Origin of the sequence: Hydrogenibacillus schlegelii, assembly GCF_001653195.1 — a bacterium.
In the GTDB taxonomy this organism is placed as follows: Bacteria; Bacillota; Bacilli; order Thermicanales; family DSM-22653; genus Hydrogenibacillus; species Hydrogenibacillus schlegelii.
Genome location: NZ_JXBB01000004.1, coordinates 1 through 57671 on the forward strand (window position 1 = coordinate 1; position 57671 = coordinate 57671).

Genomic DNA, 57671 nt, shown 5'->3' on the forward strand with positions numbered 1-57671 from the left:
TGAGCCATCCGGTATCCCTCCTGGTGAAGTGGTTTCTTCTCCGTCTCACATTCTACCAAAGAGGGCCGGATGGCTCATTTTATGTTACCTGGACCATCCGTTTTTACACATGATACCGGACACGACTATCCCGCCGGCGTTCCCTTTATGTCGCCCTTGACGTTTTGCGTCCCGTCGCGCCCGAAGTCAGAGCGGTCTCTCGTCGTTTCTCCCTCCGTGCGCCCGACCGTCCGGCGACCCCCGGCTTCCGGTCGGGGAAAGGGGCGCCTTTCGCGCTTTTTGCGACACGGGTCGACGCCGGGCGGAGGACGTGAAGGCGGCGCTTCTGGAGATGGAGACGGACGGGAGGAATGTCCCCCGACGCCGTTTTTGTCCCTGCTCGATTTTTTCCGTTCGCGGTGTGCGCCTGGGGTCATCCTGTACTTCTACGATGCCGCGGAAGTGAGCGATCCGGATTTGTACCGGCTGCGCAATCTTCTGCTCCCCGAAAGGGAGCTCCGCTTTTATCCGGTTTATCGGCATCGGGCGTACCTGGCGTATTTGCTTCATGTCTTGCCGGCGATCGCGGCGGCGGGTGGGTTGAACGTTGTTCAGAGAAGTTTTGCCGAGGAGCGGGCGCGCCTGCAGAAGGAGATGCATCAGTTGCGGATTTGGACGCTCGTTCCGGACGACGGCGTGGCGATGATCGATTCGTCTGTCCGGCGACGGCTGGGAAGCGTTCCGTCCAAAAAGCGCCGATCTCAAATGCGCTGGCACGGGTATCAATTTGACCCGCAGAGGCAGGTCCATCTCCGCCGCATGTCCGGGGATTTTGACGCGGTGTGGGCGAAGGTCCACGCCGAGCGTCGCGCTGAGGAAGCCGTCTGGGTCGTCGCCCATCGACCGCCGCCATCGGCGGAGACCTGGAAAAGCGAACATGCGCGTCGCGGCTCGCTCCACTGGATCGATCTGCCGGAGCAAGACGGCGGTCCTGATCGTTCCTTGATTCAGATGGTGTTCGTCCCTTCTCCGGACGCCTGAACGCATCTGGAGGCGTTTAGGTCTCCGGGACCGAGGTCCGCGCGGTGCTGGAAGCCAATTCGGAGGAGCCCGAATCGATGCTGGATGCCAGACGAAAAGCGATCATCTTCTTTGTTCTGGCCCTGGCGATGGCGACGATCGCCAGCGCCATCATCGTCAACGAATGGAATAAGGTTCGATCCGCTTGGGGAGAGACGGTCCGGGTGGCGGTCGCGGCGGTAGATATTCAGCCTTATACCGCCATTACGCCTGAAATGATCGACTGGCAGGCGTTGCCGAAGCAATTCGTGACGACAGGGTTTATCACGGAGGCTCAGAAGCTTAAAGACAGCATCGCTTTGGTCAAAAAGGGGATTTCTTGACCCCCAATATCATTCGCGCGCGGGCCGATCTCAGCCCGGGAGAACGAATCGTCTGGCTGAATATTTCCAACAACGTTTTTTTGGATCAAATTGTCGCGCCGGGCGATCGGGTCGATCTCATCGTCACCCACCAGGAAGAAGGGAAACTGGTGACGGAGCGTTTGTTTTCCGACGTTTTGGTGATTCAGCGGGACACGGACGACAAAGGCAAAATGGTCGTCAAGGTGGTCCTGCCTCTTTCTGAGGCCGAGCGCCTCATTTACTACCAGAATACGGCGAACCAGATCCGCGTGCTGCTCAGCGATCAAATCGAGCAGAGGACCGTCGAAGGGAGCGGCCTGCCGTGAAACCGGCGCTGGTGTTGACGCAGAATCCGCTTTTGGCCCGGCAAGTGGAACGCGAATTGACCGACAAAGGCTACTCGCCGCTCAGATATGCGGATTGGCGGGAGGTGACCGAAAGGGGCCCGTATGCGCTGGTCGTCGTCGACCAACATGCGCCCCTTACGCCGGAAGCCCAGGAGCGGTTGATGAATGCGCCCCTGATCGTGTTTCTCTACGAAGATCAGTTTACGGGGGCGATGGCGTGGTTGGAAGCGGGCGCCCAGGCCATTTTTCTGTATCCGGCAGAGCTGGAGGCCTTTCGTCGGCACCTGGACCGCCTGGAGACGCCGGGCAGTGACCGAAAAGCTCCCGCCGGAAGCGGCCCCAGGGGAAAAGTGCTGGCATTCTACAGCGCCAAGGGGGGAAGCGGCAAGACCGTTCTGGCATCGCTCGTCGCCCAGCAATTAAGCGTGCTTTATCAGAAGGCAACGCTCCTCATGGATTTGAATGCGCAATTTGGCGGGGTGGAGGCGCTCTACAATTTAGAGCCCCGGCGATCCTACCTTGATCTTCAGCCGGTGATCGAAGAACTGAACGAGTACCATCTGAAAAGCGTGATCGCCCGCCATGTGGACGCGCCGCTGGACTTGCTTCTCGGACCGGCCGATCCCGATAAGGCGACCTACATCGAAGAAGAACTCTTGACCCGCGTCTTTCAGCTGGCCCGCCGGCATTATGATTTTATCGTGCTCGACTTGCCGAGCGCCCTGAACGTCCAGAGTTTCTCCGGCTTGAAAAGCGCCGACCATATCTATTACGTGCTCACGCCCGACAGCCTTGCCATTCGAGCGTTTAAGCACGTCAAGCCGATTTTTGAACGTTACCATCTCCAACAAGCGGCGCACGTATCGCTCATCATCAATCGCGTGCACCGTAAATCCGAAATTACGCCGAAAGACATCGAGCGGCTTTTGCCGCTTCCGATTGCCGCGACGGTGCGGGCGCAGTACTTTACGCTCCAACCCTACCAGAACATGGGCAAACCGTTTTACACGTCGCGTCAGCGACCGGCACAGCTTAAATCTTTGACGCAGGATCTAAAACCGTTGGTCGAATCTTTGGTGAAAGGAGCACAGTCCCATGGATCGTCCCCGGCAAAACTTTTTGCACGATTCATGGAGTCCTAAAGAAGCGCGGTCTACGGGGCGTGTGTCTCACTTCACCGGACAGATCGAGGAGCGCGTGGAACACTTTAAAAACCGCATTATTCGTGAAGCCAACCTGGAGGAAATCATCAAGCTCCCGGTGGAAGAACGGAAGCGGACCATTGAACGCATGGTCTATCAAATGATCCAGGAAGAGAAAGAGATTTATCCTCGAGATGTCCTGGAGACGATCGTCAAACTGATCGTCAATGAGTCGGTCGGATACGGGCCGCTGGAAGTCCTGCTGCAGGACCCGGAGATCACGGAGATCATGGTCAACGGGCCGAACGACGTCTTCATTGAAAAAAACGGCAGACTGGAAAAGACGTCGATCGGCTTCAAAGACGAAGCCCATATCCGGCATATCATCGACCGCATCATCGCCCCTTTGGGGCGACGCATCGATGACAGTTCCCCGATGGTCGATGCGCGCCTGCCGGACGGGAGCCGCGTCAACGCGGTGATTCCGCCGATCAGTTTGAACGGTCCGGTCTTGTCGATCCGCAAATTCAATCGCGTTCCGATCACCCTCGAACGCCTGGTCGAACTGGGATCCGTTGCGCCGGAAATGGCAGAATTCATGAAAGCGCTCGTTCGGGCCAAGGTCAACATCCTCATTTCCGGCGGCACCGGAAGCGGGAAAACGACGCTCCTCAATGCGCTGTCCCAGTTTTTGCCCGAAGGAGAACGGATCATCACGATCGAGGACATGGCCGAGCTCAAGATCATGCATCCCAACCTCGTCCGTCTCGAAGCCCGCCCGGCCAACGTCGAAGGCAGGGGAGAGATTACGATTCGCCAGCTCGTCCGCAATGCGCTCAGGATGCGGCCGGACCGCATCATCGTCGGTGAGGTCCGGGGGCCCGAGGCGATCGACATGTTGCAGGCGATGAACACGGGGCACGAAGGGTCGCTGACGACGCTCCATGCCAACTCGGCCCAAGACGCCATCGGCCGTCTGGAAGCGATGGTGCTGATGTCGGACCTTCCGCTCAATGTGGAGGTGGTCGACCGGCATTTCATCAGCGCGATCGAGATCATCATCCAGGCGGAACGGATGATCGACGGCAGCCGGCGGGTCGTGTCGATCTCGGAAGTGGTCCTTCAGGACGGGCAGATCGACGTGCGCGACATCTTCGCCTTCCGATATCGCGTCAGCGCCCACAACCGGGTTGAAGGAAGACACGTGGCGACGGGATACGTTCCTCGCGTTTACGAAAAGATTTTGCGCCTTGGAATCGACCTTCCGCGCACGATCTTTGCCGGAGAAGGTGAGGGGACGCCGGATGCTCGACCTCATCCTCGCCTCAGCCGTGCTTAGTCTGATCGCGGCGCTTCATTACGCGCTTCTGGTCTATCGGATCCGCCGGCGCAACGACCGGCTCAAGGCGTGGTTCCCGGAAACGCGAAGGAAAGAGCGCCAGAGCATCTTCCGGCGGTGGGGGGATGCTTACGATCGATCGGCGGCAGGGTCCAGGCTGAAGGTCCGGCTCGCTCAGGCGAACGTCGGGCTCAAGCCGTCAGAATACATGTTTATCTTGCTGGTGCTTTACCTCGTCACGTGGTTCTTCATCGCCCGGGTGATGAGGATCATTCCGCCCGTCGACGGCATCCTCGCGTACTTGCTCGTCTGGCTGGGGTCGCGCACGTTTTTAAACATGCGCAAAAGCGCGCGTGCGGAGGCTTTTAACGGCCAGTTGCCGGAGATCTGCCGGCTGCTCGCCAGCACCGCCAAGGCGGGTTATACCTTGCCCCAGGGATTTGAAATGGTCGCCCGGGAATTGAAACCGCCGGCGGGAACCGAGTTCTGCACCGTCGTCCAGGAACTCCAGCTGGGGGATCCGTTCGATGCGGTTCTGGAACGGCTCGGATCCCGGTTCGACAGCAGCGAACTGACGGTGTTCGTGCATACGCTGACGATCCAGCGCAAACTCGGCGGAAATATCGCCGAAGTGCTGGAGATGATGGCGACGACGCTGGATGAACGGCGGCGGGTGAACGAAGAGATCAAAAACGCCACGACGGAATCCCGTTCGATCGCTTACCTGCTGCTCGTGATGCCGTTTTTGATGGTCGTCGTCATGGGTCTGATCATCCCGGGGTTCATCAATCCGCTGTTTACCGTGTTCGGCGTGCTTTTGGCGCTGGCTTCCGGATTTTTGCAGCTGATCGCCTTCTTGATCATTCGCAAGCTGAGCGATATCCGGGTGTGAGGGACATGCTGAACCAGCCGTGGATGTTTACCGCCATCACGACCCTGTTTCTTTTCTACCTGGCTTTGTCCTTTCATTCTTATTACAACTACATCCTTCAGAAAGAATCGCTCCTTGAGAAACTGAAGTTACAATCGGACCGGCAGGCGTCCAGGGAGACGCTGCGCGAACGGTTGCGCCGAAAGATCCTGGAATGGAGCGAGCGCCTGGGTCCGATCTCGGAAAAGCTTTATTCTTTCCCTGAACAGGATCAGAAATGGCTGACCTGGGCCGGACGCCCGATGGGACTTACCCTGCAACGGTTTTACGGATTGCGGCTTTTGATGGCCATTTTCGGGGCGATCTTCGGGCTTTTTTACTTTATCCTCGGCTTGCCTTTTTCGAAGTATGTTTATTTTATCGCCCCCGTGGCCGGGTTTTTCGGCACGACTTACTGGCTTCGCTCCCGCGCCGACCGGCGTCAGGAAGAGATCAGCGTCACTCTGCCGACCTTTCTCGATACGGTGAGCATTGCGCTGGCCGCCGGTGGCGCCCTGATGCAGACGATCGAGGAGGTGGCCGAACGGATGGGCGGCGCGCTGAGCGAGGAGATGCTCCGAATGGTGCGGGAACTTCAGCTGGGCGTGTCCCGGCGGCAGGCGTATCAGAATTTGATCGACCGCAACCGGTCCAGGGAGCTGGAAAGTTTCGTCCAGGCGCTCATCCAGGGGAGCGATCTCGGGGTGCCGATCGCCACGACGTTTCGCGTTCAGGCCGACGAGATGCGCGCCTCGCGCGTCTTTCGGGCGAAGGAAAAGGCGGCCAAGGCCAGCCCGCGCATCACGCTCGTCACTACGCTTTTGATCACGCCGGCGATTTTCATCCTGATCCTCGGCCTCGTGGTGTTGAATTTCATCTATAACCCGGATGCGTTCAATCTGCAATTCGGCCGCTGAGCATGCGGCCATGGAACCGGCGGGGGGTGAGCGGTTCGTGAGGGTCTTTGGGGACGATCGGGGATCGCAGACGGTCGAACTGGTGGCGCTTTTTCCGTTTATCCTGTTTGTCTTTCTGTTCGTCTGGCAGGTCGGGCTGGCGGCCTACACCGTCGTCGTGGCGGAATCGGCGGCCCGGGACGGCGCCCGGGTGGCGTCCAGCGCCAGAGGCGGTGACGATCGTTACGAGGAAGCGATCCGGCATTCGGCGTACGGGCTGACCATCAAGCAGATCGACAAGGAGGAAGATGACGACCGGGTCACCGTGACGCTCACCGTCGACATGGTCAACGTCCGGCTCCCGCTCATCAACCGAGCGATCGAACTTCAGTACACGGCGCGGGCGACGATGCCGCGGGAAGCGGGGCTTGCGACCGAATCCCCCTGAAGGCTCCCCGGCTTCCCGGTGAAGGTCGAAAGCATCGTTTCGGGCGAGGAGGTGAAGCGGATGAGCGGAAGGACGGTGAAGCGATGGCGCTTAGCGAGAGACGAACGCGGCGGCGTCGGTGTGCTCATCGTCGTCGGTTTGACGGCGTTTGCGATTCTCGTTTCGGTCTTTTTTACCGATGTCTTTACGGTTTTTACCGGGATGCGGATGAACCAGACGGCGGCCGACGCCGCGGCGCTCGCCGCCGCCCGGGAAGCGACGAAGGTGTACATCGAGGCGCTGCAAAATAAGCTGGAAGGCAAGATCGTCCGGCTGGACGGCGAGGTCGACCGGGAGGCCTGGCGGCGATATGAAGACGACTGCTATGAATCCTGCGGCACCGATGCGGACGGCCATGAGTCCTGCAGCACGGTCTGTCCGCCGAGCATCGTTCCGTACTGGAATGCGGTGGTCGCGGACTGGTCCGTTCCCGGTCCCATCGTGCGGCATCTTCCTTCCAACCCCAACCCGGGAGGGTATGACCCGACGGTCAAGATTCCGCTGGACGAAGCCGTTCGGTATTTTTACCGCGACGACTGCCCGGCCGTGCCGCTGTGCGGTTCCGTCATCGAGCCCAGGGCGAACTTTCGCCGGGACGTCGACGCGGCGATCGAACATGCGCTGGCCGGCCGCATTCGTTCTGCGGCAGAGGAATTTGCCGGTGAAAACGGAGCCTATACGGTCAATGCGGTGACGTACGTGAAGCAGGATGCGCAGGACGTCAGCGCGTTTGCGATACAGGTCACGGTCGAGCGACGGCTTTCCTTCCTGTCGGTCGATGCGCGCGTTTTTTCGAATGAGCCGGCGGTGCACAATGCGGCGGCGGCGGACATCGACCGGATCCGGGGACTCCCGGAGGCGTATTATGACGGAAGATAAAGGGTCCGAGCGGAATGATCCAGGAGAGGAGGGGCCCATGTGTTTGACCGGCGACGCGCGCCGTCACCGGCACGCCGATTGCGGCGAATGAGGTTTGTGGTTTTCGTGTTTGTGGCGTTTGCGCTGATCGGAATGGGGGCGCCGGCCTTGGTCGCCGAAGGCGGGACCGGTTCCCGGACGGCACACGACGACGGGGCGTCGATGTTCGAGGTTGAGCTGACGCCGACGCGCCTCGTTCCGACCGATGAAGCCTACGCCGACCACACGGGAAAAGGGGGGCCCCTTCTCGATTTCGGGACGGTGCCGCCGAATCCGTCGCTGATCCGTCCGAATCTCCCGGAGGCGGACGTCGGGGCGGCCGGGGCGTCCTTTGCCCTTCCGGCGCTTTCGTTCGCCCAGCAGGCTTTCGACCGGATCGAGACCGGCCTCCTGTGGATCGACAGGATGCTCCTTCGAGGCGGCGCCTTTGACGGGTTGAGCCTGCCGGAGAAGCGGCTTCTGGGGGCGATTTTGGGGCTTGCGGCGCTTACGCTGGTGATCGGGGCGGTGACCCTGCTACCGTTTTCCGGCCTTGCGAGCGGCCTCATCATCGGCTTTGCGGCGCTCGGCGGTCTTTCGGCCTGGGCGCACGGCTTTATGAAGGGCGCGGAGATGAACCCGCTCGCGGTGGCGCTGGGCGTCTTCGGCGGGGCCGTGCTGGGCGGTCTTTCGGCCTGGCTGATCGGGGTTGTGCAAAGCGCGGGCGGCCTTTTGCCCGTGCTGGCGCGGCTTGGGAGCTTCGGAAGCGGGCTGTTGAGCCGTCTGGGGGCGCTGGGCGCGGCCTTCCGGAGCCGGCTTTTGGGCTGGGCGTGGGCGCTATTGGGCCGCGCGGGTTCGGCGCTCGGGGCGCTGTGGGGTCTGGCGCTTCAGGGGCTTCGCACCCTGGCGGGAGCGGGGGGACGGCTGCTTCGCCTGGCGCTCGGGCTGGGGCAGCGGGCGGCGGTCGGCTTTGCGGAGCTCGTCCTGCGGGGGGTGGCGGCCGTTCGGGCCGGGTGGACGGCGATCGGGGGGCTCGCCGGACTCATCCGATACGCCTGGGGCGGCGCCAAGTGGGGTCTTCGCCAGCTGGGGAAAGGCGCGGCGGCGTTTGGCCGGCTCGTCTTCGGGGGCATCCGGAAAGCCCCGGCGTTCAGATGGGGACTTCTGGCGGGTCTCGGCCTGGGTGCGGTGCATTGGGTAAGCAAGAGCGGCGCCCCGTCGGAGCAAGAGAAGGAGGCCAAGGACCGGACGGGATGGGTATTTAACTTTTTGAAGGGATTCTACGCTCACTATTTTGATTTTGCCGAGGCGGACTCGCGGGGCGTGGGAAAGGCGATCGGGAAAGGCTATTTTAATATTCTTTGGCCACTTATCCCATCTTTTTGGAAAGGAAACAATAATATAGAGAAATGGAAACAAGATGCATTTCAGGACGTGTACGATGGCATTGATCTGGCCTTGAACGCGAAGGCTGTTCGGGATATGCGTAAAGCTATCAACTTTGCACAAACGCCCGTTGGCCGGTGGGCGACGAGGTTTAATGTGGTCGGGGGAATCATATCCACCGCGTTTGGCGTATGGGACATGAGCATGGACATCCGGACGATGTGGAACGCGCCCGACAACCACCGCCACGACAAGGAGCGGGGCGAAGCGGCGTTCGATTTCTTTCGTCATATGGGCATGACGTCGCTCGGGGTCGCCGGTGTTGTCGTCGGTCTTGTGGGTCTCGGGATTCTGGGGACTGCCTCTCTCGGTATAGTTCCTTTTTTGGTGATCGGAGGACTGGTGGCCTGGGCTGGATTTACCGCCATCAAGTGGATAGATCGGCGGTGGTGGAACGGTGCCGTAAGCCGGTGGGTCGGTAAGAAGATGAGAGAAGGCGTCACGTGGGTGAAGCGCCTACCGGGGCGGGCGGTTGAGGCATGGCGAGCAGTGCGGGAAGCGCCGGGCCGGGTGCGGGACTTTGTGAAGCGGTCGGTTTTGAAGAAGGCGGGGGAAGCCGGGCGCGAGGCGGCGAAGCGGGCGGTTCACCGGCTCATCAAGAAAATCAAGGACCTTCGGTATCCAAAGCCGCTGATCAAGTGAGGAGGGACGGGCGTGTCTTCTTCTATCGACATGTGGGAACTTGTCGCGTGGGGTAAGGAGTGGGCACCGCGAGAAACAAAGCTCAAGGAGCTGCATCCGCCGCACATTCAAAAAAAGAGCGCGGCATATAAGCGGCGATGGAATGAGATTATCAAATATCATGGCGTACCTTTCAAAAACCGAGAAGGTCGGCTGTATTATTTTATTGTGTACATTGTTGCCGGACCGGAGGATGTCGGGTATGTCGTATTGGACGAACAAGGGGAAGCGGTGCCGTGGGACGAGGCCTATCCGGTGGCGGTGCGGAGCCAGTTGTACCGGCGGATCGTAGAAAATGGGATATTTTGGAATATGCGGCGGATTGTTTCCGGCAAATTTGTTCGTCACATCCGCACCGTTCTGCGCGAGCTGCGGAAGCTTCAGGCGGTGGCGGAAAAGAACGGAGAAGTAGAGGTGCAGCAGAGCATCGAACAACTGCTTCGTGATCATGAAATAGCTCTGGAATACGGTTTACAGGCCGAGGAAGGGTACCGGCTGGGGAAAGAGCACGTCGATGCGGTGCTGGCGCGGGGGTACGCGACGGAAGAAGATCTTCGCGCGCTTTACCGGATGGCCTGCGAAAAACTGTCTTTTCCTGTCTACAGGAATTTAAAGGTCACTATAGAATGTGAAAAAGATTATGATCGGGTCAAACACTTCATGTGGAAAAACCTCTGGCGGCTGGTGGTACGAAACCCGTTCGGCACGTGGGGCCTGTGGAATTATATCAGTTACGCCAACACCGATGAAGATCGGGGCAAAACTCGCGTCGCGTTAGATTCTTATGAAGTGCATCCGGTGACGAAAGAACGCCACACTTTTGCGCTGCAGAAGGAAATGATGGGGGCGTTTTGTGAACATCAATGGAGGACTCTTCTTGAGGAGACAGAAATGACGGTCCGGAAGATGCTGCGCAATCCTAGGCAGACGGCCGACGATGGGGCGGCGGGGGAGGAGAAGGCGGTCGCCGGATCGGCGAAGGAGCAGGTGGGGGCGGGGGGATCGTTGCTCCGCTGAGTGCGCTTATCCGGCGGCCGCGGCGAGGTGAAGGGGCCGGTGCGGGCGCGGGGTCTTCATCCGAATATCATCTTGCCGGGAAAGATTCCCCTCTGAAAAAGGCGCTGAGCGCTTCTTTCCCGAGCAAAGAGCAGGAATACCAGAAGCGCATTCCTTGATTTGGAACAACTTCTCGGCAAAGGGAGACCGAACCAAATGCCTAATCAGGGGGCGCGGTTCCTTTTACGAAGTTCATCACTGAACTGATTGCTCGGGATCAGTGAGATAAGCAGGGCTCGTTTGGCGATACTCGTCTGGCGATAATGGCAGGGAAAATCGCTGCCCTCACGGAGGTGCTGTTCATGCGCAATTTCCTGGACACCATGCCTAAGCATTTGCAGGCGGAGCTGTATGGTAAGGTACGAGCGATCGTAGATGCCCCCGAATTATGGTCTTGATCCTTAGCTGTGACTTTCTCCCTCCCTCTGAAGGGGAAGGGCTTCCTGGCGGCAGGATGTCCTGCCGGGTTACACCGGAGGCTTCACGCCTCCGGAGGGGACCGTCACCGAAGTCCCGACTACGTCAGGTACCGGGCCTCAGGCCCCGGCCCTTGACGATACGTGTACGTACCGGTTGTAGCGCTTATCCCAGCGCCAGTGCCGGATCGTGTGGAAAGACACCGGACCGGGTACGCCGACGACGTTTTCGGCAAGCCGGAACTTGAGCAGGTTGCCGGCGCCGTTCAGATCCGCCTGCAAAGAGAAGCCGCATCGCCTGCACTTCCAGTGCCCGCGATGTCTTCTCGACGACGGGTCTCGCCGGCCGCAGGCGTAACCGGTCGATGACGTGTACTTTTCGGGAAGAAAGATCGTCCGAATCCCGCGCCTGAGGTTTTTGTACCCCTGCTGGGAGCCGAGGCGATCGTAGGCCATCTGGTGGATCTTCTGACTGGCCTTCTTCCCTTTCATCCCGGTTCCGGCGGAGCGGCGAAGGCCGGTCAGATCGCCGAGGACACTGACGGCGATGCCTTCTTTCCGGTCGAGTTCGGCCAGCGCTTTCGTCAGGGCGTGCTCCATGGGCCGGATCCGGCGATCGAGCTTTTCAAGGACCCGGGCTTTGGCCGCCTGAAGCCGGCGCCAGCGCCGCGACCCTTCCCTGAGGCGGCTCAGCTTCGCTTGAAATTCCGCCAGCACTTTGTTCCGGTACTGGATCTGGGCCAGGAGTTCGCGGCCGACGAAAAGATCCAGCACACCGGCGGAGGTCGCCCGGGCGACCAGCGCGCTGTTGTAGTCGTAAGCGGAGACGGGACCTTCTTGAGCACGAACCGGCACGACCCCGAGATCGAAGGTCACGTGGAGGATGAGGTTTTCCACCTTCCGGCGACGGACGATCGCCTTCACTTTGACCTCGACCGGGGTGCCGGTCACGCTTCGTCCGTCCGGCAGGACGATGACGTTCCATCCCGCAGGCAGCGGAACCGAAACGGGGTCTTTTCCCCGCGATCGCTTCAGCCCAAGGCCGTCCGGTCGGACGTCAAAGCCCTGCTTTTTCCGGGTGACCGTCCGAAGATGCTTCTTTGGCTTGAAATTCGGAGGCTGCATTTCCTCATGACCGTTTTCCCGGTGCTTCCGGTAGCCGGAGACGGCCTCAAAGTACTCTTCCACCACCGCCTGAGCCGACTGGGAGTGGAGTTCTTTCCAGACCTTGAACAGCTTGAATTTCGCCTTCAGCTCTCCTTCGTTCGGCCACCGGTTTTCCTTTTCCCGGATCTCCCGCGAATGCCAGACGCACGAATTCCAGATCCGGTTGGCCGCCTGCATGATCGGTTCGAACTCCGGCAGGCGGTCGGGTCCGATCGGAAACTGCCGGGTGAGCAGCAGCCGATCGGGATGGGAGGCGGAACTCCAGGCCATGCTTTTCACCTCCTTTAAGGCGAGGATACCGAAATTCGTACAAACGTTCAAGCGCCGCTATCATCCCGCCCCTGAAGGAGGCGGGTCTTCCCGCGGCGTGCTATAATGAAGCTATAGTTGAAAAGGAGTAAAGATCAAGGAATGACATGGAAAAAAGGAAAGGAGAGAGCTGCGATGATGAAACGATGGAAATGGGTGATGACGATCGCGAGCTTGGCGTTTGTTCTTCCGGCTTGCAGTACGCTTTCGGACCGCGTCGGTCCTTCCCACGATCAGGCGACCCAGACGGAAGCGGAACAAGGCTCACAGGCGGAACCGCAGGCCGGTACGGCGGAAAATCGGCCGGACAAAGAGAACCGGTCGGCGACCGCCCCGACGAAGAAGCCGCCGTCGAAAGGGAAACGGCAATTCCCCTATACGCTTGATCTCGATCTGCAACAAAGCCATCCCAACGGATCGACCGTCACACTTCACAAGCTGACCGCCGATGAAAAATATATCAAAATTGAATTTGAAGCTGTCCAGTCTGCTGGAACAACCCTACTAAGTAGATCCTGGAATGATGTTAAATATAAACCGTCACTGATCGACGATACAGGATTTGCATATAAGTATATCGATCCTGCAAAAAATCAAGATCTTCGAATTGATCGCGGTCAGATGCTGTCCGGCACGCTCGTCTTTTACGGAAAGCTGAAAGACGAAGCCAAGACGCTGACTTTGACGTTTAACAAAGAATATGAGTATGAAAAAGATAGCAATAGTACTTGGAATCCTTACTATCAATTTACCATAGATTTGAGCAACTAAAACCAAAGGAAAACGATTATGCCTTGATCGACGACGAACTGTCGCACATTTGCCTACCGCGAGGATGGAAAAGCCCGAAGCAGTCAGTCCGTCATGGTCTGTTCGGATTGGGGGAGTCATGGATGAAAACCAAGTCTTTTTTTCTAAGCGTCATTTTGGCCGCGAACGCGTTTCTGTCTGGTTGCGGCCAGGAAGACTCGGAATGTGTCGACGGCAAACGTCCGGATGGGACCCCATGCTCTCAAAGCGATTCACAAAGCACGGGATCGGGTGCCACGCCTTCTTCGTCCGTGCGTCCCTCCGATTCCGCGAAGAGCGGCCATTCGCCGGACACGGAAACCGGAAAAACCGTCGGGGGATTCGGAGACAGTCACGCGGGTGCCGGTGGAGGGAGTTGAGAGAATCCGTGAACAAAAGTATTTTGAGGAATGGATCAAAATCCATTCGCTGCTGTGCGAACGCGGTTTTACGTGGGGTTCAATCGCGGAAAAGGGCGAGGAACATCAGTATCTCCTCTTGGATCTGTATCGGATGCCCAAAGAAACCTATCAGAGAATTCTAGAGGCCACGGAAAAGATCGGACATATTTATCAAAAGACGGTTGTTTTTTTGCAGAACAGCCCGTCTCTCTTTTCTGCGCTTCACCTGCCGAAAAACACCTGGAAGGCCGTCCAGTTGCCAAGCCCGTTGTTCAGCTATTTTGCTCGGATGGACTTGGTTGTCAGGAACGATGGAGAAGACATCAAAATTCTGGAGATGAATAGCGACACGCCCACGGGAATTGTGGAGGCGGCGGTTGCCAACGACGTTGTTTGCGGCTATTTCGGTGAATCTTCCCCGAATCGGTTGATCGAAGAAATCAAACGAACCTTCCAAAGAATAAAGACGGATCACGAAATTCCGGATGAAGAGACGGTTTATTTTCTTTCCTACGATTGGCATGAAGAGGATCGTCAAACTACCGAGTTTCTGAGATGGCATTCAGGTTTTTCAAAAACGCAGTACCTGCCGATCAAGGATCTTCGAGTATCCACCAATGGCGTATACACATCGAACGGTGAGCTTGTGAAGTATCTTTATCGGCTGTACCCGCTCGAATACTTCAGTGCAGACAAGGGACCGAACGGCGAACCGATCGGCGACTTGTTTCTTGAGCACGTCGCCGAAGGACGGGTCAAACTCATCAATCCGCCCAGCGCCTTTCTCGGACAATGCAAAACCACAATGGCGGTGATTTGGGCACTTCACGAAAACGGACACCCCTTCTTCACCGGAGAGGAACATCAGATGATTGAGAAATACTTTCTGCCCACGTATCCGAGCGCAGAAGGGCTTGCGGCCCCGTTGGTGCAGAAACCCGTATGGGGCAGGGAGGGCGGCGGAGTGTCGATTGTGGGGAAGGATGGGAGCGTCATCGAAGATCGAACGCCGTACTACTATCAGCAACCGAAAATCTACCAAAAGTATATCGAACTGCCGACCGTAACCGTACGCACGTGGGAGGGGCCGTACACCGGATCGTTATTGTTCGGGTCCTTTTTGATCGGCGGATCCCCCGCCGGTATATTCCCGCGGGTCGGCGAAAAAATCACGGGAAATCTGTCGATGTTTCTTCCGGTTGCGGTGAAATAGCCGATGAAAGGAGGGGGACGATGCGGCTTTTCGGTCGGAGGGGGACATCCGGTTCGTTGCGTTTGCTCATTGCGGGACTGTTCGTTGCGGCGGTCGTCGTCGGGGGATGCCGCGCGGCGCCGGGAGAAAAGGAGGAAACGACCGAGCCAACCGCATTCCAGGAAAGTGCGGCGGATGAGGCCGCCGGGGACGTCGGAGAATCGTCGAAGGCCTCCCCGCCGTCACAGTACGATCAAAAGACGGAGATCCAGACCGAAAAGGGCCTGGAGCGGTCCGAACTATACGTGTTGACGCCGGATCGAACGTTCGTTGTCCGGCTCAGGCCGGAGACGAGCCGGCTGGAGCGGGAAGTGGCGCTGACGCTCAGCGAATTTCAGGCGGAGAAAAAAGACGAGCAGACGACGCGACTGACGCTTCCGGGCCACATCCTGTTCGATTTTGACTCGTATGCCTTGCGACCGGAGGCCCAAGCGACGATCGACAAGCTGGTGCAGGTGCTGGAGTATGCCGGGGATAAGGCCAAGGTGACCATCGTCGGGCATACGGACAATGTCGGCGGTGCGGCCTACAATCAGACGCTTTCGGAGAAGCGGGCGCAGGCGGTGCTGGAGGCGCTGGCGGAGCGGGGGATCGACCGCGCCCGGATGACGGCGGTGGGGAAAGGAATGACGGAGCCGGTGGCGGACAACGCCACCGAAGCGGGTAGGCAGAAGAACCGGCGGGTCGAGGTGCTCATCGAAGGGTTGCCGGCTCTGGACGCGCTTGAGCAGAAGCGGAACGAGTGACCGTGCCATAAAAGCTTCCGGAACTCCTTGTGAAGACGTCACGTGAGAAGGCCAAGTGCCGCGGCACTTCCGGGTTTTCACCCGGTGGGGAGGTCAAAAAGTGGCGAAGCGCAACGTTCCATCCACGCCCAACAAATTCTTTTCCCTAATGCTGGCGTTCACGGTTTTTTCGCTGTCTTTTCTTTTCTCCGGCGAGACGAAGAGACCGGTCGCTTTTGCCCAGAGCGCGCTCACGCTGAAAGTCGACGGAAGAACGCTCGGCCTGTCCGCACCGCCGTTGATCCGCCATGGGCGGACATACGTGCCGGTGAAGTTCATCTCGGACGCGCTCGGCTATCAAACGCAATGGCTCGGCCCGACGAAGGAAGTGCGGATCACCGGATGGGGCCATGAGCTTTTACTGAAGATTGGCGAACCGGTCTATACGTTCAACGACCGCCGGCTTACCTCAGAGACGAGTCCCTTTATCGAAGAAGACCGGACGTATGTTCCTTTGAGGCTTGTTGCCGAATCGTTCGGTGCCGATGTCAGCTATGATGCAACGACCAAAACCGTCGAGATTCGCCGGACCGCGCTGAGCGACGGAAAGCGTTCCCTCTGGCTGGGGCTTACGGAGAGCGATGTGAAGCGCCTTTTGGGTGCGCCTGACTTCAGAGGCGTCTCCCGCTATGGAGCTCAGATATGGCTGTATTCCGACGAACCGGCCGGTCCGCTTGTCGTCTCGCTGAAAAATGGACAGCTCGTCGATCTGTACACGACGAATCCGAGCTGGGAGAGTGTGGGCGTTCGTCCCCAGATGCGTTTGACGAAGGCCGCTTCATCATTTTCTTTTCAATACCGGCAACTTACATTTTCTGTCGAGCAAAATATGAGCACACCCACGATTTCTAAAATTGTCCATGGAGTGCAAAACGGTTTGCTTTTGGCCTACATCGATCAGCATGCGCAAGCGAACATCATCGCCGTCCGCCTATCCTCCTTTGATCATTCGCTTACCGTTCCGCTGTTCAATTACCGTTACGAAGGCGATCCGGCGAACGTCCGCGCCTTCCAATCCTTTCTCTCCCAACAGCGGCGTCAATCGTCCCCGGAAGCAGACGAGACCGATGCCCGGATCATGGCCGCCCTCATCAACGCGTTTCGAAAGGCGCACGGTCTATCGACGCTTCTTCCGGATCCGAAACTCGATCGCGTCGCCCGCCTCCACAGCGAGGAAATGACACAACATCGTTATTTCGATCACGTCTCCAAAGTCACCGGTAAAACGTTGGGGGATCGCCTGAGGGATCAGGGCGTGCCATTTTCCAAAGCCGGCGAAAACCTGGCGCAAACGAACGATATACTGGTCTCCCATGTCGGCTTGATCAACTCCCCCGGGCATCGCAAAAATCTGCTTGATCCCGAATGGGATCGAATGGGGATCGGAACGAGCGACCGCAACACCACCCAGGTATTTATCAAAACGCCGTGAACCCAACAGCCGGCCGTTTCGAGACGCTTTCCGCATTTTGGTCCGCTCGGACCGCTGGGCTCCCACCGGTTCGCTCACCTCAAGTTCCTGAGCTCCTGAGCGAGCCGGCGAAGCGCTTCGCGGCGGGCATCGGCTTCGGGTTCTCCCTGGGATTTGCGTAAGTGATCCCGAAGCGCTATCTTAAAGTCTGAGGTCACCAGAGGTTGCCACCTTTCGGGAGATTGATGGTTCCGCCCAAAGAAGAGCCTCTGGTGACCTTTTTTGTCAAGGGTCACCGCGAGGACGGATGAGGCCCTCGCCTGTTTACACCCCTCCCTGGGACTTGAACGAGCACCGGCTGGGACGCCCGGGCCCAGACCCCTACGTTCGAAAGGAGGTGACCGCCTGGTTCGGAGGAACCTGCCTGAGATGCCATTCAGGCCGGTTTTACGAACCGGGTTTGCCGGTGGAAACGTGGATCGCCCAGTACGGGCTTGTGGCGCTGGCGGTGGCGCTGGCGCTCGAAGTGATCGCCCTTCCCATTCCGGGCGAGACGCTCATGGTGTACGTCGGCACGCTCGTCGGTCGGGGCGTCTTCCCCTGGTGGGCGGCGGTCGCGCTTGCCACCGCCGGGAGCATCGCGGGGATCACCGTCGCCTATTTCCTCGGCCGGGTGTTCGGGCTGCCGCTTCTTTTGCGTTACGGCCGGGTCGTCCATCTCACGCCGGAGCGGATCGATCGGACGTCGGCGTGGTTCGACCGGATCGGTTACCCGCTCATCGCCGTCGGCTACTTCATCCCCGGCGTCCGGCATCTGACGGGTTATCTGGCGGGCATCCTGCGGGTGCCGCCGCCCCTTTTTGCGGTCTTCGCCTACGGCGGAGCGTTCCTCTGGACGGCGACGTTCATCTCCCTCGGCAAATGGGTCGGCGAAAAGTGGGCCGTCTACCACGAGACGCTCACCCGGGCCGCGTGGATTCTGGCGGCGGTCGTCGCCGTTTTGTTCGTGGTTTACCTTCTTTTCTTCGTCGATCGGCGCCTGCTCAAAAAAAGCGTGGTCGCTCTTCGGCGCGTTTTCCCGATCGGTTCGCTTCCGTTCTGGCGCCTTCGGCTCCGCCTCCTTTTGCTCTTCGGGCTGGCGACGGCGGCCTCCCTCGCCCTGGTCGGGCTTTTGGAGGAGGCGATGGAGCGGGACCTCGCCGCCTTTGATGCCGCCGCCCGGCGGCTCGTGGCGGCGATGATGGAAGACCTCGGGCCCGTGGGGCGGGCGGCGATCCGGCTGGCGACGGCCCCCGTCGTCCTTGGAGCGCTCTTTCTTGCCGGCGTCTGGGCCGCCGTCCGGTTGCCGGTCGGCCGGGCGGTGCGGGCCTATCCGCTTCTCTACGGCGGGGTGACCGTCCTGCTCGCCGGGAGTCTGACGGCCCTCTGGGCGCCGTTTGCCGCCCGGGGGATCCCGGCGCCGGAAATCGGGCCGTACTGGGCGGCGGCCGTCGGCAGCTTTTCGCTGTACGCCCTGGCCGTCCGGGCCCGGGGGATCGGGCCGTACGTCGCCGCCTTTTTCGCCTTCCTCGCCCATGCCGGCGCGGCGGTCGTCGCCGCCGTTGCCGCCGGCGGGCTTCCGGTGGCGGCCGTCGCCGGGGCCCTTCTCGGCGCGGTATGGGGGTTTGTTCATCTTTTCGTCTGGGATGCGCTCATCGCCGGAAGAAGCGAAGGACCGGAGTCGGGGAGCCGAACCGGCCCATCGCCGCCTGGCCGGTAAAGGCCAGCGTCACAAAGCCGATCGGTCCGTCGTCGAGGCGCCGAGCGGAACGTCGTCGTATAGTCCGCCGGCCCGTCGGCGGGAGCCCGAAATCATCGTCGCCAAAAGACCGGACGAACCGCAACGGAACGGCTGAGCGATCCGCGCCGGGGAAAACCGCCAGCTGCGCCGATGCGTCAGCCGCGACGGTGGGCCGGGCGATCCGCGCCGGGGGAAGCCCCGGCGCGGCGGCGTTTTACGGGCGATGCTTCGAACTTCCTAGGAAGAATGGAGGACGCTTCGGGCCGCGGGCCAAGAAGATGGGCGACCATGCCTATGGTCCGTCCGGCGGACGAGTGGTAAAGTATGGTGTCGAGTGCTGTCGGCAGGGGGGGATGAAGTGGGAGGGGGAGACCGTGGACCACCTCGCAACCTTGTGGGCCGTATCGGCCCTCTCACTCGCTCCCCTGACGGTGTGGGCGCTCGTCGTTTTGCAGCGAATGCGGCACCGCCGATCCCAAAAGCAGGCGGCCGGACCGGACGAGAGGCGGAAGGCGGTCGATCCGCTTCTTTCCGCCCTCCAGGCGTCGGAGTGGGGCCTTCTTTTGCTCGAGAAGATGGGCGAAGGGTCGATCGTGCGCTGGGCGGGGGGGCGCCTCTGGGTGCGCCTCGGTTTCGACCCGGAAGCGCTCTCCGGCCGGCCGCTTGAGGCCGTCGTCTTCGCGAAAGAGGCGACCGCGGCGGCGGAGGCGGCCTTCGCCGGCCGGGACGGCGCCGCCTGCGCCTTTTTCCAGGCCGGCTGGGGGCTCATGGGACGGGTTTATCCCGTCCGCCGGGAAGGGACGGTGGTCGCCGCCTGGCTGCTGGTGCTTCCGGCTTACGCCGAGAATCCGTGGAGCATCGGAAAGAGGGATGAAAGGGCGATGGCAAAAGCGCCGCTCGACGAACAGGCCCTTGCGTCGAACGGGGCACAAGCGCCGGTGCGCCCGGCGCCGGAAGCGGAGGCCGATCCCGAGGCGGTCTTTGCGGCGCTGGAGGCGCTGTTGGCGTCGGCGATCGACATTCTGGCCCGGCATCCGGAGGCGCTCCGGCAGGCGGGCCGGGTGGCGGAGCGGATGGCGGCGCTTCAGGCGCTCCTTGCCCGGTCGGGCTGGCCGGACGCGGGCGCGCCGGTCCGGGAGGTCGGCGGTGGGGGGGCGGCCGAGGAGGCCGCCGGCGGGGCGCCGGCGGGCGGCGGCGGACGCCCGGGGCCGATCGCCGCTTACGAAACGGAAAACGGGGACGGCCCGGCGCCGGACGCCGACGAAGGCGACGCCGCTCCGGCGGGCGAGGTCCCCTCCTTGGCCGACGGGAACGGGTTTCCGGACGCCGTTTTTTCCGCGCCGGCGGAGCCGGAGACGTGGCGGGTGGAGCGGCTCAAAAAGCGGATCGACGCGTTTTCGACCCTCACCCAGCGGGAAAAAGAGGTGTTGCTCGAACTCAGCCTCGGGAAGCGGAACCGGGAGATCGCCGAGACGCTTTTTATCAGCGAGCACACCGTGAAAAATCACATCTCCAACATCTTCGCCAAGCTCGGCGTCTCCGACCGGGTGCAGCTTCTTTCGCTCCTGTATCGCGGTCGCCCGCCGGATCGGGCGGACGGTTGAGGGCGTGCATAATCGGGGTCTGGTCCCACCCGCCTAGTCCTGATAGACTAAGGGAACAACCGGATGCCGGCCATTCCGGTGCGGGCGGTGGGGTCGTGGCGCCGGTCGAACGCGCGGCTTTTTCAGGATTCGCCGGGGCGCCGGCGTCGACGTCGGATCTTGCGACCAAAACCGAACATGGCCGACGACAAAGGCACACCATCCGAAAGGATGGGCCGCAAAGCCGTGAGCCTACGGCGGCGCGTCCGCTATGGCTGTCTGGCTGCCGAATCGGATGCGGGTTCGACCGACGGGTGGGGTGTCTTTGTCGCAAAGCCCTGCTTTATTTATTTTAGTCGGCGTTTATTCATGAGTTCGGGATGGACGACGATGCCGTGCGGCGCGCCGAAACGGATGCAGACGCCGAAAGCGGGGGGAGCGCGATGGATGGCGAGACGATCCTCTGGCACATCCGGCCGCTCGAGGTTCGGGCCGAGCGCAAGGCGCCGCCCGGTCCGGAAGGCGACGACCCGGCCGCCCTCTTGTCGCTTCTGGCCGCCCGGGGAGTGCGCACCGGCATCGATCCCGGGGCTGTCGAGGCGCTTGCCCGGGGTGGGCCGGGCGTCTACATCGTCGCCCGGGGGACGCCGCCGGAAGAGGGGCAGGACGGCCGGGTCGAGTGGCTCGTCGAGACGACGCCGGTCGATGCCCTTCAGGATGCCGGGGAGGACGAGGCGATCGATTATCGCGAGCGGCGGCGGCTTCCGAGCGTCCAGGCGGGGACGGTGCTCGCCCGGGTGCACCCGCCGGTGCCGGGCCGGCCCGGCACGAGCGTCTTTGGCGAGCCGATCCCGCCGAAGCCGGTCTATCCCGTCGAGGTCATCGCCGGCGCCGGCGTGCGCTACGACGCCGAAACGGGGGAGATCGTCGCCGAGCGGTCCGGCCTCCTCACCGTTCAGGCGAGCCGCCGGAAGGTGCGCCTTGCGATCGGCCCGCTCTTCGTCCATCGCGGCCCCGTCGATCTGAAAAGCGGCAACATCCGCTTCGCCGGTTCTGTGGAAATTTTCGGAGATGTGACGGAAGGAATGCTCGTCGAGGCGCGGGAACAGGTGGTGGTACACGGGCAGATCACCCGGGCGACGGTGCGGTCGGGCGGCCTCATCGTCGTCGCCGGGGGCGCCGTCGGTTCCCGGATCGTCTCGGGCGACGAACGGTGGACGCCCGGGGACATCCGGGCGCTCCACGCCCTCGACGAAAGCCTCCTCCGACTGATCCAGAAAATCCGCGCCGCCCAGAGCGTGCCGGAGATCGCCGCCCGCCTCGGCCGCCCGGAAGCGTTCCGGTCGCTCGTGACCGCGATCGTCGGAGAGGACGCGGACCGGATCCGGGAGGCGCTCAAGCGGCTTCGGCCGCTTTGGACGGAGGGCGGTGAGGCGAACGGTGGAAAAACGCATTTTTTTGACCTGTGGGCGTTCTTTATCGGCGGCGTACAGCACCGGCAGGCGCCGGGACCGGAAGCGCTGGCGGCGGCGGTGCGGTGGGTGCATGCGGCCGCCGAAGCCCGCCCGATGGCGATGCTGGAAGAAAGCGGCGTCCGGGCCGGTTACGTTCAAGCGTCCCGCGTCATCGCCTTCGGCGACGTCGTGATCGGCGACCGGGGCGCCTTCCAGTCCGAGATCGAGACGTTCGGCCGGGCGGTCGTCGCCGGACCGCTTCGCGGCGGGCGGCTGTACGCCGAAGGCGGCGCCCGCCTCCGGGAGGCCGGAAGCGAGTCCGGCGTCCCGACGCAGGTCGCCGTCGGCCGGGCGGCGGCCGTCGAGCTGGAGACGGTCCATCCGGAGGTCGAGGTCGCCGTCGGTGCGGCGAGCCTCCGCTTTCGAGAGCGGCGGTCGCACGTCCGGGTGCGGCTCGGCGACGACGGCCGGATCGCGTTGGAGGCGCTGTCATCTTTGTGAACCCCGTCACCGGTCTGCCACCAATCGACCGTCTTTATGTCACAAAGGGGGCCGCGGCCGGCCCTTTTTTGCGCTCCGTTCTGGTACACTCGGAGCGAACCCCACGATGAGCGGCGCGACGGCGTGCGATCGCCCGGACGCGCGGTGCGATCGTCGGAGGGCGGCGCGATCGTTCGGCCGGGCGGTGGGATCGCCGGATGGTCGACGCGATCGCCGGATGCGCGAAAGGAGGGTCGGAGATGCCCGATGTGCTTTTGCTGAGCCGCATTCAATTTGCGGTAACGATTATGTATCATTTTCTCTTCGTCCCGCTTACCCTCGGGCTCGTGCTTCTGGTCGCCATCATGGAAACGCTGTATGCCCGGACCAAAGACGACCTCTACCGGCGCATGGCCGACTTCTGGGGCAAGCTTTTCGTCATCAACTTCGCCCTCGGCGTCGTGACGGGCATCACGATGGAATTCCAGTTCGGCACGAACTGGTCGGAGTACTCGAAGTTTATGGGCGACATCTTCGGGGCGCCGCTCGCCATCGAGGCGCTCGTCGCTTTCTTCCTGGAGTCGACGTTCATCGGCATCTGGATCTTCGGCCGGGAGCGGTTCCCGAAACTGCGGGCGCTCTCGATGTGGATGGTCGCCCTCGGCACGACGCTGTCTTCGCTTTGGATCATCACCGCCAACGGCTTTATGCAAAATCCGGTCGGCTACACCCTCGTCGACGGACGCGTGCACCTGGAGAACTTCTGGGCCGTGCTTTTTAACCCGTACGTCTGGTATATGCTCGTCCACACGCTGATCGGAAGCTACATCGTCGGCAGCTTCTTCGTCCTCGGCGTGAGCGCCTATCACCTCCTCCGGCGGCAGCACGTCGAGTTTTTCCACCGTTCGTTCAAGCTGGCGCTGGCGCTCGCCCTCTTTGCGACGGTGATGGCGCCGCTGAGCGGCCATCTGGCCGGCCTGAACGCGGCGAAGGTCCAGCCGGCGAAGGCGGCCGCCTTTGAGTCGATCTGGGAGTCCGGGGAGGCGCAGCCGTTCTTCCTCCTGGCCGTGCCGAGCCTGAAGAACGACGGCAACATCATCGAGTGGGGCAAGATCCCGTACCTCGGGAGCCTCCTGACCACCAATTCGCCGACCGGGTACGTCAAAGGGCTTGGCGACATCCCGGCCGACGAACGGCCGCCGGTGTGGATCGTCTTCTGGAGCTTCCGGCTCATGGTCGGACTCGGTCTTTTCTTCCTCGCGGTTGCGGGGTATGCGTGGTGGCGGGAGCGAAAAGGGACGCTTCTCGAGGCGCGGGGGCTCCTCAAGGCGCTTCCGTACTTCATCCCCCTTCCGTATGTCGCGATCAACCTCGGGTGGGTCGTGACGGAAGTCGGGCGGCAGCCGTGGATCGTCTACGGGCTCATGAAAACGGCCGATGCCGTGAGCCCCATCTCCATCGGCGACATCGTCTTTTCCCTCGTCGGGCTCGTCGTCTTCTATACCTCCCTCATCATCGCCGATGTCTATCTCCTCGTGAAGCACGCGAAGGCCGGGCCGGAGGTCGCGGCGTCGCCGGGCGAGCCGCCGGCGAAGGCGCCGAAGGCGCCTGCGGGCCGCCCGCAGGAAGCCTGACGGGCAGGAGAAAGGAGGGAGAGCATGCTCTCGTACGACGCCCTTTCCGTCCTCTGGTTCATCCTCTGGGCGGTCCTCTGGATCGTCTATTTCACCCTCGACGGCTACACCTTAGGCGTCGGCATCCTCTTCCCGTTCCTGCGCAAAAATGAGCGGGAAGAGGCTCAGCTCCAGGAGGTCGTCGGTCCGTTCTGGAACGGCAACGAGGTGTGGCTCATCACCGCCGGCGGGGCGACGTTTGCCGCCTTTCCGCTCGTTTACGCGGAGATGTTCTCGACGCTTTATGTGCCGCTTTTTCTCATCTTGTTCGGCCTCTTCTACCGGGCGACGGGGCTGGAATTTATGTCCAAAGGGTCGGGGCGCTTCTGGAAGGCGAGCTGGACGTTCGCTTTCTTCGGGGGAAGCCTCGCCGTGGCGCTTCTTCTCGGCGTCGCCTTCGCCAATATGTTCTACGGTCTTGCCTTCGACCGGACGATGAACGCGGTGACGCTCGCGTCGCTTTTGAACCCGTACGGGATACTGGGCGGGCTTTTGTTCGTCGCCTTTGCCGTTCTCTCCGGCTCCCTCTGGACGGCCCATAAGGTGAGCGGCCCGCTTCACGACCGGGCGCGGTCGGTCGCCGGCTGGGCGTGGTTCGTCGTCCTCGGGCTCCACGGCCTCTTTCTCTCGGCGACGGCCAACCGGACGACGATCCTCGACAATTACAACGCGTATCCGATCCTTTACGTCGTTCCGGCCCTCGCCCTTCTTCTTTTGTTGCTCGTCCGCTTCTTCTACGCCCGCGGGCGCTTGCTCTGGTCGTTTCTCATGACCTCCGGGGCGATCGCCCTCACGACGGCGACGGGGTTTATCGGAATGTTTCCCCGCATGCTCATCTCCCGCCTCGATCCGGCGGCGTCGATCACGCTGTACGAGGCCCGGGCGAGCGAGCTCACCCTGTCGATCATGCTCTTCGTGGCGGTCATTTTCGTTCCGATCGTGATCGGGTATCAGCTCTGGGCCTACCGGCTCTTTCGGGCGAAGATCCGACCGGAGGAAGCGAAGGGGTATCGCTGAGCGCCGAGCGGGCGCCGGGGCGCCGTTTGCGGCGAATCCGCCGGCGGGCGAAGTCGAAGCGCCGCGGCACAGGAGTGCAAAATCAACTCTTGTGCCGGCCGGCGCCTTTTTTTATGCTTAAAAAGGAGTTGGCGTAAGGAAATAAAATCGAACGCATTAATAAAATGTGGCAAGTAGAAAATCCGTCTGCGGCCGGGCGGGCTCGAACGGGCCAGGCGGAGGCCGCCGGCCGGACGGACGAGAAGGGAGGGGCGGCGATGCAGGCGAAGAAGGCGATCGACGGGCCGATCGAACGGCGGGCGCCGGAGATCGGGCAGCGGTACGAGCGGGCGGAGCGGGCCCTCGCCGAACGATGGCCGGGGCTTCGGGGCATCCTCCCCTTCCTGGGGCCGGCGTTCATCGCGTCGGTGGCGTACATCGATCCGGGGAACTACGCGACGAACATCGCCGCCGGTTCGACGTACGGCTACCGCCTGCTCTGGGTGGTGCTCGCGGCGAATCTGATGGCGATCCTCGTCCAGGCCCTTTCGGCCAAGCTCGGCATCGCCACCGGCAGGGATCTGCCGGAGCTCATCCGGGACCGCTACGGCGCCGCCGCCGGCTGGTTCATGTGGGTCCAGGGGGAGCTCGTCGTCATCTTCACCGACCTCGCCGAATTCCTCGGCGGCGCGATCGGGATTCATCTTCTGACCGGCCGCTCGATGGTGGAAAGCGCGGTCTTTGCGACGATCCTTTCGTTTTTGCTGCTCGAGCTTCAGCGGCGGGGGGTGCGGCCGCTGGAGGCGGCGATCACCGGGCTGGTGATGGTCGTCACGTTTTCGTTCGTCGTCGAGATGTTTCTCTCCGGCGTCGAACCGGCTCCGCTGATGCGCGGTCTTTTGGTGCCGACCTTTCCCGACGCCGAGGCGGTCTTTCTCGCCGCCGGCATCCTCGGGGCGACGGCGATGCCTCATGCGATCTACCTCCATTCGGCCCTCACCAAGCGCCGGGTGACGGCCCGGACGCCGGAGGAAAAAAAGCGCCTCTACCGCCTCGAGCTCCTCGATCTCTGGATCGCGATGGGGATCGCCGGGGTGATCAACATGAGCATGCTCATCGTCGCGGCGACCCTTTTTCACGGCCGGGGGATGGTCGTCGAGGAGATCGACGACGCGGCCCGGCTGCTCGGGCAGTTCCTCGGTCCGGCGGCGACGCTTCTTTTCGCCGTCGGGCTCCTCGCCTCGGGGCTTTCGAGCTCGTCGGTCGGCATCCTCGCCGGCGACATCATCATGCAGGGGTTCATCCGCTTCCGGATCCCGATCTACGTCCGGCGGATCGTCTCGACGATCCCGCCGCTTGCGATCATCCTCTCAGGGATGAGCCCGACGACGGCCCTGCTGGTGAGCCAGATCGTCCTCTCCTTCGGCATCGGGCTCGCCCTCGTGCCGCTCGTCCTTCTCACCCGCGACCGGCGGGTGATGGGCGAGCTCGCCAACCGGCCCCTGACCAACCTTCTCGCGTATGCGGTGACGGCGGTCGTCCTCGCCTTAAACGGCTATCTCCTGTTCTCGACCTTCCGCGGCATGGCCGTCTGAGGCGGGCGCCCCCGGCCGTCGGACAAAAAGAAAGCGCGTTTCGGCGCCGGGCGACCGACGCCTTTACCGTTTCCGGAAAGTGTTGTACAATACGGTCAGGTGCGTATGCGTTTCGGGGGCTGCCGGGGCCGGCCGGCGGGAGGCCGCGCTGCGCCGGCCGGCGGCAGGTCGGGGCCGCCCCGGACGCCCGACGGCTCCGACGGAAGAATTCACGGACGAGGAGGTGGAGTCCGCCGCGCGCGCCATCGGCGCGTTTTGCAACCGGAAAACAGCGGGGCGCGGCGGAGCAAATTGGACGAACCCGGCGTGTGGTCTCCGGGAACGCTTCTTTGGATCGCGTTTTTTCTCCTCATGAACGGGTATTTTGTCGCCATCGAGTTTGCGCTGGTGAAGGTCCGGCAGAGCCGGCTGGAAGTGCTCGCCGAGGAGGGGAACGCCGCGGCCCGCCGGGTGCTCGAGATGATCGCCGAGCTCCCGCGGTACCTTTCGGCGGCGCAGGTCGGCATCACCCTCGCCTCGCTCGTCCTGGGCTGGCTCGGGGAGCCGGCGATGCGGGCCCTCCTCTGGCCGCTCTTCCAGCTTCTCCGGTTGCCGGAGCCCCTCGCCGGTCCCCTCGCCATCGGCGCCGGCTTTGCCGTCGTGACGGCGCTTCATATCGTCGTCGGCGAGCAGGCGCCGAAGGTCGTCGCCGTCCACGTCGCCGAACAGATCGCCCTCCGGTCGTACGGGCCGCTCTATTACTTCTACCGGGTGATGCGGCCGTTCATCGCGCTGCTGGACGGGGCGACGCGGCTCGTGGTCCGTCTGCTGGGCTTCGATCCGGGGGCGGGGGAGACGGCGGGACACACGGAAGAGGAGCTCCGGCTCCTCGTGCGGGAATCGCACGAAAGCGGCCTCATCGACGAGTCGGAGTACGATCTCGTCGAGGGGATCTTCGATTTTGCCGAGACGAACGCCCGGGAGATCATGGTGCCCCGGACGGAGATCGAATGCCTCTACACCGGGCTTTCCTACGAAGAAAACATGCGGATCGTCCGGGAGAAGCTTCACACCCGCTACCCGCTCTGCGACCCGGATAAGGACCACATCATCGGGTTCATCCACATCAAGGACCTCTGGCGCCATCCGGAAGAGCGCGACCTCAAAAAGCTCATCCGGCCGATCACGAAGGTGCCGGAGTCGATCCCGCTCGTCCGCCTGCTCAAAATCATGCAAAAAGAAAAGACCCAGATGACGATCCTGATCGACGAGTACGGCGGGACGGCGGGGCTGGTGACGCTCGAGGACGTCCTCGAGGAGATCGTCGGGGAGATTCAGGACGAGTTTGACGAGGAGCGGCCGGAGGTGGAGGAAGCGGAAGGCGGGGCGTACTCCGTCGACGGTCGGATGCTCATCGAGGAGTTCAACGAGCGGTTCGGCACGGCGATTCACGACGACGATTACGATACGATCGGCGGCTGGGCCTACGCCCATTTCGACACGCCGCCGTCGGTCGGGGCACGGTTCGTTTTCGAAGGGGCCCACGAGTTCGTCATCGCCGAGATGGACGGCCTCCGGGTCGCCCGGCTCCTGTACCGCCGGACGCCGGAAGCGGAGGCGGAAAAAGGGCCGGAGGAAGAGGGCGTGGCGGAAGAACCGCGGCGGGCCGAGGCCCAATAATCGAACGTGCGCAGAGCCGGGGAGGAGCGGGCGTCGGTGGCGGAGTTCGTGCAGACGGTGCTCGAGCGTCTGGAGGCGCTGGGCGCCCTCGGCATCGCCCTCGGGCTCATGATCGAGGTCATCCCGAGCGAGATCGTCCTCGCCTACGGCGGGTACCTCATCGCGAAGGGGGCCGTCGGTTTTGTTCCGGCCTTCGTCGCCGCCGTCGTCGGCGGCGTCCTGTCGCAGCTTTTTCTCTACTGGCTCGGCCGCTACGGCGGTCGGCCGGCGGTCCTTCGGTACGGAAAGTACGTCCTCATCCGGCCGGAGCACCTCGCGGTGGCGGAGCGGTGGTTTGAGCGCTACGGGCCGGGGGTGATTTTTTCGGCGCGGTTCGTGCCGGTCGTCCGGCACGCGATCTCGGTGCCGGCGGGGCTCGCCCGGATGGGCCACGGGCCGTTTATCCTCTACACGGCCCTCGCCATCGTGCCGTGGTCGCTCTTTTTCTTTTTTCTCGGCGCCAAGATCGGTGAAAACTGGCCGCTCGCCAAGGCGATCGCCGCCCGCTACTGGCCGTATTTTCTCGCGGTGGCAGCGGGGTCGTTCGCCCTCTACGTCGTGTGGCGCAGGCGGGCGGAGCGTTCGTAGACGGCGTGCCGACCGGCACGCCGTTTTCGCGTCCGGCGTATATCGTTTATGAGAATCCTCCATACTGGCAAATGAAGACTCGATGCCGAAGGAGGGAGGCCGATGGCCGCCAAGCGGCAGGACGCCTGGCGCGAAGACGAAGATTTCCTGCTCGCCGAGACGGTGCTCCGGCACATCCGGGAGGGAAGCACGCAGCTTCGGGCGTTTGAAGAGGTGGCGGAGAAGCTCGGCCGGACGGCGGCGGCGTGCGGCTTCCGCTGGAACAGCGTCGTCCGGAAGCACTATGAAAGCGATGTGATGCTGGCCAAGCTCACCGGCAAGAAGGCCCGGCGCCGGGAGCGGTCGGCGGTGTCGGCGGAGGTGCCGGTCTTCTATTCGACGGAAGGCGAGGCGGAGGACGGGAGAGAGGGGTGGATCGAGGCGGACGGGGACGCCCCGGACGGGGCCGCGGCGGAGGCGGAGGACGCGATCCGGGCGGCCGCCGGGGGAAGCGGGCGCCCGGTCGGCCGGCGGCGCGCCGGAGCGCTCGGCTTTGCCGAGGTGATCGCTTTTCTTCGGGAGACGGCGAAGCGGGTCGAGGCGCTGGAGCGGGAGGCGGCGGCGCTTCGGGAGCAGCTCCGGGAGCGGGAGGCGACGATCGAGCGGCTTTTGAAAGAGCGGGAGGCCGGCCTTCGCTGGCCCGCCGGCGAGGCGGTGTTGCCGGACGACTACGGGCTCATCGTGCGCATCCTGGAGCGGGCCCGCCGGCTGGTCGAGGAAGAAGCCGGCGCCCTCGAGCCGCCGGCGCCGCCGGAGCGGACGCCGGAGCGGGCGGCCGAAGGGTTTTGACGCCGGAAACCGACCCGGCGGTCGAGTCGGCCCTCATCGTCGGCCGAATCGCGCCGACGTCCGTCCCCTTTCGCGCCGTCTTTTCCCTTTTTTCCCGCATCCTTTATATTTATAATGGGAGAAAGGGGAAGGCGGCGCGGGAGGGGATTTTTTGCAGGTCACGGTCTGGCGGGCGGCGACGATGCGATCGGCGCGGGAGGGGCTCTACCGGCGGCTCATCGACGCCTCGCACCGGGAGCCGGACGGGGCGCCGCTGATTCTCCTCGTGCCGGAACAGATGACGTTTGCCGTCGAGCGGGCCCTCGTCCGCCGGGGGCTCCGGGGCTCGACGCGGCTCTGGGTCGTGAGTTTTACGCGCTTGGCGTGGCGGGTTTTTCAGGAAGCGGGCGGGCTCGCCCGGCGGCCGGTGACGGCGATCGGGGAGCTCCTCCTCGTGGCGGAGGCGGCCCTTCGCCGGCGGGAGGAGCTCGGCCCCTTTGCCCGGACGGCGGACCGGATCGGGACGCTGGAACGGCTGTCCGCCTTCCTCCGGGAACTCCGCCGCTACGGGACGCCGCCGGAGGCGCTTCGGGCGGCGGCGCAGGCTCTGGCGTCGGATCCGGCCCTTCAGGAAAAGCTCGCGGCGGCGGCGACCGTCTACGCCGACGTCGACCGGACGCTTCAGTCCCGCTATCTCGCGGCGGAAGACGCCTTGCGGGGGCTCGCGAAGCGGCTTTCGGCGCCCGATCCCGCAAAGCGGCCGGCCTGGGTGGCCGAGGCCGAGGTGTTCGTCGACGGGTTTTTGAGCTTTACGCCGGAGGAGCTGGCGGTGCTGGACGGGCTCATGGCCCGGACGCGGTCGGTGGCGTTTTTGTTCCCCGACCTTCGGGCGGCGGCGGAGGTCGCCGATCCGGCGGCCCGGTCGGTCCTCCGGGCCCTCGGCGCGCTGTACGGCGACGTCGAACGGGGGCTCGACGGCCCGGTGGCGCGGACGGTGGCGGAACTCGAGCGGCTCGCCGGGCGGCGGGGCGTGCCCTTTCAGCTCGCGCCGGCGCCGGATTCGGCGCCCGGATCGGCTCCGGCGGCCGGCTCGGCCCACGGCGGGGCGGCCGGCGCGGCCCACGGCGGGGCGGCCGGGGCGGCCCGCGGAGAGGCGGCCGGCGGAGCGCACGGGGCGGCCCAGGCGGGGGCGGCGGCCGGCCCCTGGGCGGCGGCGGGCCCGCTTCCGGAGACGCGCCTTTTTCGCCCGCCGACGCGCCGGCGGGAGGTGGAGGGGGCGGCGGCGGTCCTCCGGCACTACCGCCGGCGGGGGATCCCGTACCGGCGGATGGCCGTCGTCGCCGGCGATCTCGAGGCGTACGCCGGCATCGTCGAGGCGGTCTTCGCCGCGGCGGACATCCCGGTGTTCCTCGACCGGGAGCGGCCGATGCGGCCGCACCCGCTCGTCCGGCTCGTCGAGGCGCTCCTCGAGGGGATGGAAAACGGCCCGTCGACCCCGGCGCTCATCGCGCTCCTTAAGACGGGGCTTCTCGGGCCGTTTTTTGAAGCCCGGGGCATGACGCTCACGGAAGCCGACATCGATCGGCTGGAGAACTGGCTTCTCGAGTACGGCGTGCAGGGAAGCGATTGGGCGAAGCCGCATTTCGGCCGGCCGCCTGAGGTCGAGGCGGCGAGGGACGGCGGGCGGCCGGAGACGGCGGGACGTCCGGCGGGCCCGGCCGATGGGGCGCGGGAAGCCGGAGCCGCTTTCGCCGGCGGCGGGCCGGAAGGGGCCGGGGCGGCGGCGCTCCGGGAAAAGATCCGGGAAGCCCTCGCCCAGGCCCTTTTTCCCGATGCGGAGGAAAGGACGGCGGCCGAGCCGCCGACGGCCGGGGCGTGGGCCCGGCGGCTCTGGCGGCGGATCGAGGCGCTGGACGTCGAGGCGGGGGTGCGCCGGTCGATGTTCGCCGCCGAGGGGCGGGGGGCGGTCGAGGAGGCGGACGAAGACCGGCAGGCCTGGCAGACGCTGATCGAGCTCCTCGAGCAGACGGCGGACGTCCTCGGCGAGACGCCGATGGACGCCGGGACGTTTGCCCGCCTTTTCCGCTTCGGGCTGCGCTCGGCGCGGTTTCGCCTCGTGCCCCGGACGGTGGAGGCGGTGACGGTGGCGGACCTCGACCGCTCTCGCCTCCTCGACGTCGACGTCATCGTCTTCCTCGGCGCCGTCCGGGGGGCGATGCCGCCGGAAGGCGGCGACGACGGCTGGCTTTCGGAGGCGGAGCGGCGCCGGCTCTTCGAGCGGCTCGCCGAGGCGGAGGCGCCGGCCGTGCGTCTCGCGCCGCCGCTCGAGGAGCGGGTCGCGGAGGCGGCGGTGAAGCTCTGGAGCTTCTTCGCCGAGGCCGGGCGCGCCCGCGCCGTCTTCGTCCCGGCGGCGATCGGCGACGAGCCGGCGACGCCGGCGCCGTGGGTCGAGGCGCTGGAGGAGACGTCGCCGCCGGCCGCGGGTCGCCGGATCCCGCCGTCCCTCCTTTCCCCGACGCAGGGGCTTCAGGTTCTGGCCGCCGGCGTGCGGGCCTTTGTCCGGGGCGCCCTGCCGCCGCCGGCCTTCTGGCCGCTTTATGCCGCTTACGTCGCCCTGGAGAAGGCGGGCGATCCGGCCGGCCTTTCCGCCCGGGGGATCGCCGGGCTCGCCGCCGGCCGGCCGGAGCGGGGGCGCATTGCGCCCGAGCTCGCCCGGCGGCTCTTTCCGCCGCCTCTCATCGCGAGCGTGTCGAAGATGGAGCGGTACCACGAATGCCCGTACGCCTTTTACGCCGCCCACGGGCTCGCCCTCGCCGAGCGGCCGGTGCACCGGCTGACGATGCCCGACGTCGGGGAGCTCTATCACGCGGCGCTCGCCGCCGCCGGTCCGGCCCTCGCGGCGCTGGCCGACCGGACGAAAGGGGCGGGCGGGTCGTGGCTTTCCGGCGGGATCCCCGCCGAGGCCGAGGCGGCGCTCCGGGCGGCGGTCGAGGCGGCGACGGCGGCGGCCCTGCAACAGGATCGCCGGGCCCTCTTTTCGGCCGACGCCCGCCGGAAAGCGATCGCCCACCGGCTCCGGCGGCACGTCGAACGGACGGCCCGGGCGGCGGTGGAGCAGCTTCGGCGGGGGGCGTTTCGGCCGCACGCCTTTGAATTCGCCGTCGGCGACGGCCGGGACGGGGTGCCGCTTCGGCTTCCCGGCGGCCGGGTCATCCGGATCCGCGGCCGGATCGACCGGATCGACCTCGCCCCGGGGAAGGCGGCGCCCTGGCTCCGGATCGTCGATTACAAGTCCCGCTTTGTGGCGCCGGACGCCCGGCGGTTTCTGGCCGGCGTCGATCTCCAGCTCATCGTCTACCTCGATCTTCTTTTGAACGAAGGCCTCCGGATCGAAGGGAAGCGGATCCTGCCGCGGCCGGCGGCGGCCCTCTACCAGATCGTCGGCGATCCCCGGCCGATCGTGAAAGGGTCGGAGGGGGAGGCGGAGATCGCGCATCTCGTGCTCAAAGCGTATCGCCTAAGCGGCTGGATCGCCCGGGACCGGGACGCCGTCTTCTGCCTGGACGAAAGCCTGCCGGAGCGGCTGCGGGCGATTCAGGAGCAGAAGAAAGAGAAAAAATCCCGGCGCCGCACCGTCGACAGCGCGGTTCTCGATCTTTCGCTTACGCTGGAGGGGGACCTGCCGGCGGGCAGCCGGGGGACGGCCCTCTTCCTCATCCCGGAGGCCGGCTGGGCGGCCCTTCGGGCGCTGGCCCGGGAAAAGCTGGAGGAGGCGGTGGCCGGGATCGAGGCGGGGCGGTATCCGGCAGCGCCCTTCGCCGAGCCGGACGGGACTCCCGTCTGCCGCTTCTGCCCGTACCAGGCGGTGTGCGGCTTCGATCCGGAGGCGGGCGACCGGCCCCGGCGGTTTTATTCGGCCGGCGACGCCCGGCGGGTGCTGGCGGAGATCGTGCACGGCCGGGCGGCCGCGGCGGAGGCGGCGGGCCGGGACGATGAAGACGGGCAGGGAGGCGAGATGTGATGGGCGCATCTCCGGGCGCGGGAGGGGTTCGCTGGACGCCGGAGCAGCGGCTTGCGATCGGCGTCCGGCACGACGAGATGCTCGTCGCCGCCGCCGCCGGCTCGGGGAAGACGGCGGTCCTCATCGAGCGGATCGTCCGCCTCGTCGCCGGCGACGACGCGGGCCCGGGCGGCGCCGGCGAGGCGGCGGGGTCCGGCGGGCAGGAGACCTTCGGCGAGGCCGGTGCGGAAGCCCCCGGCGGACTCATGGCGGCGGCCGCCTCCGGCAGCCCCGGCGGTTCGGGGCCGTTCGGCGAGGCCGGTGCGACGGCGTCCGGCGTGGCTGGTGCAGCGGCGTCCGGCGAGCTCGGTACGACGGCGTCCGGAAAGGCCGGTGCGGCGGCGTCCGGCGAGATCGGCGCGAAAGCCCCGATGCCGGACAAGGCGGGCTTTGGTCGCCGGACGTCCCTCGACCGGCTGCTCGTCCTCACGTTCACCCGGGCGGCGGCGGAGGAGATGCGAAGCCGCCTCGCCCGGGCGCTTCTCGAGCGGGCCCGGACCCGCCCGGGCGATCCCCATCTCCGGCGTCAGCTTCTTCTTTTGCCCCAGGCGGAAGTGACGACGTTCGACGCCTACGCGCTCCGGGTCGTCCGGCGCTTCGCCCACCTCATCGGCTGGGATCCGTCGTTTCGGCTCATCGACGAGATCGAGGAGCGGCCGCTTCGGCAGGCGGCGGTTGAGGCGACGCTCGCCTGGGCGTACGGGACGAAGGCGCCGGACGATCCGTTTTACCGGCTCGTCGACTGGCTGCACGCCACCCGGGACGACGGGCCGCTCGTCGAGGCGCTCTTTCGGCTGGACGACTTCGTCCGCTCGCTGCCGGACCCGGACGCTTTTTTTGCCGCGGGCCTCGAGGCTTACGCCGGGGCGGCCGCCGGCGCGACGGCGGGCCGGTGGTTTTTGGCCTTCCGGCGGACGATGACCGAGGCGCTCGAGGGGCTGGTCCGGGATCTTTGGGGGCTCGTCGGACAGGCCCGGGCGGTGTCGGCCAAGGCGGCGGAGCCGTTCGCGGAAGACGCCGCCGCCGCGGAGGCGGCGCTCGAGGCGGTGCGGGCGGCCGAAGGCTGGGACGACGTCGTCGCCGCCCTGCGGGGGTTTTTCGCCCGCCCGCTCGCCCGGGTGTCGGTTCGGGGGCTTTCGCCGGAGGCCGGGGCGGCCGTCGAGCGGCTCAAGCGGGAGCGGGCGGCGCTTCGGGATCAGCTGAAGGATCGCCTCACCCCCGCCCTCGTCCCGGCGGAGGAGGCGGCCGAAGAGGCGGCCGCCGCCCGCCCGGTCCTCGAGGCGCTCGTCGGCCTGTACCGGGAGTACGCGGACCGGCTTGAGGCGATCAAGGGGCGGGAGAACGTCCGGACGTTTTCCGACGTCGCCCGGGCGCTCCTTCGGGTGCTCGAGGCCGGGGCCCTCGAGGCGGTCGCGGCGCAGTACGACGAGGTGCTCGTCGACGAGTATCAGGATACGAACCGGCTGCAGGATGCGTTTGTCGCCCGGCTTTCTGCCCGCGGCGTGCGGGTGTTTATGGTCGGGGACGTCAAGCAAAGCATCTACCGCTTCCGGCTGAGCGAGCCGCGGCTCTTTCAGGAGAAATACGAGCGCTTCCGTCCGATCGCGGCGCCTCCGTCGGAGGGGCCGGCCGACGGCGGGGCCGCGGCGGTTGGCCCGGCCGATGGCGCGGTTGCGGCGTCTTCGGCGGAGGGAGCGCCCGACGGCGGGGGCGCGGCACTTTCGGCGGCGGAAGCGCCGGGCGGCGGGGCTACGGCGCTTTCGGCGGAGGGAGCGCCCGCCGGCGGGTCGTGGGCCCTTTCGTCGGAGGGGCCGGCCGACGGCGGGGCCGCGGCGGCTTCGGCGGCCGGACCGGCCCCGGAGGCGGCCGCCGCGGTCGGCGCGGCGCGGGACGCCGCCGCGGGGTCCGGGGAGGCCAAAAGCCGCGTTCGCATCGATCTTAACCGAAATTTTCGCAGCAAGCCGGAGATCTTGCGCTTCATCAACGCCCTCTTCGAGCGCCTCATGGTGAAGGAGGCGGCGGAGATCGACTACGACGCCGCCGCGGCCCTGAGGCCGGGGAAGGAGGTGCCGCCGGATCCGGAGGCGGTGCCGGAATGGACGATCCTCGACGTTCGGCCGGGCGCGGCGGAGCCGCCTTCCGCCGCGGCGGACGGCGAAGGCGGTGAGGCGACGGGCGCCGGCGCGGGAGGCGGGAGCGCCGGGGCGCCCGATGGCGGGGCCGGGCCGGATGCGGCCGGGGCTCCGGCCGGCCCGGCGCCGGAGGCGGACGGCGCTTTCGGCGAAGAGGCGGCGCCGGAAGAAGAGGAAGAGGCGCCGGAGGGGGCCGAAGCGGAAGGACGGTGGATCGCCCGGCGCATCCGGGAGCTCGTCGCGGCGGGCCGGTCGTACCGGGAGATCGCCGTCCTTTTGCCGACGATGAGAGGCGCCGGCGACGTCTACGCCCGGGCGCTCCGGGAAGCGGGCATCCCGGCGGTCGTCGACCAGCGTTCCGGGCTGTTTGAGGCGATCGATTTGAAGCGGATCGTGGCCCTCCTCCAGCTTCTCGACAACGGCGCGCAGGACATCCCGCTCGCGGCGGTGCTCACGGCGCCGTTCGGCGGCTTTACCGATGCGGAGCTCGCGGAGATCCGGGCGGCGTATCCGGACCGGCCGTTTCATCGGGCGGTGCGGGCGCTCGTCCGGCTGGCCGCGCTTCGGGAGAAAGAGACGGCCGGCGAAGCGAAGGGGGCCGGAGCGGAAGCGGCCGGAGCGGGAGCGGCCGGGTCAGAAGCGGTCGCTGCGGATGCGGCCGGGGCCCGTCCGGATGGGGCGGCGCCCGGGGCGGAAGAAGCGGCGGCCCTGCCGGATGAAGCGGAACCCGACGCGGAAGCGGCGGCCGGGTCCGATGCGCAGACGCCGGGCGACGGGCCGGCGGTGTCTCCGGCGCTTCTTGCGAAGCTCCTTCGCTTCTTTCGGCGGCTTCAGACGTGGCGGCGGCTTTCCCGGCGGCTTTCGCCGGAGGCGCTTTTGGACCGGCTGTATGCCGACACCGGCTATCCGGCGTACGTCCTGGGCCTTCCGGAAGGGGAACTTCGGCGGGAGCGGCTCTTTGCCCTCCGGGATCTTGCCGCCCGGTACGCCGAACACGGGCTCGGGGGGCTTTCGGGCTTTCTCCGGGAACTCGAGCGGCTTCAGGAAAGCGGCGCCGACGACGTGCTCCGGATCGCCGACGGCGAGGAGGACCGGGTGCGGATCATGACCGTCCACCGGAGCAAGGGGCTCGAGTTTCCGGTCGTCTTCCTCGCCGGGCTCGGCCGCGGGCAGAACCGGGAGGACGAGCGGGAGTCGCTCCTTTTGCACGGCGAGCTCGGCTTCGCCCTCCGGCGGGTCGACCTGGACCTCGGCGTCGAGCGGGTCGAGGCGGTGTACCGCTTCCTTCTTCAGGAACGCCTGAGGCGGGAGCGCGGGGCGGAAGCCATCCGCCTCCTCTACGTCGGCCTGACCCGGGCGAAGGAGCGGCTCATCCTCGTGAGCGCCGTCCGGGACGCCGCCCAGACGTTCGGGCTCCGGTCGCCGAAGTCGTCGCGGGGGCGGCTCATCGACCTTCCGCCCCGTTCGGGCATCCGCCTGAGCGATCGCCCCGTGCACCGGCTGTATTTCGCCCTCGAGGCGGCGCTCCGGGAGCGCGGCGGGGTCTTCGGCGGCGGGTTCCGGGAGGTCCTCGACCGGGCGAGGAAGTCGCCGGACGAGGCGATCCTCGTCACCCTGCCGGACGGCTTCGGCCGGACGGCGGCCTTCCGCCTGCGCGTCGTGCCGGCGGACGCCCTCGTCGGGGCGCCGGCCGAAGGATCGGGGTCGCCCGGCCGCGCCCTGGTCGGCGCCAAAGGCGAGACGTCGGCCGAAAGCCCCGGGGGGACGCCGTCGGCGGTGCCCGGTACCGGCGACATGCGGCCCCCTGCTTCCGGCGCTTTCGATCATGCGGTCGAAAGGGCGGTTCCGTCCGGCGCGCCCGGCATCGGGGTCGAGCGGGCGATGCCGTCCGGCGCCTCCGGGCCGGGAGCGGCAAGCGCCCGCGATCGGGTGCCGGACGCCGACCGGATCCTGGCCGAGGCGGTCGCGGCCTTCCGGCTGCCGGACCCGCCGGCCCTGGCGGCCCTGTTTCCCCGGCCGGAACGGGTGGCGAAGGCGGGGGAGGCGCTGCTTCGGGCGATGCGCCTTCCAGACGCCGGCGCGGCGTATCCGGCGAAGCTTTCCGTGACGGAGCTCAAGCGGCGGCTCGAGGCGCCGGATCCGCTGGCGCGGCCCCTCGTGGCGCCCTTCCGCCTCCGGCGGCCGCGGTTTTCGGGGGCGGCCCTCACGCCGGAGGCGATCGGGTCGGCGGTGCACCGGGTGCTGCAGTCGCTCGATTTCGGCGGGCCGCCGTCGATCGAGGCGGTCGAGGCGACGATCCGCCGCCTCGTCGAGGGGGAGGCCCTGCTGCCGGAGGAGGCGGAAGCGGTCGACCGGGCGGCGATCGTCCGCTTCTGGACGTCGCCCCTCGGGGCGCGGCTCGCCCGGGCGGCCCGGACGGGGACGCTCCGGCGGGAGGTGTCGTTCCTCTACGCGCTGTCGCCCCAGGCGCTCTGGGAAGAACGGGCCGGAACCGGGGGAGCGGACGCGGAAGGGGCGGTCTTTTTGGACAAAGGGGGCGCGGTTCTCTCGGCCCCGGCGGGCGCGGTTCGGACGGCGGCCGGCCCGGACGGCGAGGCGGAACCGATCGTCGTCCAGGGGACGATCGACGCCCTGTTTGAAGAGGACGGGGGGCTCGTCCTCCTCGATTACAAAACCGACCGGACCGACCGGTCCGCCCCGACCGGCGCCGGCGACCGGTCCGCCCGCCGTCCGCCTTCCGAAGAAGCGCTCCGGAAGCGGCACGCGCTTCAGCTTCGGCTCTACGCCCGGGCGATCGAGGCCATCTGGGGGGTTCCGGTTCGGGAGCGGTGGATCGTCTACCTCGATCGGGACGAGCCGGTGCGGGTGTAGGGTGAAGACGCGGCGAAGCCGGAAGCGGGCCGCCCGGGTGGTTGTCGGCCCGAAGGATCGGGTCGGTCGGGCGGTTTTTTGCCGAAAACGGGCGGCGAAGCGTCGCAAGGCGACCGTCCGGCGGCCGCCCGCCGTCAAGCGGCCATCGGCAAAAACGGCCGAAGGGGGAAGCGCATGGGGGAGCTCGCCAACTGCCCGCGCTGCGGCCGGGTGTTCGTTCGCCTGCCGGGGCAGAAGGTCTGCCCGGCGTGCGCGGCGGAGATCGAGGCGGAGTTCGAGCGGGTGTACGCGTTCATCCGGAAAAAGGAAAACCGGCAGGCGACGATCTACGAGGTGAGCGACAAAACCGGCGTGAGCGTGCGGCAGATCACCGAGTTCATCCGGGAGGGGCGCATCCGGATCGCCGATCATCCGAACCTCGCCTACCCGTGCGAGCGGTGCGGGAAGGCGCTCATCACCGAGGGGCGCTTCTGCCCGAGCTGCAAAAAGGAACTTGAGGAAATGACGGAGCAGCTCAAACGCGCCCTCGAGGCGCGTCCGGAGGCAGGCGAGCGGTATCTGCAAAAAAAGGGTCGGCCGCCGGAAAAGCGGCCGTAGGCCGTAAACCTTTGCCGCCGTTCGGCCGATACTGACGGTAAAGCGAGGCGGCGCTCGAGTTGCCGAAAGCGGGGGATGCGGCATGAAAATCGATCCGACGCAGGGCGCCGGCGCCTACCGGGCGGAGGCCAGCCGGGCTAGCGCCGGCCGGACGCCCCCGCCGCATCGGGCGCTTCGGGCCGAAGACCGGCTGGAGATCTCGCCGGCGGCGCGGGCGCTTTCGGTCGAAGGCGCCGGGCGCGCGACGCCGGCGCCGGTTCCGGGCGGGGTGCCGGCCGTTTCGCCCCCGACCGGCGCGCCGGCGCCGGCGCGGTCTCCGGCCGCCGGCGCCGGCGCCTCGGCTTCGGAGGGCCCCGCGGCGGCGGGGCCGGCTCCGGCCGGCCCCTCTTCCGCCCCGGCTTCGGGGGGCGCGCCGGTCTTCGGCGTGGCGGGCGATCGGGCGCAGCGCCTTCAAACCCTCCGGCAGGCCGTCGAACAAGGCGCCTACCGCCCGGATCCGGCGGCGATCGCCGAGGCCCTCCTGCGCGCGCTGGCCGGCGGCCGGCGGGCGGAGCGGTGAACTCCGGCGGGGCGAAGGCGGGGGGAGCGATGCGGACCGACGGACCGGAACGCGGGACGGAAGGCCGTCCGGATGCGGCGGCGCTCTCCGCTTTGATCGACGTGCTGGAGGACCTCATCAAAGTGCACGACGCCCTCATCGCGGCGGCCGAAAGAAAGCGCGCCTCCCTCACGGCCGGAGAGGTGCCGGCGCTCGAGCAGGCGGTGGCGGAGGAGATGGCCCTCGTCCGCCTTGCCGAACAGCTGGAGGCGCGCCGGGCGGAGGCGGTCGGACGCTGGGCGGCCGCGACCGGCCGGGGGAATGCGGCGCCCCGGACCCTGCAGGATCTCATCGAGCGGCTTGCGCCCGGAGAGGCGCGAACGCGGCTGGAAGGCGCCCGGGCGGCGCTTCGGGACCGGATCGCCCGCCTTCGGGCGGCCAACGAGATCAACCAGGCGCTGATCGCCTTTTCGCTTTCCTCCATCGAGGCGCTCATCAAGCTGTACGCCGGCGCCGGCGAAGGCGCGGGATACGCCCCGCCGGGGCGGGAGGTGCCCCGGGACGGCGGCGCCCTGTTCGACGGGCGGGCGTAAGGCGGCGCCGGCGCGAAGCGGGACGCCGGCTTCGGAGCGATCGGCCGAGCGCGGCGCCTTTTGCCCCGGACGGTTCGGACGGACGATTCCGGTGGACGGTTCGGGCGGACGAGGCGTTCGCGCCGGCCAGGGGGTCGCCTGCCCCGGAGCGACGCCGGGGCGCGGCAAGCGGCACCGAGACGGCGGGCACGCGAGACGACGGGCAATGCAATGCCTTCGGCCCGAAAGGGGGATGGGGATGCGCTCGACCTTTACCGGCGTCGAGATCGCCCGCCGGGCGCTTTTCGCCCAGCAGGCGGCCCTCCAGACGACGGAACACAACGTGGCCAACGCCAACACGGACGGCTACACCCGCCAGCGGGCGGAGCTCGTCGCCGCCCGGCCGCTCCCTTATCCGGGCCTCACGATGGGGGCGCTGCCGGGGCAGATCGGGATGGGGGTCGACGTGGCGCGGATCGCCCGCCTCCGGGACGGGTTTCTGGACCGGCAGTACCGGGAGGAGCGGGCGGCGGCGGCGTACTACGAGACGCTCTCGAACGTCTACGACCGGCTGCAGGCGGTGCTCCGGGAAGATCCCGAGCTCGGCGGGACGGGGCTTCTCGCGGCCGCGGACGCCTTTTTCGGGGCGTTCGACGACCTCGCCCTGAACGCCGAGCGGGGGGAGGCCCGGGAACAGGCGATCGGCGCGGCCCAGAGCCTCGTCGACGCCTTCTGGCACATCGCCGAGTCGCTCGATCGCATCCGGGGCGACCTCGACTTCCAGGTGCGCCAGATCGCCGAAGAGGTGAACTCCATCGCCCGGCGCATCGCCGACCTGAACGGTCAGATCGGGCGGCTCAGGCCCCACGGCCTTATGACGAACGACTGGGAGGACGCCCGGGACCACCTTCTGGACGAGCTTGCGGCGCGGGTCGATCTCGAGGTCGTCGACCTCGGAAACGGCATGATCCGGGTGACGATCGCCGGCGGCAAGACGCTCGTCGACGGGACGGACGTCCGGCCCCTCGAGATCGGGACGGACGGCGCCGGGCGGACGACGGTGGCGCTCGGCGGAGAAGCGCTTCAGGCCCGCGGCGGCACGCTCCAGGCGGCGATGGAGGCCCGCGACCGGGTGCTCGCCGATCTTCAGGGACGCTACGACGCCCTCGCCCGGGCGTTTCAAGCCGAGGTCAACCGGCGCCACATGGCCGGGGTGAACCTCCGGGACATTCTTGCCGGAAAGACGGACCCGAGCAACATTCCGTTTTTCGTGAGCCGGTCGTGGCTGGAGACGCTCGATCCGGCGGTCTGGGATCAGCTGCAAAGCGGGACCCTTTCGTGGACGGACGCGCAGTTTCTCGATCCGAACGCGGACCCGCCGGGGTCGGCGTACGTCTGGGAGGCCCGCGGGATCGGCGACGTCGCCGTCAACCCCCTGCTGGTCCGGGACCGGACCCTCCTCGCCGCCGCCGGCGCCCCGCCGACGGGCATCGCCGACGGCCGAACGGCGAAGGCGCTGGCGGCGCTTCGGACGGCGGGGCTTCCGGGGCTTCCGACCGGCGAGGCTTTCGGCGAGGCGTACGGCAGCCTCATCGGCCGCCTCGGCATCGACGCCCAGCGGACCGACCACCTGCGGGAGATGAAGGCGACGCTCGTCGAGCAGGTCGATCGCCAGCGGCAGTCGGTCCACGGCGTCTCCCTCGACGAGGAGATGACGAAGCTCATCGAATACCAGCACGCCTACAGCGCCGCGGCTCGGGCCCTTACGGCCATCGACCAGCTCCTCGATCGGCTCATCAACGGCACCGGCCTCGTCGGGCGGTAAGCGGGCACGGGGCCGGCGCATCGGGCGGCCGTTCTACCGCCCCTTCGTCCATGACGGGGGGGCCGGCGCATCGGGCGGCCGGCGCGGATCGGGCGGCCGGGACGCTTGCCGGCGCGGATCGGGCGGTTCGGCTGACCGCGGCGGAGGGCCGGTCGGGCGGCTCGGGAGCGACTTCGGCCGCCCTGGCCGTCGGCGCGGATGGAGGCGGCCGGCGCGGATCGGGATGACCGGGCGCGCGGCCAGGGCGACGTTCGGCGCGGAAAGGGGGGATGGGCGTGCGCGTGACCCACGGGATGCTCGCGTCGCAGTTTCTGGCGAATTACGCGCGGTCGCTCGCGCGGCTCGGCCGGCTGCAGGGGCAGCTCGCGACCGGAAAGCGCGTGCTTAAGCCGTCCGAAGATCCGGTGACGGCGGTGATGACGCTCCGGGGGCAGGCGGAGCTTCGGGCGATCGAGCAGTACAGGCGAAACGGCGACACGCTCTTGAGCTGGGTGCGGGCGACGGACGCGGCGCTTTTTGAGGCGGAGGACCTCTTCAAGACGCTTCGGGAGAAGATGGTGCAGGGGGCGAGCGACACCCTCGGCGAACAGGCGATGGCGGCGCTCGCCGCCGAGATCGCCCAGATCAAGGAACAGTTCGGCGCGATCGCCAACACGTCCATCGGCGGGCGCTTCCTGTTCGCCGGGACGAACACCGGGGAGCCGCCTTACGGGCCGGATCCGGCCGATCCGACGAAGAGGGTTTTCCGGGAGGCGGCGGGACCGGCGGTCCAGAATCCCGGCGGGAACGACGCCGTGATCGAGGCGACGCTCAAGCCCGGCATCGACCTCCCGATGAACGTCATCGGCAAGACGCTGTTCAACACGCCGGACCGAAACGGCGATCCGTTTTTTGCGTTTCTCGATAAAGTCGTCGAGCGCCTGAAAGGCGGCCAGGCCGTCGGCGATCTCCTCGGCGCCCTCGACGATCACGAAGATCGCTTTTTGCGCACCCATACGACGCTCGGCGCGGTGGAAAACCGCCTCGAGATGATGATGCGGCGCCTCGAAGGGGAGACGGCGATCACGGAAGAACTCCTCTCCCGCCAGGCCGACGTCGACATCGCGGAGACGATCACCCGCCTCAACATGCAGGAAAACGTCCACCGGGCGGCGCTCGCCACCGGCGCGCGGGTGCTTTTGCCGACGCTCGTCGACTTTTTGCGCTGATGGGGACGGATGGGCGCCGGGCGGCGGAAGAAGCGCGAGCAGAAGACCGGGGAGGAAAGGAGCGGGCGGTCGATGCCCGGGGTGCGGCTCATCATCGGCGCGACCCGCGCCGCGATCGCGATCGAACGGCGGCCGGGGAAGCTTCTCATCCGCCAGCCGCCCGCCGACGTCTCGATCCGCCAGGTGCCGGCCAGGATGCGCATCGAGCGCACGCCGCCAAAGCTTTCGATCGACCAGAGCGGGGCCTGGGCGGCCCTCGGCCGGCTCGGCGCCCTCGAGGCGGCGCGGCGGGCGGCCGAGGCGGGGCGCGAAGGGGCCCTCGAAGGCATCGCCCGGCGGGCGGAGGAAGGCCGGCGCCTCGCCCGCATCGAGGCGGGGACGGGCGGCGGCCGGGCGATCGCCGACATCGCCCGCGACCGGGCCTTCCCGCCTCCGCCTCCGCCGCCGGGGCTTCGCTTCGAGCCGTCCGCCGGCGCGGTGCGCCTCGCCTACGACCCGGGCGCCCTTCGCATCGCGTGGGAACGGGGCGGCGTCGAGATCGAGATCCGTCCCCGGCGGCCGGAGATCGATTACGTTCCGGGGGAGGTCCGGATCGTGCCGACGGCTGCCCCGCGCCTTCGCTTTGCGGCCGTCGTCGACGACCGGGTGCTTCCGCCGTGGCCGGCGCCGAGCCTGGAGATGCTCCTGTGAAGGGATGCGGGAAGCGGCCGGGACGAGGGCCGGCAACGGCGGAACGGATGTCGGTCCGCGGGCGGTGAGGCGGCCGGGAGATGACGTCGGGGGGTGGCGTCCGTGGACGACCCCGTGATCACCTTTCGCCGGGGGCTTCCCGGCTTTCAGACCTATACGCGCTGGCGGCTTTTTGAGGAGGCGCCGCCTTTTTACGTGCTCGAGGCGGCGGAGGCGCCGGCGGTGGCGCTTCCCGTCGCGAATCCGTACGCCTTTTACCCGGACTACGCCTTCGCGCTTCCGGACGACGTGAAAGATCGCCTCGGGCCGTGGGAGGCGCCGGAGGACGCTGTCGTCCTCGCCGTCGTCACCGTGCGCTCGCCAAAGGAAGCGTCGACGATCAACCTCAGGGCGCCGATCGTCGTGAACGTCCGGACGCGCCTCGGCGAACAGGTCGTCCTCGAGGACGTCCCCTACTCGACGCGCATGCCGCTTTTTCCGAAGCGGCCCGAGCCGGCCGAGGGGCGGGGGTGAGGCGGCGTGCTCGTCCTGAAGCGAAAGGTCGGCGAGGCGATCGTCATCGGCGACGCCATCGAGATCGTCGTCCTCGGCGTTGAGGGGGGCGGCGTCCGGCTCGGCATCCGGGCGCCGCGGGAGGTCGGCGTCTTCCGGAAGGAGCTGTACGCGGAGATCGCCTGGGCGAACCGGGCGGCGGCGGCGCCGCGGGCCGATCTTCGCCGCCTCCTCGGCGCGCTGGGAGCGGATCGGCCGGCGGGCGATGCGGCGCGGGCCGCTCATCCGGCGGCAGAAGGGGGCGGTCCGGAGGAAGGGCGCTAGGACCGCCTAAAAAGCGGACGGTCTGAACCGATCGCCGTTCGCCGAACCGATCGCGTCCGGCGCCGCATCGACCTAAGGCGAGGAGGGATGGCCGTGCGGATGGCCCTGTTCCGGGTGCGGGGGACGGTCCGGCCCGTCGTGTCGCCGTCCGCGTTTTTTGCGGGCCTCGCCCGGGCGGGCATCGACCCGGCGGAGGCGGCGCCCCTTTTGCCGATGGTGCCGCTTGCGGTCGCCGAGTGGGCGATGGCGGCCCTTGCGGAAGGCCGCGCCGAGACGGCGGAGGCGGCCCTCCGGGAGGCCGACCGGCGCTTCGACGTCGGTTGGTCGGCCTGGCTGGCGGCTTCGCCTTCGCGGCCGGAGCGGGCGCCGGCGGCGCCGCCGGATGCCAATGAAGCGGCGGGCCCGCCGCTCGCCGGCGGCCCAACCGGCGCATCGGCCGTGGGCGATCCGACGGGTGGATCGGCGTCGGGGGACGCGTCGTTCCCGCCGGCCGCCGGCGATCGGGCTGGCGCGCCCGCCCTGGAGGCCCTGCCGGATGGGCCGGCGTTCGCGGCGGCCCGATCGTGCCTCCTCGAAGCGGTGGCGGGGCGGGTGCTCACCTTCGAGCAGCTTGTCCGGCGGCTTAAAAGGACGGAATGTTCGGATCTTGCTTCCCGGGAGGAAGCGCTGCTTTTCCTCGTCCAGGCGCTCCTCGACGAAGGGTCGCTTCGGCTTGCGGCGGGGATGGGCCTCGAAGTCCGGGACGGCGCGCCCGTCTTCGTCTGCCGCCGCTGCGGCACCGCGTCCCGGACGGTGGAGACGCACCTTTGCGCCGATTGCGGGACGGAGGACGTCTTCTGCCCCGCGTGCGCCGCCCTCGGCCCCGTGCGGGGCTGCACCGCCGTCTTCCGGGCGGCGGAGGCGTCCGGGGCGTCGGGGACGGTGGCGCCGGCGGTGCGGTCGGGCCGGGCGCCGGATGGGCGCCCGGCGGAGCGCCCGGAGACAGAGGCGGCGGAGGCGCCGGAGGCGGGGGAGGCCGGAGCGGCCGGCGATCGCGAACGGGACGCGGCCCGGTTCGGGGAAAAGGCCCGGCCGCCGGCCGTAGCCGGCGCCGCCGGGACCGGTGGGGAGTCCTGGCGGGCGCGCCTTACGCCCGCGCAGCGGCAGGCGGCGGAGGCCGTCCGCGCCTTCGTCGCCGGCGCTTTCACCGAAGAGAGGGACCGCCCGGGCGGCGCTTTGGCGGAATCGGCGCCGATGGCCGCTTCCGAAAATGCGCCTTGCCGCGGGACGGCGGAAGAAGCCCCGCCGCCGGCGCTCCTCCTGTGGGCGGTGACCGGCGCGGGGAAGACGGAGATGCTCTTCCCGGCGGTCGAGGCGCTTCTTTCCGCCGGGCGGCGCGTCCTCTGGGCGACGCCCAGGCGCGACGTCGTGCTGGAACTGTGGCCCCGGCTCCGGGCCGCGTTTCCCGGAGCGGTCGTCGCCCTCTACGGCGGGGCCGAGGCGTTCGCCGAGGCGTCGGCGCTCACGCTGTCGACGACGCATCAGGCGCTTCTTTTCGAACGCTTCTTCGATGTCGTCATCGTCGATGAGGCCGACGCTTTTCCGTATACGGCCGAGCCGTTTCTTCCGCGGGCCGTCCGGCGTGCGCTTCGGCCGGGCGGGCGGATCGTGATCGTCACGGCCACGCCGAGCGCGGAAGATCTCGCGGACGTGCAGGCCTCGGGCGGGGCGGTCGTCATCGTGCCGCTCCGCCATCACGGCCGGCCGCTGCCGGAGCCGGAGGTCATCCGTCTCAAGCGGCCGATCTTTCGCGGCGAGGGCGGGCGATCGGCCGTCAGAATGCCGGCTGCCGCCCTCGACTTCATCCGCGAACGGCTCCGGCGCGGGCGGCGGGTGTTCGCCTTCGTGCCGCGCGTCGCCGACGTGCCAGAGGCCGTGGCGGCCCTTGCCTCGGCGCTCAACGCCGCGGGCCGGGCGGACGCGGATGCCGGCCGGGCTGCCGCCGGTTCCGACCCGTCGGGCGCCGCGGAGGCGGTGCCGGACGGGTCGCGGGCGGATGGCGTGCGCATCGCCGGGACGCACGCCGGGGACGACGGGCGCGACGCCAAGGTGCGCGCCTTTCGCGAAGGGGCGCTCGACGTCCTCGTCACGACGACGATCCTGGAGCGCGGGGTGACCGTCGCCGGGAGCGACGTCGTCGTCCTGGACGCCGACGCCCGGGTGTTCGACGCGCCGACGCTCATTCAGATCGCCGGGCGCGCAGGGCGGATGGCCGAAGACGACGCGGGGGCGGTGGCGTTTTTCGCCGCCGAAGAGACGGAGGGGATCCGCCGGGCGGCAGGGCACATCGCGGCGATGAACCGCCTGGCGGAGGCGGCGCCGGCGGCGCAGCAACTTTCCGCCGATGATCCGCGCCTTGCGGCGCTCCTTCCGGCGGGGGAAAAGCGCGGGCGGACGCTTCTCGGGTCGATCGTCCGGGGGATGCGGTCGTCCGAAGCCCTCGCCCGGGTGCGATCGCTTTCGGCGCTTTTTTTCCGGCGAACGGCGGCGTGCCTTCTCTGCGGCGTGCCCTTTGCCGCGGAGGACGACCATCCGCTGGGCGATCTTTTTTGCGGTCGGTGCCGGGAAGACGTGCCCGCGCCGGCGCCGCCCCTTTGCGCCCACTGCGGCCGGTCGCTTCGTGATCCGCGGCTGCGCGACCTCGCCCCCGGTCCGGCGCGCGGGACGCCGGGCGACGGTCGTGCAGCCTTGGGGCATCGAGGGGCGCCGCCCGGGCCGCCGTCCCCGCCGCCCGGCGCCGGCGACGGGCTCTGCGCCGACTGCCGGCGGTGGCGCGCGGACGCCCGTCACGGGACCGCCCTCGCCCTGAACCGGAGCGCGGTGACGCTCACCGCCACGGTGCGCGAGCTGCTTCACCGCTACAAATACGGGCGGGAGCTCGGTCTCTTCCGGCCCCTTTCGCGCCTCCTCATCCTCGCCTATCTGCATCATTTTGCGCATGACTCTTTTGACGCGGTGACGTTCGTGCCGATGGCGGCGGCGCGGGAACGGGCCCGGGGGTTCAACCCGGCGGAGGCGCTGGCGCGGGCCCTGAGCCGGGCGAGCGGCCTTCCGGTGCGGGCGCTTCTCGTGCGGCCCGACGACGGCCGGCGGCAGGCGTCGCTCGGCCGGGCGGCGCGCCTTAGGCGGGCGGAGACGCTCTACGTCTCCCGGGACGACGGCCGCCCGCCGGGGGCGCGGGTCCTCCTCGTCGACGACGTCTACACGACGGGGAGCACGCTGCACGCCTGCGCGGCGGCGCTCCGCCGGGCGGGATGGGCGGAGGTCGTCGGCCTTACCGTCGTCCGCGCGTAAGCGCGCGTCCTCGGGGAGGGGGTCACGGCGAAGGGCCCCGGCCGCGATCGTCATGATCGTAAAAAATCGTGCGTCGAAGGCGGCGCAAAGGGCTAAACGGCTCCGGCGCTCCGTCCGATACATGAGGATGAAGCCGGCGCCGCAGGGCGCCATGCGGCGGCCGGCCCCCGCACGGAGGCGGGAAAACCCATTCAAGGAGGAATGGCGATGCGCATCAACCACAACATCTCGGCGATGAACGCCTACCGGATGCTCACGCTCAACAACTCGAACGTCGCCAAGTCGCTGGAAAAGCTCTCCTCCGGGCTTCGCATCAACCGCGCCGGCGACGACGCGGCGGGCCTCGCCATCTCGGAGAAGATGCGCGGGCAGATCCGCGGTCTCGACATGGCGGTGAAAAACGCCCAGGACGGCATCTCCCTCATCCAGACGGCGGAAGGCGCGCTCAACGAAACGCACGCCATCCTGCAGCGCATGCGCGAACTGGCCGTGCAAGCGGCGAACGACACGAACGTAGATGAGGACAGACAAGCGCTTCAACAAGAAGTAGACGCTCTGAAAGCCGAAATTGATCGCATTGCCAACACAACGGAATTTAACACACAAAAATTGCTGGATGGTACCTTTAGTGGTAAAAAGTTTCACATCGGAGCGAATGCCGATCAAAACGTTACTCTGACGATCGCGACGATGAAGGTGTCGGCGTTCACTGGCTTAAGTTCTGTGAATATCACGAGTCAAACTGGTGCTAATGCAGCCATTACGACGATCAACAGCGCAATTGAAAGAGTCTCGCAGGAGCGCTCCAAGCTCGGTGCTCTTCAAAACCGTCTTGAGCACACGATTAACAACCTCAGCACTGCCTCGGAAAACCTCGCCGCCGCTGAATCGCGCATCCGGGACGTCGATATGGCCAAAGAAATGATGGAGTTCACCAAGAACACCATCCTTTCGCAGGCCGCGCAGGCGATGCTCGCGCAGGCGAACCAGGTGCCGCAGGGCGTGTTGCAGCTCCTTCGGTAAGCCGGCGTGACAAAGACATGAATCGATCGATGGTCGCAAGGAGAGAACGCACGGTTCTCTCCTTGCCGTCTTTATCTTTGGGACTTCGACTTCGATACAGGAACGTTAAGTCTCTAAGGAGGACTGGCGGTGCGCGAAGCCAATCCCGCATTACGATCCCAGGAACTCGCGTATGAAACCGCGAGGAACGGCGAAACAACGGTCAAAGTCATCCGCAACGGTCGCGCGTACTACATACATAGCCCGTATGATCCCGCTCGGGAGGCCCAGCGCTTTGCCGAGGTGATCCATCGGCCGGGGTTTTTGCACATCGTCATCGGTGCCGGGCTCGGCTACCTGCTTCCGGCGTTGCGCGTCCGGGCGACCGAAGACGATCGCTTTGTCTTGATCGAGCCGATGGCCGAACTTTACGCGCGCCTTCGGGCCTCTAATGTTCTGAAGAATCACGGCGATGAGCGGATCAAAGTTTTTCAAGCGTCGCAACGTAACGAACTGCAGCGTTATCTAGGGCAGCTTTTTCACAATGGGTATCTGTCTCGCTTTCGCGTTGACGTCGCGCCCAATTATCGCCAGATCGCTGGCGACGAGATCGCCGAGCTGGAGCGTTGGCTTTTGGAGCTGGCCCGCATTCATCAGGTCGGCTTTAACACGCTCATCAGCTTTTCATTGCAGTGGCATTACAATTACTTGCTCAACATGCGCCACGCCGCGCGTTCGACGCCGTTTAACGAATTTAAGGCGCGGTGGGACGTTCCGGCCATCATCCTCGCCGCCGGTCCTTCGCTGGCGCACGCATTGCCCGAGCTTCACTGGCTCCGCGAGCGCGCGCTGTTGATCGCTGCCGGTTCGGCGATTACGACGCTGGTCCGGTACGGCGTGCGGCCGCATCTCGTCGTTTCCGTCGACGGAATGCCGGCCAACCATGCTCATTTTCAACGCGTCCCTGATCTCGATGTTCCGCTGTTTTATTCGCCGATGATCTATTATAAAATCTTAAGACAATACCGCGGGCCAAAGGTCGTCTTTCAAGTGGAGCAAACGCCGTTTCAAAAATGGTATAACGAAAAGCTCGGTTTTGATCCGGGCTTCGCCCATACCGGACCTTCGGTTGCCAACGTCGCTTTGGACCTGGCGAGGCAAATGACGTCCGGTCCGATCACTCTCGTCGGTCAAGATCTCGGTTATACGGGCGGATATTCCCATGCGCCCGACCATCCGCATCGCCGCGCGCTGGATGCTTTTGTTCAGGGGGGGAGAAAGCTTATCGAAGTCGAGGCCAACGACGGTTCGATGCTGACAACGGATTATGTCTACCTTTCGATGAAGCGCTGGTTTGAATCGTTTGTGGCGGTCCATCAACTCGGCGACCGCGTCTACAACAGCACCGCGCAGGGAGCGAAGATCGAAGGCGTTCCTTTTATACCGTTGAGCGAATTCGCGGAGCGCTATGCGGATCAAAAAGTCGATCTGGATCGGGAGATTAAAGAAGTCATTCAAAAGCATAGACCGCCAATGCCGCCGAAGCTGGGATTGGACGAGGAATATGCTCTGTTGCATGCCGCCTCTGTCCCGATTCGGAAAGCCCGAAAGGCAGCCAGGGAGTTACACGATTTGATCAAGTCTGAGAGGCCAGACGTCAAGCAAGTCCAAAAGGTCGTTCGAAGACTTGATCGGCTCGACGCGGAGATCAGGTCGCGAACGGAGCTCGATGAGCTCTTGGGTTACCTCGTGTCCGTCTTGCATGAAAGAATACAAGCCGCTAATATTGAGTCAGATAGCGACGACGCAAGCGTGCGTGACGAGAAGATTGCGCAGAAAAACGTCCGCTTTTATACCGACCTGTACCGTGCCGTCCGGACGACTCGGTTGTTGTTATATTTCATTTCACGCAGAGGAGATTGCGATGGAACAAGAACTTAAAGCGTTGCTCGGCTCGCTTAAAGATTATTTACCCAGACTCATCGCGGCGTGCGATACCGTCGCTGAGGAGATCAAGTTCGGGGATAAGGAAAAGGGCTATGCGACACTTGCGGCTGTTTTTGACGGCTTGTCGTGGGTGTATGATGCGCTCGGCGCAGTGGCGCGGGCCGTTCCGGAGGAGGTTGCCGAGCTTAACTGGCCGCGTGAGGCGGGGTATCTCGGTCAGCTCGAGCAGGCGCTCGTTGACCGAGATGATGTAATGGTGGCGGATGTCATCGTTTATGAAGTTCGCGAAGCAATGGTTGAGGCTCAAACGGCGGTGCATATGCTTTATAAAAGACGAAGCGAACGACAACGAAGTGAACGACAATAATCTACAATTAAAGTAAATTACCTGATAGGAAACAGGTGAATGGGATGTATTCATTTCTCAAAGAAAAAACCGTACTCGTCACTGGAGGAACCGGATCATTTGGACAACGTTTCGTAGCCACAGTGTTACAGGAATCTGTTAAAAAGGTAATCATTTTCAGTCGAGATGAGCTAAAACAGTACGAAATGGCGCAGTCTTTCGATGACCCTCGCATTCGTTTTTTCATCGGCGACGTGAGAGACAAAGAACGCTTATACCGAGCTTTTGACGGTGTGGATATTGTCGTTCACGCAGCGGCTTTAAAACAGGTACCAGCGGCCGAATACAATCCTTTTGAAGCAGTCAAGACGAATATCATTGGTACACAAAATGTGATTGATGCAGCTATTGATTGTGGTGTTGAAAAAATCATCGCTCTTAGTACAGATAAAGCGGTCAACCCGATTAATCTTTACGGTGCAACCAAACTCGCCTCGGAAAAGATATTCGTCGCAGCAAACGCTTATGTAGGTGAACGCAAAACTCGCTTTGCCGTTGTTCGGTATGGAAATGTCGTCGGCAGCCGCGGGAGTGTAGTTCCGTTATTTATCAGGTTAAAAAAAACCGGCAGGCTTCCAATCACTGACGTAAGAATGACTCGCTTCTGGATCACCTTGGATCAGGGGGTCCGTTTCGTTCTTGCGAGCCTCGATCGGATGCACGGTGGAGAAATCTTTGTACCCAAAATTCCAAGTATGCGCGTTGTTGATCTCGCCAAGGCGATCTGCCCAGAATGTGAGCAAGAGATTATCGGGATTCGACCGGGCGAAAAAATTCACGAGGTCTTGATCCCTGATGATGATGCCCGTCGTACCGTGGAATACGACGACCATTACGTCATTCAACCGGATTTTGTCTGGTGGAAAAAGGAATACACCAATGGCGGTAAGCCGGTTCCCGAAGGTTTTCGCTACAGCAGTGACACCAACCGAGAGTGGTTGACCGTTGAACAACTAAGAACTTATATTGCAGCACTTTTAGCGGAGGAAAGTGATGATCGATAAATATTTGCCATATTCAACGCAGTGGATTGAAGAAGACGACATCGACGCTGTCGTTGACGTCCTGCGCGGGACATACCTTACGACGGGACCAACGATCGATGCGTTTGAGCGTGCATTCGCCGAATATGTCGGCGCTCCTTATGCCGTCGCATTTTCCAGCGGAACAGCGGCGCTTCACGCTGCAGTGTTGGCGGCGGGAATTGGTCCTGGGGATGAGGTCATCACCACCCCGATGACCTTTGCCGCCACAAGCAATGCGGTGCTTTACGCGGGTGGCGTGCCCGTATTTGCCGATATTCGGCCGGACACATACAACATCGATGTTGCCGACGTTGAACGCAAGATCACGTCACGTACGAAAGCGCTCCTTCCCGTCGATTATACCGGGCAACCGGCGGATTTAGGGCCACTGCGCGAACTCGCCGATCAGTATCGTCTTCTTCTTATCGAAGATGCCGCTCATGCACTGGGGGCGACCTATCGCGGGCGGCGCGTTGGGTCTATTGCTGACATGACGATCTTTAGTTTTCATCCGGTCAAGCATATCACCACTGGGGAAGGAGGGATGGTGACCACCCATCGCGAAGATTTGGCCGAACGTCTTCGGTTGATTCGTTCCCATGGAATCGTACGAGATCCAACAAAGTGGTCTAAAAACGAAGGGCCCTGGTACTACGAAATGCACGATCTTGGCTACAATTACCGGATGACGGACATCCAGGCGGCCTTGGGTTTAAGCCAACTCAAAAAGGTTGATCGGTTTATCGTTCTACGTAAAAAATACGCCGCCATGTATAATGCAGCTTTTGCTGATAACGATGCCTTGATCGTTCCTTATCAATCTCCAGATGGCTCTTCAAGCTGGCATTTATATGTCTTGCGTTTACGATTAGAGGCATTATCGATCACGCGACGTGAAATCTTCGATGCGCTTATCCGAGAAAACATCGGCGTTAATGTCCATTACATTCCGGTATACTGGCATCCTTACTACGCCGGTCTGGGCTATCGACGAGGTCTTTGTCCGGAAGCTGAGCGCCACTACGAAGCGATCATTACACTTCCGCTTTATCCGAAAATGATCGAACGTGATGTAATCGATGTGATCGATGCGATCGATCGGATCGTGAAGCGGGGAAAGCGGTGATAACATGAACATCGTTGCAATTGTCCAAGCCCGCATGGGTTCGACGCGTTTCCCTGGCAAAGTCATGCGCCCGGTGCTCGAAAAACCGCTTTTATTGCATGTTCTCGACCGTATCAACCGTGTTAAATCGATTCATCGAATTGTTGTGGCGACGACAGTGCACCAACAGGATGATCCGATCGACCGGCTTACTCGAGAACATGGCTATGATGTCTATCGTGGCTCTGAGGAAGATGTTCTTGATCGCTACTATCATGCTGCCCGCGCTCATGGAGCTGACGTCGTCGTTCGCATCACGGCTGATTGCCCGCTAATTGCGCCGTCGGTCATCGAGCAGGTTCTTGAATACTATCTCCGCGCGGAAGGTGCGTATGACTACGTTTCAAATACGCTTGAGCGAACCTATCCGCGCGGAATGGATACAGAAGTGTTTACGTTTGAAAGTCTTGAGGTAGCTTGGAAAGAAGCGCGAGATCCTGCATCCCGAGAGCACGTAACGCTTTATATTTATCGTCATCCTGATCGTTTTCGACTCGGTTCGGTGACGTATCCGCAGGATTTAAGTAGCTGGCGGCTTACGGTCGATACGATCGAGGATTTTGAACTCGTTAAGCGTGTGATAGAATCGTTATATCCACAAAAGCCGCGGTTTGATTTCGTAGACATCATCGATGTGCTTGAACGACATCCTGAATGGCGGAAGCTCAACCAACATATTCGGCAAAAGGAAGTATGAAAAATGTTTATCATACGTGTGGATGCTTCTCCAATGATCGGAACGGGACACGCCATGCGCATGCTTGGCCTGACGCAATGGCTCAAAACGTCTGGGCAAGAAGTGCATATTATTGCTCACACGCTGCCCGAGTCAATTGAAGCGCGTTACGCCGAGGTAGGCGTAAGCGTAACACGTATCCCAACAGCGATCGGTGGTTTTGATGACGCCTTGATAACGGCAGGCATTGCCAAAGAACACGGCGCTGAATGGATCATTCTTGACGGGTATGGATTTACACCGGAATATCAACGGGTTCTTAAGGAAAAAGGGTTTAAGCTTCTGCTGATGGACGATTATGCTCACTTACCTTATTACGTGGCCGATGTTATCGTCAATCAAAACTTATTTGCCGAACGATTAAATTACCGATGTGAATCGCCTTGTCGATTATTGCTGGGCAGCCGTTATGTTCTTTTAAGAAAGGAATTTTGGCGGTGGCGACATCTCGACCGAAAGTTTTCGTTTCAAGTACGTAAGCTATTATTGACAATGGGCGGAAGTGATTCGCAGAACCTAACTTCTAAGGTGCTCCAGGTTATCAAGCAGATTGACGGGTCATTAGAGATCAATGTCGTTATCGGTGCGAGTAATAGCTATCTCGACATTATCCAGGAATTAACGCGCGAAGTAGAAAAATGGGGTCATCGAGTTCGAATTAAAATAGATGTCAATAACATGCCGGCTCTCATGGCAGCATCGGATATAGCGATTACAGCAGGGGGAACGACGGTTTGGGAACTGGCCTTTATGGGAATTCCAATGTTGGTGATGGCAACACAAGAAAATCAGTTGATGGTCTCACAGGCGGTTCATGAAGCGGGAATCGGGTACTATCTTGGCGAACATACAACGATCAGCGATGCGTTTATAAAAAAAATTATTCACAAAATAATGCGCTCGCCTTTATTGCGCCTAGAAATGGGAATGAAAGGACGAAAATTGATCGACGGATATGGAGTAGAGCGAATTGCCGCTGTATTACAAAACAGGTCGTTTTTTATACGGAATGTCCATTGGAATGACGCTGTTCTGCTTTGGAAGTGGGCAAACGATAGAAGCATCCGATCTTCTTCCCTTAATCCAGAACCGGTTTCTTGGGAAAACCATATTGAATGGTTTAATTCGAAGATGGCTGATCGTAACTATATCATGTGGATGGTTATGAATCAACAAGATCAGCCGATGGGGCTTGTTCGCTTTAATATTGTGGGAAGTGAAGCTGTCATTTCAGTCTTATTGGATCCTAAGTATCAAGGGCGGGGACTAGGACCTCAAATTATCCAGTATGCATCTCGTCTATTAATAACGAAAAAAAGAGTAGATTGCATTCATGCATATATTAAACCAGACAATGAGAAATCTAATAGAGCATTTAAAAAGGCAGGTTATAAGTACTTGGGCGTTACCTCAATTGACGGCAAAACAACAGATCATTTCGTATATTCGTGATGAAGCGTGCTTGATTGTGGGTTGTTACCAGTGATAAACTTTTTACAAGCCAAAGCTAACTGGGCGCATCTCATGTGGTGATATTGTACTGGAGGGTGAAATCAGAAGATGAGCTCCCTGATAAATATTGCGGGGCGGAGGATTGGCGCTGGAGAAGCTACATATATTATTGCCGAGATATCTGCCAACCACCAACAAGATTTTGATCAGGCGGTTAAGTTAATCTATGCCGCCAAGCAGGCAGGTGCCGACGCCGTTAAGTTGCAAACGTATACACCAGATACCATAACCATTCAATCCAGTCGCGAATATTTTCGTGTGAACAGCGGAACGTTGTGGGATGGAAAGACGCTATATGATCTTTACTCTGAAGCATATATGCCGTGGAAATGGCAACCAAAGTTAAAGCAAATTGCTGATACCATTGGAATTACTCTCTTCTCGACTCCTTTTGATGCTACGGCCGTTGATTTTTTAGAAAACGAAGTGGGAGTGCCGGCATATAAAATCGCCTCGTTTGAACTCGTTGATTTGCCTCTCATACGGAAGGTGGCAGCGACAGGGAAGCCCATTATTTTATCTACAGGGATGGCCACATTGGCAGAAATTGATGAGGCAGTCCAAACGGCACGCGCTGCCGGTGCTAAAGAAATCGCGCTGCTTCGTACGAATAGCGCTTATCCCGCGCCTCCGGAAGAAATGAATTTGCGTACGATCCCGCATATGCGTGATGCCTTTGGAGTCCCGGTCGGACTTTCCGACCATACGCTAGGGATCGCTGTTCCAGTAGCTGCCGTGGCGTTGGGGGCGAATATCATTGAGAAACATTTAACATTGTCAAGAAGTATTCCCGGTCCGGATAGCGCTTTTTCTCTTGAGCCGGATGAATTCAAAGCGATGGTGGAAGCTGTTCGGACGATTGAAAAAGCTCTGGGTGCCGTTCATTATGGCACGACATCAAGGGAAGAGTCGAGTCGAGCATTTCGCCGATCATTGTTTGTTGTAAAAGACATAAAAAAGGGGGAGACGTTTACCGAGTATCATGTTCGGAGCATTCGACCAGCGCATGGGCTTCACACACGGTACTACGATATAGTGCTCGGAAGGAAAGCAGCAAAGGATATTCCCGCAGGGATGCCACTTTCTTGGGATATGTTGGAATAGAAAGGTTATAATTAGTATAGTTGTTCGGCACTTCATTCCCGTTGAGCAAAAACGCTTGATCACAAAAAACAAGGGGTTACCTAAAAGGCCGGTGAATAACCCCATCGTTTTGAAGGAAAACTGAACTCATGGATCGAATTCATTCAATCAAAGCAAGCAAACATCCCTTTCTCAAAGGAGATTCAAACATGCGGCCTCGACGATGGACTTCCCATCAACCCAAATTGTTTCAGCACATTGATATGGAATCCCTCGTGCCACAAAATCACATCCTTCGCCAAATCGATCGCGTCTTGGACTTCTCTGCGATCCTGAGTGGGTCGCCCCGCTTTATTCGGAACGCA

Annotated in this window: 45 protein-coding genes and 1 riboswitch; of the genes, 44 read left to right on the forward strand and 1 reads right to left on the reverse strand. The window is 64.2% G+C overall.

Annotated features, from left to right (window positions below; translation table 11 throughout):
* The first annotated feature begins 279 nt into the window (after window positions 1–279).
* The 11 genes from SA87_RS02335 to SA87_RS02385 all read left to right on the forward strand — a co-directional run bounded on the left by SA87_RS02335 (window position 280) and on the right by SA87_RS02385 (window position 10565).
* Window positions 280–1020, forward strand: coding sequence for a hypothetical protein (locus SA87_RS02335; protein ID WP_169816886.1), 741 nt, complete (start codon window positions 280–282; stop codon window positions 1018–1020).
* A gap of 77 nt (window positions 1021–1097) precedes the next feature.
* Window positions 1098–1382: an SAF domain-containing protein gene (locus SA87_RS02340; protein WP_066198620.1), complete on the forward strand. Its 285-nt coding sequence runs from the start codon at window positions 1098–1100 to the stop codon at window positions 1380–1382.
* 80 nt (window positions 1383–1462) lie between these two features.
* Window positions 1463–1729, forward strand: coding sequence for an RcpC/CpaB family pilus assembly protein (locus tag SA87_RS02345; protein WP_245637612.1), 267 nt, complete (start codon window positions 1463–1465; stop codon window positions 1727–1729).
* Window positions 1726–2892 carry a CpaE/TadZ family protein gene (locus tag SA87_RS02350; protein ID WP_066198626.1) on the forward strand — a complete coding sequence of 389 codons (1167 nt, stop codon included), beginning with the start codon at window positions 1726–1728 and terminating at the stop codon, window positions 2890–2892. Before SA87_RS02345 ends, SA87_RS02350 begins: the two co-directional genes overlap by 4 nt.
* A 55-nt stretch (window positions 2893–2947) precedes the next feature.
* Window positions 2948–4231 carry a TadA family conjugal transfer-associated ATPase gene (locus SA87_RS02355; RefSeq protein WP_245637613.1) on the forward strand — a complete coding sequence of 428 codons (1284 nt, stop codon included), beginning with the start codon at window positions 2948–2950 and terminating at the stop codon, window positions 4229–4231.
* Window positions 4197–5123 carry a type II secretion system F family protein gene (locus SA87_RS02360; RefSeq protein WP_066198632.1) on the forward strand — a complete coding sequence of 309 codons (927 nt, stop codon included), beginning with the start codon at window positions 4197–4199 and terminating at the stop codon, window positions 5121–5123. The genes SA87_RS02355 and SA87_RS02360 overlap by 35 nt, the downstream gene beginning before the upstream one ends.
* A gap of 5 nt (window positions 5124–5128) precedes the next feature.
* Window positions 5129–6058, forward strand: coding sequence for a type II secretion system F family protein (locus SA87_RS02365; RefSeq protein ID WP_066442091.1), 930 nt, complete (start codon window positions 5129–5131; stop codon window positions 6056–6058).
* A gap of 37 nt (window positions 6059–6095) precedes the next feature.
* Window positions 6096–6485: a TadE family protein gene (locus tag SA87_RS02370; protein WP_169793348.1), complete on the forward strand. Its 390-nt coding sequence runs from the start codon at window positions 6096–6098 to the stop codon at window positions 6483–6485.
* 60 nt (window positions 6486–6545) lie between these two features.
* Window positions 6546–7403 (forward strand): hypothetical protein, encoded by an 858-nt coding sequence (locus SA87_RS02375; protein WP_156423640.1) that lies wholly within the window; start codon window positions 6546–6548, stop codon window positions 7401–7403.
* 105 nt (window positions 7404–7508) lie between these two features.
* Complete coding sequence (locus SA87_RS02380) at window positions 7509–9509, forward strand: hypothetical protein (RefSeq protein WP_156423641.1); 2001 nt, start codon at window positions 7509–7511, stop codon at window positions 9507–9509.
* 30 nt (window positions 9510–9539) lie between these two features.
* The gene (locus SA87_RS02385) at window positions 9540–10565 is read left to right on the forward strand and encodes a hypothetical protein (RefSeq protein WP_066198647.1); all 1026 of its coding nucleotides are present in this window, start codon (window positions 9540–9542) and stop codon (window positions 10563–10565) included.
* 575 nt (window positions 10566–11140) lie between these two features.
* On the opposite strand, the gene SA87_RS02390 is transcribed toward SA87_RS02385, so the two are convergent.
* Window positions 11141–12457 (reverse strand): RNA-guided endonuclease InsQ/TnpB family protein, encoded by a 1317-nt coding sequence (locus tag SA87_RS02390; RefSeq protein WP_066198650.1) that lies wholly within the window; start codon window positions 12455–12457, stop codon window positions 11141–11143.
* Between the two features lie 174 nt (window positions 12458–12631).
* On the opposite strand from SA87_RS02390, the gene SA87_RS02395 reads away from it, so the two are divergent.
* The 33 genes from SA87_RS02395 to pseI all read left to right on the forward strand — a co-directional run bounded on the left by SA87_RS02395 (window position 12632) and on the right by pseI (window position 57327).
* Window positions 12632–13267: a hypothetical protein gene (locus tag SA87_RS02395; RefSeq protein ID WP_066198653.1), complete on the forward strand. Its 636-nt coding sequence runs from the start codon at window positions 12632–12634 to the stop codon at window positions 13265–13267.
* A 378-nt stretch (window positions 13268–13645) separates the two neighbouring features.
* The gene (locus SA87_RS02400) at window positions 13646–14899 is read left to right on the forward strand and encodes a glutathionylspermidine synthase family protein (RefSeq protein WP_245637614.1); all 1254 of its coding nucleotides are present in this window, start codon (window positions 13646–13648) and stop codon (window positions 14897–14899) included.
* Between the two features lie 20 nt (window positions 14900–14919).
* Window positions 14920–15684 carry an OmpA family protein gene (locus SA87_RS02405; RefSeq protein WP_066198656.1) on the forward strand — a complete coding sequence of 255 codons (765 nt, stop codon included), beginning with the start codon at window positions 14920–14922 and terminating at the stop codon, window positions 15682–15684.
* Between the two features lie 100 nt (window positions 15685–15784).
* Window positions 15785–17155, forward strand: coding sequence for a stalk domain-containing protein (locus SA87_RS02410; RefSeq protein ID WP_156423643.1), 1371 nt, complete (start codon window positions 15785–15787; stop codon window positions 17153–17155).
* 445 nt (window positions 17156–17600) lie between these two features.
* The gene (locus tag SA87_RS02415) at window positions 17601–18893 is read left to right on the forward strand and encodes a DedA family protein (protein ID WP_169816888.1); all 1293 of its coding nucleotides are present in this window, start codon (window positions 17601–17603) and stop codon (window positions 18891–18893) included.
* Between the two features lie 335 nt (window positions 18894–19228).
* A complete protein-coding gene (locus tag SA87_RS14195) occupies window positions 19229–20518 on the forward strand; it encodes a helix-turn-helix transcriptional regulator (RefSeq protein ID WP_281180914.1) in 1290 nt (429 codons plus the stop codon).
* Between the two features lie 182 nt (window positions 20519–20700).
* Window positions 20701–20788, forward strand: a riboswitch (cyclic di-GMP riboswitch).
* A gap of 89 nt (window positions 20789–20877) precedes the next feature.
* Complete coding sequence (locus tag SA87_RS02425) at window positions 20878–22452, forward strand: flagellar assembly protein A (protein ID WP_066441196.1); 1575 nt, start codon at window positions 20878–20880, stop codon at window positions 22450–22452.
* A 239-nt stretch (window positions 22453–22691) separates the two neighbouring features.
* On the forward strand, window positions 22692–24065 hold the full coding sequence (locus SA87_RS02430; protein ID WP_066441195.1) for a cytochrome ubiquinol oxidase subunit I: 1374 nt from the start codon (window positions 22692–22694) through the stop codon (window positions 24063–24065).
* A 24-nt stretch (window positions 24066–24089) separates the two neighbouring features.
* Window positions 24090–25121 (forward strand): cytochrome d ubiquinol oxidase subunit II, encoded by a 1032-nt coding sequence (gene cydB, locus SA87_RS02435; RefSeq protein ID WP_066198672.1) that lies wholly within the window; start codon window positions 24090–24092, stop codon window positions 25119–25121.
* A gap of 257 nt (window positions 25122–25378) precedes the next feature.
* The gene (locus SA87_RS02440; protein ID WP_082718112.1) at window positions 25379–26695 is read left to right on the forward strand and encodes an Nramp family divalent metal transporter; all 1317 of its coding nucleotides are present in this window, start codon (window positions 25379–25381) and stop codon (window positions 26693–26695) included.
* 291 nt (window positions 26696–26986) lie between these two features.
* On the forward strand, window positions 26987–28354 hold the full coding sequence (locus SA87_RS02445) for a hemolysin family protein (protein WP_082718075.1): 1368 nt from the start codon (window positions 26987–26989) through the stop codon (window positions 28352–28354).
* Between the two features lie 36 nt (window positions 28355–28390).
* Window positions 28391–28981, forward strand: coding sequence for an undecaprenyl phosphate transporter UptA (uptA, locus tag SA87_RS02450; RefSeq protein ID WP_066198676.1), 591 nt, complete (start codon window positions 28391–28393; stop codon window positions 28979–28981).
* A 102-nt stretch (window positions 28982–29083) separates the two neighbouring features.
* Window positions 29084–29809, forward strand: a complete 726-nt coding sequence (locus SA87_RS14200; RefSeq protein WP_066441117.1) for a hypothetical protein — start codon at window positions 29084–29086, stop codon at window positions 29807–29809.
* Between the two features lie 151 nt (window positions 29810–29960).
* Window positions 29961–33809 carry a PD-(D/E)XK nuclease family protein gene (locus tag SA87_RS02460; RefSeq protein WP_066198679.1) on the forward strand — a complete coding sequence of 1283 codons (3849 nt, stop codon included), beginning with the start codon at window positions 29961–29963 and terminating at the stop codon, window positions 33807–33809.
* Window positions 33809–38851 (forward strand): UvrD-helicase domain-containing protein, encoded by a 5043-nt coding sequence (locus tag SA87_RS02465; RefSeq protein WP_066198681.1) that lies wholly within the window; start codon window positions 33809–33811, stop codon window positions 38849–38851. The genes SA87_RS02460 and SA87_RS02465 overlap by 1 nt, the downstream gene beginning before the upstream one ends.
* A gap of 174 nt (window positions 38852–39025) precedes the next feature.
* Window positions 39026–39448, forward strand: coding sequence for a TIGR03826 family flagellar region protein (locus SA87_RS02470; protein WP_066198767.1), 423 nt, complete (start codon window positions 39026–39028; stop codon window positions 39446–39448).
* Between the two features lie 82 nt (window positions 39449–39530).
* Window positions 39531–40007 carry a flagellar biosynthesis anti-sigma factor FlgM gene (locus tag SA87_RS02475; protein WP_066198684.1) on the forward strand — a complete coding sequence of 159 codons (477 nt, stop codon included), beginning with the start codon at window positions 39531–39533 and terminating at the stop codon, window positions 40005–40007.
* Between the two features lie 29 nt (window positions 40008–40036).
* Window positions 40037–40579: a flagellar protein FlgN gene (locus tag SA87_RS02480; protein ID WP_066198687.1), complete on the forward strand. Its 543-nt coding sequence runs from the start codon at window positions 40037–40039 to the stop codon at window positions 40577–40579.
* Window positions 40580–40817: 238 nt separating this feature from the next.
* The gene (gene flgK / locus SA87_RS02485) at window positions 40818–42383 is read left to right on the forward strand and encodes a flagellar hook-associated protein FlgK (protein WP_066198690.1); all 1566 of its coding nucleotides are present in this window, start codon (window positions 40818–40820) and stop codon (window positions 42381–42383) included.
* A gap of 50 nt (window positions 42384–42433) precedes the next feature.
* Window positions 42434–42610: a hypothetical protein gene (locus tag SA87_RS13410; RefSeq protein WP_169816889.1), complete on the forward strand. Its 177-nt coding sequence runs from the start codon at window positions 42434–42436 to the stop codon at window positions 42608–42610.
* 48 nt (window positions 42611–42658) lie between these two features.
* Window positions 42659–43591 (forward strand): flagellar hook-associated protein FlgL, encoded by a 933-nt coding sequence (gene flgL, locus SA87_RS02490; RefSeq protein WP_066441027.1) that lies wholly within the window; start codon window positions 42659–42661, stop codon window positions 43589–43591.
* Window positions 43592–43663: 72 nt separating this feature from the next.
* Window positions 43664–44281 (forward strand): DUF6470 family protein, encoded by a 618-nt coding sequence (locus tag SA87_RS02495; protein ID WP_156516476.1) that lies wholly within the window; start codon window positions 43664–43666, stop codon window positions 44279–44281.
* A 102-nt stretch (window positions 44282–44383) separates the two neighbouring features.
* Complete coding sequence (gene fliW / locus SA87_RS02500) at window positions 44384–44794, forward strand: flagellar assembly protein FliW (RefSeq protein ID WP_066198771.1); 411 nt, start codon at window positions 44384–44386, stop codon at window positions 44792–44794.
* A gap of 6 nt (window positions 44795–44800) precedes the next feature.
* Window positions 44801–45097: a carbon storage regulator CsrA gene (gene csrA, locus SA87_RS02505; protein WP_066198702.1), complete on the forward strand. Its 297-nt coding sequence runs from the start codon at window positions 44801–44803 to the stop codon at window positions 45095–45097.
* Window positions 45098–45184: 87 nt separating this feature from the next.
* The gene (locus tag SA87_RS13415) at window positions 45185–48430 is read left to right on the forward strand and encodes a helicase-related protein (RefSeq protein ID WP_169816890.1); all 3246 of its coding nucleotides are present in this window, start codon (window positions 45185–45187) and stop codon (window positions 48428–48430) included.
* 207 nt (window positions 48431–48637) lie between these two features.
* On the forward strand, window positions 48638–49453 hold the full coding sequence (locus SA87_RS02515; RefSeq protein ID WP_066198710.1) for a flagellin N-terminal helical domain-containing protein: 816 nt from the start codon (window positions 48638–48640) through the stop codon (window positions 49451–49453).
* Between the two features lie 129 nt (window positions 49454–49582).
* On the forward strand, window positions 49583–51373 hold the full coding sequence (locus SA87_RS02520) for a motility associated factor glycosyltransferase family protein (protein WP_066198714.1): 1791 nt from the start codon (window positions 49583–49585) through the stop codon (window positions 51371–51373).
* Complete coding sequence (locus SA87_RS13005; protein ID WP_066441276.1) at window positions 51357–51746, forward strand: hypothetical protein; 390 nt, start codon at window positions 51357–51359, stop codon at window positions 51744–51746. Before SA87_RS02520 ends, SA87_RS13005 begins: the two co-directional genes overlap by 17 nt.
* A gap of 44 nt (window positions 51747–51790) precedes the next feature.
* Complete coding sequence (pseB, locus tag SA87_RS12505) at window positions 51791–52789, forward strand: UDP-N-acetylglucosamine 4,6-dehydratase (inverting) (RefSeq protein ID WP_082718151.1); 999 nt, start codon at window positions 51791–51793, stop codon at window positions 52787–52789.
* The gene (gene pseC / locus SA87_RS12510; RefSeq protein WP_082718150.1) at window positions 52779–53936 is read left to right on the forward strand and encodes a UDP-4-amino-4,6-dideoxy-N-acetyl-beta-L-altrosamine transaminase; all 1158 of its coding nucleotides are present in this window, start codon (window positions 52779–52781) and stop codon (window positions 53934–53936) included. The genes pseB and pseC overlap by 11 nt, the downstream gene beginning before the upstream one ends.
* A gap of 4 nt (window positions 53937–53940) precedes the next feature.
* Window positions 53941–54672 carry a cytidylyltransferase domain-containing protein gene (locus SA87_RS12515; protein ID WP_082718149.1) on the forward strand — a complete coding sequence of 244 codons (732 nt, stop codon included), beginning with the start codon at window positions 53941–53943 and terminating at the stop codon, window positions 54670–54672.
* Window positions 54673–54675: 3 nt separating this feature from the next.
* Window positions 54676–56163 (forward strand): UDP-2,4-diacetamido-2,4,6-trideoxy-beta-L-altropyranose hydrolase, encoded by a 1488-nt coding sequence (gene pseG / locus SA87_RS12520; protein WP_082910440.1) that lies wholly within the window; start codon window positions 54676–54678, stop codon window positions 56161–56163.
* Window positions 56164–56271: 108 nt separating this feature from the next.
* A complete protein-coding gene (gene pseI / locus SA87_RS12525; RefSeq protein WP_082718147.1) occupies window positions 56272–57327 on the forward strand; it encodes a pseudaminic acid synthase in 1056 nt (351 codons plus the stop codon).
* Window positions 57328–57671 lie beyond the last annotated feature (344 nt).

Coding starts and splice junctions, on each gene's coding strand:
- cydB (WP_066198672.1), top strand. CDS start 24,090: ATGCTCTCGTACGACGCCCTTTCCGTCCTCTGGTTCATCCTCTGGGCG.
- SA87_RS02430 (WP_066441195.1), top strand. CDS start 22,692: ATGCCCGATGTGCTTTTGCTGAGCCGCATTCAATTTGCGGTAACGATT.
- pseB (WP_082718151.1), top strand. CDS start 51,791: ATGTATTCATTTCTCAAAGAAAAAACCGTACTCGTCACTGGAGGAACC.
- SA87_RS13005 (WP_066441276.1), top strand. CDS start 51,357: ATGGAACAAGAACTTAAAGCGTTGCTCGGCTCGCTTAAAGATTATTTA.
- SA87_RS02365 (WP_066442091.1), top strand. CDS start 5,129: ATGCTGAACCAGCCGTGGATGTTTACCGCCATCACGACCCTGTTTCTT.
- SA87_RS02495 (WP_156516476.1), top strand. CDS start 43,664: ATGCCCGGGGTGCGGCTCATCATCGGCGCGACCCGCGCCGCGATCGCG.
- SA87_RS13415 (WP_169816890.1), top strand. CDS start 45,185: ATGGCCGTGCGGATGGCCCTGTTCCGGGTGCGGGGGACGGTCCGGCCC.
- SA87_RS02360 (WP_066198632.1), top strand. CDS start 4,197: ATGCTCGACCTCATCCTCGCCTCAGCCGTGCTTAGTCTGATCGCGGCG.
- SA87_RS12515 (WP_082718149.1), top strand. CDS start 53,941: ATGAACATCGTTGCAATTGTCCAAGCCCGCATGGGTTCGACGCGTTTC.
- SA87_RS02465 (WP_066198681.1), top strand. CDS start 33,809: ATGGGCGCATCTCCGGGCGCGGGAGGGGTTCGCTGGACGCCGGAGCAG.
- SA87_RS02425 (WP_066441196.1), top strand. CDS start 20,878: ATGGACGACGATGCCGTGCGGCGCGCCGAAACGGATGCAGACGCCGAA.
- SA87_RS02440 (WP_082718112.1), top strand. CDS start 25,379: ATGCAGGCGAAGAAGGCGATCGACGGGCCGATCGAACGGCGGGCGCCG.
- SA87_RS14200 (WP_066441117.1), top strand. CDS start 29,084: ATGGCCGCCAAGCGGCAGGACGCCTGGCGCGAAGACGAAGATTTCCTG.
- SA87_RS02375 (WP_156423640.1), top strand. CDS start 6,546: ATGAGCGGAAGGACGGTGAAGCGATGGCGCTTAGCGAGAGACGAACGC.
- flgK (WP_066198690.1), top strand. CDS start 40,818: ATGCGCTCGACCTTTACCGGCGTCGAGATCGCCCGCCGGGCGCTTTTC.
- pseG (WP_082910440.1), top strand. CDS start 54,676: ATGTTTATCATACGTGTGGATGCTTCTCCAATGATCGGAACGGGACAC.
- SA87_RS02405 (WP_066198656.1), top strand. CDS start 14,920: ATGCGGCTTTTCGGTCGGAGGGGGACATCCGGTTCGTTGCGTTTGCTC.
- SA87_RS02470 (WP_066198767.1), top strand. CDS start 39,026: ATGGGGGAGCTCGCCAACTGCCCGCGCTGCGGCCGGGTGTTCGTTCGC.
- SA87_RS13410 (WP_169816889.1), top strand. CDS start 42,434: ATGACGGGGGGGCCGGCGCATCGGGCGGCCGGCGCGGATCGGGCGGCC.
- SA87_RS02475 (WP_066198684.1), top strand. CDS start 39,531: ATGAAAATCGATCCGACGCAGGGCGCCGGCGCCTACCGGGCGGAGGCC.
- SA87_RS02515 (WP_066198710.1), top strand. CDS start 48,638: ATGCGCATCAACCACAACATCTCGGCGATGAACGCCTACCGGATGCTC.
- pseC (WP_082718150.1), top strand. CDS start 52,779: ATGATCGATAAATATTTGCCATATTCAACGCAGTGGATTGAAGAAGAC.
- pseI (WP_082718147.1), top strand. CDS start 56,272: ATGAGCTCCCTGATAAATATTGCGGGGCGGAGGATTGGCGCTGGAGAA.
- SA87_RS02385 (WP_066198647.1), top strand. CDS start 9,540: ATGTGGGAACTTGTCGCGTGGGGTAAGGAGTGGGCACCGCGAGAAACA.
- SA87_RS02340 (WP_066198620.1), top strand. CDS start 1,098: ATGCTGGATGCCAGACGAAAAGCGATCATCTTCTTTGTTCTGGCCCTG.
- SA87_RS02390 (WP_066198650.1), bottom strand. CDS start 12,457: ATGGCCTGGAGTTCCGCCTCCCATCCCGATCGGCTGCTGCTCACCCGG.
- SA87_RS02480 (WP_066198687.1), top strand. CDS start 40,037: ATGCGGACCGACGGACCGGAACGCGGGACGGAAGGCCGTCCGGATGCG.
- SA87_RS02395 (WP_066198653.1), top strand. CDS start 12,632: ATGATGAAACGATGGAAATGGGTGATGACGATCGCGAGCTTGGCGTTT.